This window comes from Novosphingobium sp. NFX11, assembly GCF_057376415.1.
The window spans coordinates 810505-867007 of the sequence record NZ_CP080385.1; the positions used below are offsets into that span (position 1 = coordinate 810505).

Genomic DNA, 56503 nt, shown 5'->3' on the forward strand with positions numbered 1-56503 from the left:
CCCGCGACCGCATCGTCGTCGCCGGATGGGTGGCGGACAACCAGAGCAACGACGAACCCTCCGGCGTCATCCGCGTTTACGACGTGCGCACCGGCGCGCTTGTCTGGGCCTGGGACGCGGGCAATCCGCTGAACGTCCACGGGCCCCGACCGGGCGAGCACTACTCGCGCTCTACGCCCAACACCTGGGCGCCGATGAGCGTGGACGATACCCTCGGCCTGATCTACGCCCCGACCGGCAATCCCACACCCGACCATTACGGCGCGCTGCGCAGTGCGGCGAGCGAGAAATACGGCTCCTCGGTCGTCGCACTGGACGTCGCCACGGGGGCGGTGCGCTGGTCGTTCCAGACCGCCCACCACGACTTGTGGGACTATGACGTTCCCGCGCAGCCCAGCCTCTTCGCAGTTGGCAACACCCCCGCCATCGCGATCCCGACCAAGCGCGGCGAGACGTTCGTGCTCGACCGGCGCACAGGCAAACCGCTGCTGCCGGTCACGGAACGCGCCGTCCCCAGCCGGGGGCGGTGGAGAAAGTCGCCGCGACGCAGCCCTTCTCCGCCTTTCACTCCATGGCCGGCCCGGACCTTGCCGAGCGCGACATGTGGGGCCTCACCCCGTTCGACCAGCTCTGGTGCCGCGTGCGCTACCGGCAACTGCGCTATGACGGCAAGGCCACCCCGCCCGGCACCGACGAGGCGCTGATCTATCCCAGCATCGGTGGCGGCATGAACTTCGGCGGCATGGCGATCGATCCCGTCCGGCGCATCGCCGTGGCCAACGCGCTCTATTACGGCACGATCATCCAACTGGTGCCGCGCGCCGAGACCGACCGCCTGATCGCAGGTGCCGCGACGGACAGTCATGCCGTCACCAACTTCGGCCTGCCATTGCCGCAGGCGGGCACCCCGTTCGGTGTTCGCCTCAAGCCCCTCGCGTCGCCGCTGGGCGTGCCGTGCAATGCCCCGCCGTTCGGCCGGATCGCTGCGATCCATCTCGACACCGGCAAGGTCGCATGGGAGCGCCCGTTCGGCACCGCGCGCGATGCCGGGCCGCTGGGCCTGGCGCTCGGCCTGCCGATCCCGATGGGCGCGCCCAACTTCGGCGGATCGCTGACCACCGCGAGCGGCCTCACCTTCATCGGCGCCGCGCGCGAAAAGACCCTGCGTGCCTTCGCCACCGCGACGGGCGAGGAACTGTGGTCCGCCCGCCTGCCCGCCAGCGCGCAGACGATGCCGATGACCTACCGCAGCCCGCGCACCGGCTGCCAGTACGTCGCCACCGCCGCAGGCGGCCACAACATGCTGCAATCACCGCTTTCCGACAGCGTCGTGGCCTTCCGGCTGCCGGGCTGCTCCGCAAGCAAATCCAAGGGAGATGGGAAATGAATCGACTTCAGGACAAGGTCGCCGTGGTATCGGGCGGCGCATCGGGCATCGGCGCGGCGGTCGTGCGGCTGTTCGTCGAGGAAGGCGCGCGGGTGCTCGCCTGCGACATCCAGCCCCCGCTCGACGCCGCCTTGCGCACCCTGCTGGACGAGGCGCCCGAGAAGGTCCGCTTCACCACTTGCGACGCCTCGAAGGAGAGCGACGTCGCCGCTGCAGTCGCGCTGGCGACCGAAACCTGGGGCCGCCTCGACGCTGCCGTCGCCTGCGCGGGGGTTCCCGGACAAGGCAGCGACATCGACCTTGCGGTGGACGAATGGGACCGCATCATGGCGATCAACGCGCGCGGCGTATTCCTGCTGACCAAGCATGCGCTGCCGCCGATGATCGCGGGCGGCGGCGGCTCGATCACCAACATTTCCTCGGCCTACGGTGTCGTCGGCGCCCCCGGTTTCGCGGCCTACTGCGCCTCCAAGGGCGCCGTGCGCACCTTCACCAAGTCCACCGCCGTCGAGCATGCCCACCAGCGCATCCGCGCCAATTCGATCCACCCCGGCGTGATCGAGACGCCGATGCTGCAGGGCATCTTCGACCGCAGCGACGACCCCGAAGCGACGCGCGCCGCCTTCTCCGCGCAGCAGCCCAACGGCTTCAACGGCGCGCCCGAGGACATCGCCTGGGGCTGCGTCTACCTTGCTTCGGACGAGGCGCGCTTCGTCAACGGGGTCGAGCTGCCGATCGACGGCGGCCTCTTGGCGGGATAGGACGAATGGCTGAAAACGCACGCATAGCCGCCGATCTCATGGCGACGTTCGGCGCCGACATGGAGCCATGGTGGGCCATCGCCGACGAGGATCTCGTCCTCGAATTCCCCTTCGCCCGCTCGATCGGCATGCCGCAGCGGGTCACCGGCAAGCACGCCTCGCGAGCCTATCTGGAGAAGGTCGTCTCGGGGCTGGAGGGCCTGCGCTTCACCGGCATCACCGCAAGGGAGACCGGAAATCCGGGCGAAGTGGTGGTCGAATACGTCGGCACCTGCCCGGCACCCAATGGCACCTACGACCAGCAATACATCACCATAATGCGCTTCAAGGAGGGCAGACTGATCCTCTTCCGCGAATACTGGGACACCACGGAGGTCACCCGCGCCTTCGGCGACCTCGCCGCCGCATTCTGACAGGAGTTCTACCCATGACGACCAACAAGGACCGCGCCCTCGAAGCCTGCCGCCTCCTCTCCGAACGCGACCTCGACACGATGTTCGCCGCCTTCGCCGAGGACGGCACATGGACGATGCCCTACCTGCCCGATCGCTTCGCCTTCGCGGGCGAGCGCGACAAGGTGGCGATGCGCGAACTGCTCGACGGATTTCTCGGCGGGTTCGAGCATTTCGAATTCCATGTCGAGCAGGCGGTGGCGGACGGCGATACCGTGGCGATCCTCGGCAAGTCTTATGGCATCGGCCCGCGTTCGGCGATCTACCGCAACACCTACCACTTGTTCTTCACGTACCGTGACGGGGTGCTGCTGAAAGTGCGCGAACTGTTCGATCCCTATCAGGTCGAGGCTTACGTGGCGCAAGTCGAGGCGCAGGCGGCCTGAACTTAATATTGACTATTTGGTCAGTTGTAGCATTCTGCGAAAAATGCGGCGGAGCGCTCCCGGCGCTTGAGCCAGGCAATGGAGAGGTCACGCGAAATGAAGCGAGATCGAAGTCCCGGTCCTGATCGTCGGCGGCGCGGGCTGCGGGTTGGCCAGCGCGAACTTCCTTGGACGGCTGGCCATCGAGTGCCTGGTGATAGAGCGCTATCCGGCCACCTCGCCCGCGCCCAAGGCGCATTACCTGAACCAGCGCACGATGGAGATCCTGCGTGAAGAGGGGCTGGCCGATCACATCTACCGCAGCAGCACCCCGGCCGAGAACATGGCCCGCGTGGGCTGGTACACCAGCCTCGGCGGTGACGGTCCGCTCGACCGCAAGCGCATCGGCATCATCGACGCTTTCGGCGGCCACTCGCTGAAGGACGCCTACGGCGCCGACAGCCCGGTGCGCGCCGCCAACTTCGCGCAGATGTACATCGAACCGCTGCTGCTGGAGCACCTCGCCACTTACCCCACCTCGCGCATCGCCTTCCATCAGGAACTCAAGAGCTTCACGCAGGACGATGACGGCGTCACCGCGCAAGTCGAGGATCGCAGTTCCGGCGAAGTCTACGAAGTGCGCGCGCAGTACATGATCGCGGCGGACGGCGGGCGTCTGGTCGGGCCATCGCTCGGCATCGCGATGGACGGCATCGACCGGCTGATCGACATGGTGACAGTGTGGTTCGCCGCCGACCTCTCCGAGTACATCGAGGACGAGTCGGTGATGATCCGCTGGTTCACCAACCCCGAAAAGGGCGGTTCGTGGGGCAGCGGCGTGATGGTCGCGCTCGGCCCCGATACGTTTGGCGCGAAAAGCAAGGAATGGCTGATGCACTTCGCCTTCCAGCCGGGCGAGGCGGGCAAGCTCGACGCCGAAACCGCGATCCCGCAGATCCGCGAACTGCTGCGCCTGCCCGATCTCGACCCGAAGATCATCCGCATGAACGACTGGCAGGTGCAGGGCGTACTGGCGCGCGAATACCGCAAGGGCCGCGTGTTCCTGGCCGGAGACGCCGCGCATCGCCATCCGCCGACCACCGGCCTGGGCCTCAACAGCGCGATCCAGGACGCGCACAATCTGGCGTGGAAGCTGGCCGCCGTGATCCGCGGCGACGCGGGCGATGCCCTGCTGGACAGCTACGAGGCGGAGCGCCGTCCGGTGGCCGCCAACAACGTGGCCTGGGCGATGATGACCTTCCAGAACCACCTGACCATCGATTCCGCGATCGGGCTGATGCCGGGCGTGCCGGTGGAGTTCAACATCGGCGCCTATCACAAGCTGTTCTCCGACACGCCCGAAGGCGCGGCACGGCGGCAGATGGTGGCCGAAGTGATCGGCACCCAGCGCGCCGAATTCCAGGCCCACGACATCGAGATCGGCTTCCGCTACGACACCGGCGCCATCGTCCCCGACGGCACCGAGCCGCCGCCGCGCGGGTTGCTGGGCGATACCCATGTGCCCACCATGCGCCCCGGCCACCGCATGGCCCACGTCTGGCTTGACGCGAAGAACACCGGGGAAGACAAGCGCGTCTCCACCCTCGACCTGACCCGGCTCGACCGCTTCACCGTGTTCGTGGACGGACCTGCGGGGACTGGACCGCCGCCGTCGATGCCGCCCGCGCGGCCAGCGGGCTGACCATCGATCTCGTCCCTGTCGGCAAGGACGAGGATTTCACGCCGGTCGACGATCGCTGGGCCAATATCTCCGGCCTGCAGCGCGGCGGGGCGATCATCGTGCGGCCCGACCAGCACGTCGCCTGGCGCGGGGCCGTGCCGGTGGCCGATGCCGGGGCCACGCTGCAGGGCGTGATCTCCACCGTGCTCGGCCGGCGCGTCGATCAGCCGGTGGCGGCGTGACCGCAGACCGCTCGCTGCCGGCGGGGTTCGAGGCGCTCGAACCCCACGTCGCCTATTGGGCGGCGGCTAGCGCGCAGCAACGGCGCGCCGCGCGCGAGGCCGCCTCGATGGAGGAGATCGAGGCGTTCTACACCGCCATGCTGGCGCTCGCGCCCGAGGCGATCCGTTCGCTGGAAGGGCGCGACATGCGCGATCTCGAAGGCGCACCGCTAAGGTTGATGCAGCTCCTGCTGGCGCTGGCGCACGTGTCGATGGCGACGGAACTGCACCGCCAGCCGCGCGCGCCCTTCACGCCCTATCCGCACGAGGTCCGTCTGGTGGAAGGGCCGCGCATTCTCGGGTGAGACAACAGGAAAAAGCCGAAAACGGCGAAGGAGAGGAACCATGAACGATCAGGTCGCCGATTTCCGCGCGGACCGCACCAACCTGACCGCGCTGGCCGGGCTGGACACCGCGCCGGTCAGCCTCGAACCCTACCGCTCGCAGGACTGGTTCGATGCCGAAGTGCGGCAGGTGTTCAAGCGCGCATGGCTGTGCCTCGGCCGCGAGGAGCGGATTGCCGCGCCCGGCGACTACTTCGTCCAGACGCTCGAATTCGCCCGCGCCGAAGTGCTCGTCACCCGCACGAAGGACGGCCGCATCCGCGCCTTCCACAATGTCTGCTCGCACCGCTCCAACAAGGTCGTACTGGAACGAGAGGGCAATGCCTCGCGCTTCATGTGCCGCTACCACAACTGGACCTACCGCAACGACGGCGAGCTTGTCGGGGTGCCGGACCAGAAGAACTTCTTCGATTTCGACCGCAAGTCCTGCGGCCTCACCCCCGTCGCCTGCGACATCTGGGAAGGGTGGATCTTCATCAACCTCCAGCGCGAGCCGGAAGTGCCGCTGGCCGAATTCCTCGGCGCGTTCGGGGAAATCTACCGGGGCATCCCCTACCCCAATGCCGACCGCTCGATCCTGTTCGAGTCCCGGCTGAAGGCGAACTGGAAGGTCATCGCCGACGCCTTCGCCGAGACCTACCACATCCCGGCGATCCATCCCGAGACGATCGGCGCCACGTTCGCCAGCAACGAGAACCCCTTCGCGCGGCCGATCAGCGCGCAGACATGGGGGCCGCACCGCTCGGTATCGACTTATGGCAATCCCGAGTACGCGCCGCCGCCCGGATCGCAGGTGGAGCGCCTGTTCTACAGCAACATCGCCACCGGCAACGTGCTTTCGGCCGCCAGCCTCGACGATACCGAAGTGTTCCGGCGGCATCCGGCGATCAACCCGACCAAGTCGGCGAGCTGGGCGGTGGACGTGACCTGGCTGTTTCCGAATTTCCAGATCGACGTCTCCCCCGGCGGGTTCTGGACCCATCACTTCTGGCCGGTCAGCCAGGACGAGACGCGCTGGGAAGCCCGCTTCTACATCCCCGATGCGACCGATGTGTGGAGCCGGCTGCAGCAGGAGCACTACATCGCGCGGCTGGGCGAGATCCTGCTCGAAGACGTCGGCAATACCGAGCGCACGCAGGAAGGCATCGCATCGGGCGCGAAGGACACCATGCCGCTGCAGGACGGCGAAGTGATGATCCGCCACTCGCTGCACAACCTGCACAAATGGATCGAGGCCGGGACCGTGGCCGAAGCACTCGCCTGAACAGGAGACGATACCGATGAGCGAATTCGACAAGGCCCTGAGCGACCGCAACGTCGCCAACGCGCAAAAGCTGATGGCGCTGTTCGGGCACGACATGGATGCCTTCTGGGCGATGGTCTCGCCCGACCTGCACATGGAGCTGCCCTTCGCCGGGACGGTGCGCCTGCCCACCGAGCTGCATGGCGAGGATGCGCTGGGCATGTTCCGCACGGCCGCCGAAGTCTTCGACGTGAAGTTCAATTCGGTGGAGGTGACCCCGCTCGCCGATCCGAACCGCGTGCTGGTGGAGTATCGCGGCTACGGCGAGCCGGGCGGCGCGGTCTACGACCAGCGCTACGTCGGCGTGCACGAATATCGGGGCGATACGCTGGTGTTCTACCGCGAATATTTCGACACGGGCGTGGTGATGAACGCGCTGGGCGCGTACCTTCCGGCCTGATCGCTCCCCTTCGTCATTGCGAGCGAAGCGAGGCAACCCAGGGCAGTCTTGAGCCGCCCTGGGTTGCTTCGCTTCGCTCGCAATGACGGGAAGAGGCTCAGTACACGCCCGCCGCGCGCACATGTTCGAGGTAGGAGATCGGCCAGCCCATCTCCATCCAGCCGCCGCCGGGATTGCCGTCGATGGTCAGCCGCGCCGCGCCTTCGTTCAGCACGAAGTTCGGCGCGGCCGGGAGCGGGAAGACCCCGAAGACATCCCCTCCACCCGCGTGGCGCGGCCCAGTTCATCGACGATGTCGCACTGGAACGCGGTCTGGTCGAGGCGGCTGTCGCCCTGCCAGTCGACGTCGAGCGTCGCGATCTCGGCCATGACCGCATCCTTGTAGACGTAGCCGCGCACCTGACGGCGGCCGAGGGCGTAGAACTCCCAGAAGTGCACCGAAAAGGCATCGCCCGACTGGCCCTGAAACCAGCGGTAATAATGCAGCGCGTCCCAGTCGCGCCGCCCCCAGCTGTGGTCGCGGTGGCCGCTGCCTGTGACGTCGATGGTCCGTGTCCCGATGCGCAGCGTGCCGGAGACGCGGCCGCTCTGCTCGATGCGGTCGTCGGCGGCGTAGGAGGGGCAGCCGTCCTTGTGCGTCGAGTAGGCATAAGGCGGATGGAACGCCTCGTACGTGAAGGCGATCTCCGCTTCCTCGCTGCGCCACGATATTTCCGCGCGGTTGAAGCTGAGGTCTTGGCGCATGGTGAAGTTGTCGATCCGCCAGTCGTCGAAGCCCATGGTATCGGGCACCTTGCGATCGGGCAGGCGCACCGCGATCGGCGCACGGCCGAGACCCCGGCCCCAGATGCCCATCGCCGCGCCCGCCATGCCGTCCTTGTCCACCCAGGTATAAGTAAACAAGGCGATCTCGTGCTCGGGCAGGACGACGCAATAGGGGATGGATTCGCGCATCAACGGCAGGTCAGGCAGGGAGTGCCGGCCATCATGCACGGGGTCGATGGCCATTGCCGGCCGGGCGAGTGCTGCGGGATCGAATGCCATCAGTCTTCTCCGTTACCCGCCCAGGGGAAGCGGAAACCGCATTCGCCAAGGCCATACCCCTTGGTACCGTCGGCAAGGGTATATTCCATCATGTGCTCGGTCAGCGCGAAAGTATCGAGCGGGAAGGTCCAGCAGTAGAGCCGCCGCGCGGTGAAGGCGTGCACCTCTCCGTCCGCATCGGTGACACGCCAGTCCATGCCCTTCAGCGTCATGCCGTCGGCTTCGTAGATGTTGCGGTCCTCGATCGCGGTCACGCCGATCCACTTGCCGCCCTTGCCCACCATCTTGATGTAGGCGTCGTCGCCGTTGGTGGAGATGCCGTGTGTCGAGACGATCGACAGACCGTTATCGAAGATCGGCCAGGCAAGGCGGTAGTGGCGCAGGAAGTCCCAGTTGCGCGGGCCGACGGCGATATCGCGAAAGCCCTTGCCGTCGATCGCGATCGTCTCGCCGTCCGCCAGCGTGATCGTGCCGGTGACGCGGCAGGTGCCCTCCATGTGGATATGGGCGATCTCCTTGGCGAAGGCGTCCTCCGCCCCGGCATCGCTGAGGTGGATCGCATCCTGCATCGGCAGGATCGCGTCCCAGGTCAGATCGACCTTGAAGTCCCGTTCATCGAAAGTGATGTGCGCCTTCGACAGCGGCTCGATCGAGCGCAGCCGCATCCCGGCGACTTCCAGCCCGTCACCCAGCCCCAGCCGGGTGGCGGTGTAGGGCAGGTTCATGTTGGTGCGGTTGAACAGCGGCTTGCCGTCCCGGAAGAACACGAACCAGCTGTTCGTCTCGCCCAGATTCTCGAGGATGCCGACGCGGATGAAGCAGCCGATGCGCTGCGCCGGATCGTAGAAGTTGAAGTAGACGCTCTGGTTCCAGCGCGGGTGATCGTTGGCCTGCCAGTAGTCCTCGGGACTCTTCTCGACGGTCAATTGTCCTCTCCTCTTGTCGTTGTATCCGGTTTTGGGGCGGTTGATCCGGCTGTACCGGATCAACCGCCCCAGGTTTTTGGTTTGCCGCATTTTCCGAGTCATCAGGTGATCCCACCTGATTAGAAAATGCTCTAGCGACCGCAGACGCGCCGCAGCAATCCCGCGCAGTCGTCCGGCAAGGCATCGCCGCGCCAGGCGACGTGCTGGTCGGGCCGCACCAGGATCAGGCCGCGTTCGTAGATCGCGCGAAGGTCCGGGCGATCGAGCCGCAGCACGTCGAGCGGAACGCCCTGAGCCTTCGCCGCAGCCTCCAGCGGCGCGGTGTCCGCATCGCCCAGCACGACGAGTGTGAAGAACAGCCCGAGCCGGTCGAACAGCGCCGTCCCGTCCTCAAGGAACACGTGTGGCAGGCGCGCGCCGGGCCAGGTGCTCGGCACATAAGTCAGCGGGTCGATCGCCGGAGCCTCGCCCTCACCCGCCACGACCGGCGACTGGTCGTAGCGATAGCCGTATTCCACGCCCCAGCTCTCGTTCTCGGCATTGCCGAGCGCGGCGATCTTTGCGGCTACGTCGGCGCGGCGGGCGTCGGCTTCGGGGCCTTCACCCTCGAGGTCGCCCGCCTCCATGTAGATCATCGTGATCTGCTGGCGCACGCCCATGTGCCGGCGCGAGGCTTCGAGATGCCACCACGCGGTCGGCCGCCGCTCCGCATCGTAGGCATCGAGCAGCCCGTCACCGCCCCAGCCCTGCAGGTTCGCAGCCAGCACCCACGACAGCGCGGCGGCGTCGGCGATCCCCGAATTCATGCCGTAGCCGCCGGTCGGGATGAACTGGTGCGCGCTGTCGCCTGCCAGCAGCGTACTGGCGTCCCGGTACTTCTCGGCCACCACGAAATGCGCATGCCACGGATTGGCCTGCAGGATCTCGTAGTCGAACGCCTTGCCCACCCAGCCTTCGAGCACACCCTCGGCGGTCATCTCGTCGGGGTTCATGCCGGGCAGCAGCCATGCCTGCAGCGTATAGATGTCGTGGTCGTTCTGGGCGATGATCGTGCCGAGCCCGGACTGCAGATGATAGATCGGCCCCCAGCGCTGCAGCAGTTCGCGGTCGTCGGTGCGGAAGTGGACCATGTAGGCCCCGGCGACGTTCTCCTCGCCCTCCAGCGCGATGCCGAGACCCCGGCGCACGCGGCTGCCCCCGCCATCGCAGCCCGCAAGGAAGCGGCACTTGACGGTGCTGGTTTCGCCGCTCTGCGAGATCGACGATCTCGGCGGTGACGCCATCGGCGCCGTTCTCGACGATCCGCTCGAAGCGGGTGCCGAAGCGCACGTCGATCAGCGGATTGGCGTCGATCGCCCGTTTCAGCACCGGCTCGATCTGGATCTGGCTGACCCGCAAGGGCGCCTGCGCGCCGTGGCTGCCGTCGTTCTCCTCGCGGATGATGCGGGTCTTCTCGTCGGCGGAGGGGTAGGGAAACCGGTACAGGTCATGCCCGACCATCGAGGTGATCCACAGGATGTCGAAGCCGTTCGCACGCGGCACGCCCGCGTCGCGCAGCGCCTCGTCCAGGCCGAGACGGTGGAACAGCTCCATGCTGCGGCCATTGGTCAGGTCCATCTTGGGATGGCGCGTGGTCGCCGGGTTCCGCTCCAGCAGCAGGGAGCGAATGCCGTAGCGGGCAAGGTTCAGGGCCAGCGTCATGCCGACCGGCCCGCCTCCGGCGATCAGCACCGGCACTTCGATCTGCGTCATTCCATCTCCCCTCTTATGCCTTGCCCAACCGCGAGTAACGAAATTGAACCATATGGTCAACTTGTGCGCAATGCGCAAATGGACGTCAAGCCGGGTCAGGCTATGATTTTAGCAATAATCGCGCTGAAACCGAGTGCATGATCTCGAAGGCACGATTGAATGCTTGACATTGGCTGACCGTCTGGTCTGTTTATGGAAAGCGCAGCGACTGACTGCACCAAGGGATGAAGGACAAGACGATGCCCACCGGCCGACTTTCCGGAAAAATCGCGTTCATAACCGGCGCAGGCAGCGGAATCGGCGCGGCGCACGCCCGTCTGTTCGCCAGCGAAGGGGCGCAAGTCGTCGCTACCGACATCCGCCTCGACGCCGCCCGCTCCGTGGTGGCGCAGATCGTCGAATCCGGCGGCGCGGCCATCGCCATCGAGCATGACGTCGCCAGCGAAGGCTCCTGGCAGACCGCCATCGACGCGGCGCTTGCCGCTTATGGGGGACTGACCACGCTGGTCAACAACGCGGGCCTCAACCACATGTTCGGAGTGGAGGACGAGACGCTCGAGGGCTGGAACCACATCGTCTCGATCGACCAGACCGGCACGTTCCTGGGCATGCGCGCGGCAATGCCGCACCTGCGGGCCAGCGGCAACGGCGCGATCGTCAACATCTCCTCGGTGCTGGCGATGATGTCGACGGTGACGTGCTTCTCGTTCCACGGCGCCAAGGCGGCGATCCGGGGCATGAGCAAGGCCGCCGCGCAGGAATATGCAGGCCGCGGCGTGCGGGTGAACTCGATCTACCCGGGGATGATCGACACGCCGCAACTCGCGACGATGCTGCCCGAGGAGCGCGAGATGATCCGCACCTCGATCCCGATGAAGCGCATCGGCAACCCGGACGAGATCGCCCGCAGTTCGCTGTTCCTGTGCTCCGACGACGCATCCTACGTCACCGGCGCGGAACTGATCGTCGACGGCGGGCTGTTCCCGGGATGAGAGCGCGACCCATGACTTTGCAGAGCGGCTCGGCCGCCAAGGGAGAATACGGATGCTGAACGGCAAGGCCATCCTCATCACCGGCGCGGCTTCGGGCATCGGCCGCCGCTGCGCCGAAGTCTTCGCGGCGAACGGCGCGCGCGTGCTTGTCACCGACCTCAGCGCCGAAGCGGGCGCCGAGGTCGTCGAAGGCATCCGCAAGGCGGGCGGCGAAGCCGCGTTCCAGCCCTGCAACGTGACCGACGAAGCCAGCGTCGCCGCCGCCGTGGACAAGGCGGTTTCGCTTTACGGCCGGCTCGACGGGGCGATGAACAACGCCGGGATCGAAATGCGCAACAAGCCGATCCACGAACTGACCGCAGAGGATATCGCGGCGGTGCTGGGCGTCGATCTGGTCGGCGTGTTCTACTGCCTCAAGCACCAGTTCCGGGTGATGAAGGACAGCGGCGGCGGGGCCATCGTCAACACCGCATCCTCCTCGGGCATTCGCGGGCAGATCAACGCCTCGGACTATGTCGCGGCCAAGCACGGCGTCGTCGGTCTGACCAAGGCGGTCGCCTGCGACGGCGGGCCGCTCGGCATCCGGGTGAACGCGCTGTGCCCCGGCCTCATCATGACGCCGATGGCCAAGGACCGGCTGATGCAGGACCCGGTGTTCTCCGAGGCGCTCGAAGGGCTGCGCCAGCGCCACGTCATCGGCCGCTTCGGCGAGATGGACGAGATCGCCAACGCCGCGATGTTCCTGCTGTCCGACATGTCCTCGTTCATGACCGGATCGCCGATGATCGTCGACGGCGGCTACGCCATCTAAGGGAGACTGACATGATTAAGATGGTCGTCGAAGTCTGGAAGAAGCCGGAAATGACGGACGAGCAGTTCGCCCGCCGCTGGCTGGTGGAACACGGTGCGCTGGTGCGTGCCAATGCGAAGGCTATGGGCTTCGTGCGCTATGTCCAGAGCCACAAGCGCGTCTCGCCCGAGATCGACGCCTTTGCTGAAGGGCGCGGCTGGAAGCGCCCGCCCGACGGCCTCACCGAAGTATGGTGGGAAAGCGAGGAAGCCATGCAGGCCGCGCTCTCCTCGCCCGAGGGCATCGAGGCGAGCGGCGTGCTACAGGCAGACGAGGAACAGTTCATCGACGCCCCGCGCATCAGCGCTTTCCTCGCAAACGAGGAAACCATCTTCGACTACACTGTCGCATAGGGAGAGATTCGGCGATGACCGAAAACCGACGCTACGTCATCACGCCGGGACAGGGCATCGCCGGACTGCGGCAGGAGCGCGCGGCCATGCCGCGCCCCGGTCGCGGGCAGGTGCTGCTGCGCATGCGTGCCTTCTCGCTCAATTTCCGCGACCTGCTGATGATCGACGGGCACTATCCGGGCGGTGCGCCCGACGCGATCGTGCCGCTTTCCGATGGCGCGGGCGAGGTCGTCGAACTGGGTGAAGGCTGCTCGCGCTTCGCGGTGGGGGACCGGGTCTGCCCGATCTTCATGCAGAGCTGGATCGGCGGCGACATGACCGACGCGGACGGTGCGTCCGCGCTGGGCGGTGCGATCGACGGTGTGCTCGCCGAATATGTCGTGATCGACGAGGCCGGGCTGGTGGCGATCCCCGCCTACATGGACTTCGCGCAGGCGGCCACGCTGCCCTGCGCCGCCGTCACCACCTGGAACGCGCTCTACGGCCGCGAGCCGATCGCGCCCGGCTCTACGGTGATGGCGCTTGGCACCGGCGGCGTCGCGATCTGGACGCTGCAACTGGCCAAGGCCGCCGGAGCACGTGTCGCCATCACCTCGTCCAGCGACGCCAAGCTGGAACGGGCCACGGCGATGGGCGCGGACCATGTCGTCAATTACGCCGCGACGCCCAAATGGGGCGCCGCCGCCCGCGCCTTCACGGGCGGACGCGGGATCGACAAGATCGTCGACAGCGCCGGGCCGAGCACGATGCCGCAGTCGCTGTCGGCACTGCGGCGCGGAGGGGAGATCGCCATGGTCGGCGTCATCGCCCCCGGTACGATCGACCCGCTGGCGATCCTCATCGGCGGGGCGCTGGTGCGCGGCGTCATGGTCGGTTCGCGCCGCCATTTCGAAGATCTCGGCCGCGCACTGGAAGCGCACCGGATCGAACCGCTGATCGACCGCAGCTTCGCCTTCGACGAGGCGGCAGAGGCTTATGAACACCTGCGCGCGGCGCAGCACATGGGCAAGGTCGTCATCGAGATGACCTGACCCCGCCAGGATACAAGAAACGACTGGGAAGGAAGTGGCTGAACCAATGCACGGCACTCTCGACATACGTCAGCGCCCCGAGGACCATTTCCTCGACGCCATCCGGGACCGGTTTCCGGTCGAGGCCGAGATCGACCGCACCCTGTCGCGCAAGATGCGCTTGCGGGCGAGCGGCGACGTCTACGCCGCCCATTCGCTGGACAGCCTGATCGAAGGCACCGCCAGCCTCATCCGCGCCAACGTGGGCGACGATTTCACGATCTCCAACGCACGCTGGCTGACCGGCGGCGCCTCGAAGATCCAGGTCGCCTTCGAACTCGAATGGCAGGACGGATCGGCCCGGCGCCAGGCGCCGATGGTCCTGCGCATGGAACCCAACGAGATCCGTGGTCGAGACCAGCCGCAAGCGCGAGTTCGAGCTGCTTCAGGCGCTCGACGGGGTGGTGCCGGTGCCGCCCTGCTTCTGGGTCGATCCGGATGGCGAGCACCTGCCGCACCCCGCGCTGATCTACGGCTTCGCGCAAGGCGTGACCAAGCCTTCCGATCTGCCCTCGCAGCAGGTGACCGGCATCGGCCTCAACTATGGCCCTAAGCTGCGCGCGCCGATCACCGCGCAGTTCATCGAGCACATGGCGCGCTTTCACCGCATGGGCGCGGAACTCGCGCCCCGCCTGCCCAGCTTCGACGGCGTGGAGGTCGGCTCCAACGCCAGCGTCATCCGCCTCGTCAACTGGTGGCGGCGGGTGTGGGAGGAAGACCGCGCGCACGACGAACCGCTGATGACGGTCGCCTACGACTGGCTCATCGCCAATGCGCCGCCGATCGACCACGTCTCGCTGGTCCATGGCGACTGCCGCGCCGGCAACTTTCTGTTCACCGAGCACGACGCGCGGATCACCGCCTGGCTCGACTGGGAACTGGCGCTGCTGGGCGACCGGCATCAGGACCTCGCATGGTCGATGATGGACCCCTACAGCCATTCGAATGAGGAAGGCACCGCGCAGCTCATCAACGGCATGCTGCCTTACGACGACTACATCGCCGCCTACGAGAAGGCGTCGGGCCTGACGGTCGATCCGGCGCGGCTGGCCTATTACCGGGTGCTGTGCAGCTACCTGTCGGTCTCGATCTGCCTCGGCACCGGATACCGCGTGGCGAAGGGCGCCAAGACGCATCAGGACATCGTCGTCTCGTGGCTGGCGATGATCAGTTACCCGATCATGGAACAATTGCGCGGCACGCTGAAGGAGGTGCTCTGATGGTCCCCGATTCCGATCTCCAGCTGCAGGTCGTCATCAAGGCGCTGCGCGAAGCCGTCGGCCCCGCGATCCGGGCGGACGAGAAGGTGGCGCAGGAGCAGTTGCACTTGTCGCTCGCCACGCTCGGCGTGCTGCGCAGCCAGTTGCCGATGACGCGCCGTTTCATCCGCGCGCTGTCGAGCGATGCGCTGGACCTCGCCGGAAAGCTGGGCGCGCTTACGTCCAGTCAGGCCCTGTCGGCTCCGCGGGAGGCACTGGAAGCGGCGCTTGCCGATCCGTCACGGGAAAACCACGAGATCGAAGCCGCCCGCAGCGCCCTGATGGACAGCACCTGCGCGCTCATCGAGACCCTCGGCCCCGATCTCGCGGATCAGGCCCGCAGGGTGGTGATCGACGCGAGCGCCATGCCGATCGAGCGCCAGCGTGCGTGGTTCATCGGCTCAGGCTTCGAATCCGCGCCCGACAAGGTCCGCCCGATCGAGACGCTGCTGGAGGCGTAGAGCCCGATGACATTGGGTTAAACCACCCTTCGTCATTGCTAGCATGGCGAAGCAATCCAGGGCGGTTTCGTACTGCTCTGGATTGCTTCGCTATTCTCGCAATGACGATTCACTAAGAAGTCATGACCTCAAGCCAGTATACGGCCGAGCGTCTGCACCGTGGTGCCGACGCTCCAGCCGCCATCGACGAACCAGTTCTGCCCGGTGACATAGCCGGCATCGTCGCTGGCGAGAAAATGGACGGCGGCGGCAATGTCCTCCGGCTGCCCCTCCCGACCGATCGGCGCCAGCACTTCCAGCGCCCGGCTGAGTGCGTCACCGTTGATGGCGATCGACAGCGGCGTGGCGACACCGCCGGGGCTGACCGCATTGACCCGGATGCCCAGCGGTCCGAACTCCAGCGCGGCGGTCTGCGTGGCGGAGATGATCGCCGCCTTGCTCATCCCGTACTCGCCCCAACCCGGCGTCCCCCGCGCGCCGGACAGCGAGGCGACGTTGACGATCGCGCCGCCCCGCTCCATCCGCCGCGCCGCTTCTCGCATGCCGACGAGCACGCTGAGCGCATTGATCCGGTAATAGCGCGCGGCGCGCTCCGCATCGGCTTCGGCCATGTCATGGACACCGGCCGAGGCGGCGTTGTTGACCAGCACGTCGAGCCTTCCGTGGCGCTCCATCGCCTCGTCCAGCAGCGCGGCGAACTGGTCCGCGTCCGATACGTCGGTATGGCGGAACGTGCAGCCCCACTGTGCCGCGCTTTCTGCGCAATCGGTGATGTCCCCGATCAGCACTTGCGCGCCTGCCCGGCGCAAACGCTGCGCCGTGGCGGCGCCGATGCCCGAAGCCGCGCCGGTGATGACGATCGATTTTCCGGTGAGGTCAAACATGGTCGCGTCCTTTGCTTGCGGCACGGGCGGCAATGTCGAGCGCCGCGATGTAGCCGAACGTCATTGCCGGTCCCAGGCTGGCCCCGCCGCCGGGGTATTTGCCGCGCATGATCGAGTTGTTGTCCAGCCCGGCGGCATAGAGCCCGGCGATCGGCGCTCCATCGGCACCGAGCACGCGCGCATGCTCGTCGGTATCGAGGCCCTGTATCGAGCCCAGATCGCTGGGCCGCACCTCGATCGCGTAGAACGGCGCCTTGGTCAGAGGCCGCAGGGACGGGTTGGGCCCATGTCCCGCATCGCCCATGTAGGTGTCATAGGCATTGGTGCCGCGTCCGAAGTCGGGATCCCGCCCGTCCGCCGCATGCCGGTTGAAGCGTTCCACGGTATCCGACAGCGCCAGCGGATCGAGCCCCAGCTCGCGCGCGAGTTCGGAAATGCTCGCCGCCTTGCGGGCGTAGCCGGAGGCGACCCACTTGTCCGGGCGGAACGGCGCGGGCTTGATCGCACCCAGACCGTAGCGCGCCACCGCCTCGGCATCGGCGATCTGCCAGATGCGCGTCACGCCCTTCTCCAGCGAGACTTCCCCGAAGTTCTGGTAGTGGAAACTCTCGTCGACGAAGCGCTTGCCGTCGCGCGCATCGACCATGATCTGCCCCGGGCAGTGACGATCGAAGAACAGCGAGGGGAAAAGGCCGACGCTGCCGTCTTCCCGCTGATAGCGCGAGGCCGGCACCCAGATGCCGTTCGCCGCATTGTCCGGGTTCAGCCGCCCGCCCAGCTTCTCGGCCATGCGGATGCCGTCGCCCCGGCTGCCTTCGGGCTGGAGCGACCAGCCGGCCGCGGACTGGTGCAACCACTTCTGCCGCATCGCCTCGTCCTGCCCGAAGCCGCCGGATGCAAGGACGACGCCTTGCCGCGTCTTGACCGTATGCCGCCCGCCGCCATGCTCGAACACTACGCCGGTCACCTGGCCGCCGTCGAACACGAGATCGCAGGCGCGGGCTTTCTCGATCAGGTGTACCCCCGCATCGCGCGCGGACTTGAACAGGCGCCCCGCCAGCGCATTGCCGTTGGCCATGTGCCTTCCGCGCCGTCCCCGCAGCCGGTCGAAAGCGTAGCCCGTCATGCGCGAGGCAGTCAGGCGAAAGGCCGAAAGTGAGCGATTCCAACCCTGCATCGCCACCGCCTGCGCGGGGCTGACCTGCATCGATTTGAACAACCCCATCTCGCGGATCGGCGGACGCACGCGCTCGAAATCCGCGCCCAGCGCATTGCCGTCGAAATCAGCCGTGAGCAGACAGCGCCCCTGATTCCAGCCTGCCGCAGAAGGGGCATAATCGGGAATGTCGCTGGGCGTCAGCCGTACCGTGGTGCGGCTTTCCATGAAGGCCAGCATCTCGCCCGACTTGTCGAGATACGTATCGATCTTGGCGGCGTTGAAGAAGTTGCCCAGCACCGCCTCGAGATACGTGCGTGCCGAGGCCCGATCGTCCGCGATACTGAGCGCCGGCTGGTGGTGGTTCGCAGGAATCCACACGCCTCCGCCGGAAAAGGCGGTGGTCCCGCCGAAGACATCGGCCGCTTCAAGGAGCACCACGTCCAGCCCGTTCAGCGCGCCGACGGTCGCCGCCGTCATGCCCGCGGCGCCCGAGCCGATCACCACCATGTCCGCCGTTTCGGGAAGTGCAATCACGCTCGCCCCGCTCATCGCGCATCCACCAGCTTGCGACCGACGAGGGCCGTCTCCACGGCAACCGTATCGAGATACTCGACGATTTCGCTGATGCGGCCGTCGCGCGTGCGCAGGATGAAGCAGTAGGGGTCCTGCCGGTATGGACCGTAAGGTCCGACACCCTCGACGCTGGCGATCACGACGGCGCGGTCTCCCTCGGCGATGATCTCGCTCACCGCCATGCGTGCGGGTTCGCGGAAGGTGGAGAGCATCGGGATCATCTCCGTCAGCAGGCGATCCCTGGTGAAATGCTTGGAAAGGGGCGTGTCGCCGATGATCGTCCAGGTCGCATCCTCGGCCAGCGATCTGAAACCACCCATGAAATCGCCACTGCACAACTTGTCGAAGAACGCGCGCGCGATCTGCCTGCTGTCGGTCATGTCCTCTCCTATCGGCGTGGTCCTCCGTCGCTGCGGGGACGCCCGGAGCAAAGCTCCCACATTTGACCGTTATGTCAATTAAAACGTCGAAAAAACGATATTTATCGCGATAAAATAGAATTATCGCATGAATCTCAGCCGAATTATGAATTCATATGGTCAATTTAATTGCACTCACCAAGCGCCACCGCCATAGTCCTTCGCAAACTCAGCCAGATGGGAGAGCAGGCATGGTATCGCGTACGATAACGGTCTTCGGGGGAACCGGAACGGCAGGAGGCGGCGTGGTCCGCGCGCTGCTGCAGGACGGCTGGACGGTCCGCGCCGTCACCCGCGATGAAACGGGCGACAAGGCAAAGGCTGCGCGGGCGCTCGGCGCCGAAACCGTGACCGCCGACATGGAAGACCGCTCGGCCCTGCGCCGGGCCATCGAAGGGGCGGACGCGGTCTATCTATCCGGTGCGTCCCTGCAGGACCGCTGGGACATCGGGCAGGCCGTTCAGGGGATCATGGTGGCGGAAACGGTGCGCGAAGTGGGCACCGGGCACTTCATCTATCAATCCGCACAGGCGGCGGGCAGCCGGGGCGTGCTATCGGTGGGATCGAAACGAGCCGTGGAAGAACGGATCGCCGAACTCCGCCTCGATGCCACGGTGCTGCGCCCGGCATGGTTCATGGACAACTTCCTGAACTACTTCCCGATCACGCAGAACGACGGCACGCTTACGATCGCAATGGCCTTGCCGACCGACGTGCAACTCGCGCTGATCTGCGCCGAAGACATCGGGCGCGCGGCGGCGGCGGTGCTTGCGTCGCCGGACAATTGGCGCGGGCGCGAGGTCGATCTCGTCGCCGACGTCGGCAGCACCGCACAGATGGCTGCTATCGTCGGTGAGTTGGCGGGAAAACCGGCGGTTGCCGTCGAAGTCCCGATGGCCGCGATCGCGGAGCACTGGCCGCAGGGCGTGGACCTTTATACCTGGCTGGCCACGAAGCCCGCGGAGAACGACACCGGCGCGCTGACGGCGCTGGTCGGCTCGCCGATCGACTTTCGCGCATGGGCCGAAAAGCACCTCGCGCCGACCTTGCGCGGCTGAGCAGAGGCGGGGTCGGCACACCGACCCCGCCCTTCGTCACATGAAGCGCTCGGCGCTGGCGAGGTAGGCGATGGAATCCGCCGGACGGCGCAGCAGTGTCTCCCAGGCCTGCGGATCGCGTGCGACGCCCTCCTCCATCGCCGTCTGCGTCGGCCAGTAGAGTTCGCGGATACCGACGCAGAACGCGCCTTCGGGATGCAGGGCAGGCGAAGGGCGGCACCGCACATGGCGCAGCGCGCCGATCCGCCGGCCTAGCGCAAGGTCTTCACCATCGTCCCAGGCAGTCACACCCTCGCTGATGACGTATTGCAGCAGCTTGATGCTGATCGGGCGGCGATCCAGCCGGAACAGTCTGTCGCCCGTCTCGACGCCCTCCTCGTTCCAGTCCGCCCCCGACTGCAGCACTTCCTCTTCGGCGAAGACGAACCGCAGCTTGTCCATGTCGACGAACAGCGGTTCGTCGGGGATCAGCAATTCGACGTAATTAGGCTCGCCGGGAAAATCGATGGCGTCCTGTACGCAGTCGAACCACACTTCCGCCGTCGCCTCGAAATGCGTCTGCCGCGCGTCCAGCAGGTCCGAGTGAACCTGATGGCTCTGGGTATAGGCGCGCATGGTCGATATCGTGCGGCCCATCGTTCCGTGGGGGTGCCGGTAGTGGTCGTGAAACCACTGCGCCGTCACGCCGGGTTTGCGCGGAATCGCGCCGAACATCTTGATACGAGACAAATACCCTCTCCGCTTTGTCGTTATGGGAACGGTGGCTCCGTCACCCCGGCTGGAAAACCGGGAGGATGCTGCGATCCGCGATCTTCCAGACGCCGCCTTCCTGCACGCACACGTCGATCACGTCGGCCACCGAACGCACCACCGGTGAAAGGTCTGCGTCGGGCGAGCGAAACAGCGTCAGCAGCGAACGCACTTCCGCCCGCCCGTCGTCCAGCGCCGAAATCAGCGTGTTGGACAGGACATGGCGCGAGGTGACGTGCGCCTCGGCCTGCCGGGCGGCCATCGCCGCCGCAATCGCAGCGCCGCTGATCGTGCCGGGCCGAGGCGCGCCGGGCCCGAAGGTCAGGTTCGCATCCTCGGCGAACAGCGCCGCCGCCTCGCCCGCACGCCCCTGGTCGATGAGCCAGAAACCACGCAGGGCCAGTTCCGCAAGGTCGAGCCGATCTTCGATGGTGAGCTTAGTCATTTCCGCCTCCGTCACCGCAGCTTCACCGCTTCGAGCCCGCGCTGGCCGATATCCGGCCGCCGCTTGAGCACGGCCTGATCCTCGCCCGCCTCGACGCGGCGCAGCAGATCTTCGGGGTCGAACTCCACGCCGATCGGGTTCTCGGCGAAGGCCGGGGAATAGAAGAACGCCGTCGCGTCCTCGATGTTGTCGTAGTTGTCGACCTGCAGTTCGATCTGGTTCCCGTCGGGGTCCTGATAGTACATCGAAGTCGTCGGCCCGTGATTGATCGGGAAAACCGGCGTGATGCCCACATCGCGCAGTCGCTTGTACGTCGCCATGAGATCGCCGAGGCTGTCGTAGGTGAACGCCGCATGGTGGAAGCCCGCCACGCCGTCCTTCTGCTCCTCCAGATCCGGCATGTTCAGAACGGCAACGCGGTGATGCTCCTCGTCATAGGAGAGGAATGCGAGGATTTCGTTCTCGAAAGCAGCCTCGGCGCCGAGCACGGTCTTGTACCAGTCGATCACCTCGCGAAAGCGCGATGTCCGCAGCACGAAATGGGCGAGCCGGACGGGCGGAATGATCGCCGCAGTCTCCGTGGCGGTCTCACTGGATTGCTGTGTCATGGTTGTTGTCCTTGTGTCTGGAGAAGGCGTCAGTGCGCCGCTTGCTCGCCGAAGACCGCCGACTGGAGCATCATCGTGTCCATGAACTCGATCACTTCGACGAGGCGCCCGCCTGCCGCGCGCATCACGAAGGCATAGTAGGGCTGATCGTAAGGCCCGGTCGGCCCCACGCCGCGTCCGCTGCCCAGCAGCACGGCGCGGTCGCCCTGCACGATCGGCTCCTCGAAGCGGACGACCGGCGGCTCGACGAAGTCCGACAGCAGCGGCACCAGCCGCGCGATCAGGTCCTTCGGTCCGTGATAGACGCCCGATGCCGCCGTCGTGCCGATCACGGTGTAGATGCCGTCGTCGGCGAGCAGTTCGAACGCCTCCGGGAACCGCAGCTGCGCCAACAGTTCGCCGAACCGGCGGGCAAGCCCTTGTGCATCCTCCATCGAGATCCTCCTCTTCCTTGCCTGTCTTATATTGATCTTTTGGTCAGGAAAGCATAACCCAAGGCGGATGACAAGGAGGCGTGTCGCACAGACCGCCCGATCGGGAGAGAATGGCATGAAGTTTCATCACATGGCGCTGATGGTGACCAATCTGGAAGACGCCATCCGCCTCTGGCGCGACGTCATGGGCTTTGAGCTCGGCGTCGAGACCGTGATCCCCGACGGGCCCGAGCCAGGACCGAACACCTTCATGTATCCGGCGCTGCTGGACGACATCTTCAAGATCAAGGGCGCGCGTTCGCGCATGGCCCTGCTCAGTTCGAAGGACGGCGCCTTCATCGAGCTACAGGAATGCCTGAACCCCGCGATCACCAAGACGCCCGAGGAGAACTTGCGCTATGGCCATACCGGCATCCACGAACTCGGCCTGCTGGTGACAGACATCGACGGCTGGTTCGAAAAAGTCAGGGCTGCCGGCTACCGCACGCAGACGGACTACGTGTGGCAATGCGCATCGATGGGCCGCTCGTTCCTGTTCTACGACCAGGACGGCAACATGATCCAGCTCTGGGAGAACCTCGGCGAGCCGGAATGGAGCTGAGGCCGAGGCGCCGCCCTAAGGCGTGACGACATTACATCGTATCGTCATTGCGAGCGAAGCGAAGCAATCCAGGGCAGTTTTACGCCGCTCTGGATTGCTTCGCTACGCTCGCAATGACGAAGGTTAGTTCAATATCATCGCGCCCTACGGCGCGTCGATGAAGACGAGTTCGTAGAGGAATGCGATGTTGCGCAGGATTTCGGTCTCCGAAAACACGTCGCGGCCCGTCAGTTCTCGGTATTCGGTCGAGACCGTGAACGGCGTGCCGCCGGCGCTGATGATCATGTAGTACATCCGCGCCGGATCACACTGGCGCACGATGCCCTGGTCCTGCCCGGCGCGGATGAGTTCGCGGATCGCGCCGAAGTGTTCACGCAAGTAGTTCTCGATGACCCACTGCAGGCGCGAGGTGTCCTGGTTGCTCTCCATGGTCAGGATACGGTGGATCTGCGGCTGGCGGGCGGACATGCGGATGAACTGCTCGATGAACGTGCGCAGTCCCGCCGCGGCGCTGTCGCCCGCCTTTTCCAGATGCGCCTTCATTTCCGCCGAATAGCGCTTGAGCGCATTGTCGATCGTCGCGATCCACAAGGCTTCCTTGGACTGGAAGTGATAGAGCACCAGCGTGTGTGTCACGTCCGCCCGATCCGCCACGGCGCGGGTGGAGGTGCCTTCGAAGCCGAACGCCCCGAAGCATTCCAGCGCGGCGGCCAGGATGCGCTCGCGCACATCGTCGCCCCGGCGGCTGGCGCGCTTGCGCTGCCGCTGCGGCGCCTTCTGGTCGATCGCGACCGGGTGCGTTTCCGCCCCGTCGAGCCGCACCGCGATGCGGCCGCTGCTGGCACGGCGGCGCTTGGCGGGCGCGGAATCTTCGGGAATATCGCTCGTTTCGGCCATTCGATCGCTCCGTCAGGCCGTTCGCCTGACCAAAGATGTGCATTTCCTGACACCCTCACATCAGGATATGCAGCAAGGTCAAGCGATTTTGCAAAAACCGCGGTGAGATTAATCCACCATTAGGTCAGTTTTTGGGCAAAAATTGACGGTCACGCGACGATCCTGTTCTCGATGGCACCGATCCCGTCGATCTCGCAGCGCACCACGTCCCCGGCGACAGGAAGCGCGGCGGCTGCTGAGCCGCACCCACGCCTTCGGGCGTGCCGGTGGCGAGAATATCGCCGGGCTCCAGCGTGAAGGCGGCTGAAAGGTGGGCGATCTGCGCCCCGATCGAGTGGATGAACTGCTCGGTATTGCTGGACTGGCGTACCTCACCGTTGACGATGCAGCGGATGCCGAGCGCCGCCGGATCAGCGATCTCGTCCGCCGTCACGATCCATGGCCCGATCGGCCCGTGCGTATCGAACGACTTGCCCATGGTGATCGTCGGGGACTGGAATTGCCAGTCCCGCGCCGACACGTCGTTCACCACAAGGTAGCCGAACACATGCGCCATCGCATCGCCCTCGGCGACGGACTTGGCCGCGTGGCCGATCACCACGCCCAGTTCGACTTCGTGATCGAGCTTGGTGGTCGGTCCCTGCACCACGTCGTCGTAGGCCCCGTTCACGCAAGTCGTCTGCTTGTTGAACCACAATTGCCCGTCAGGCACCGCGATGCCCAGCGCACGCGCCTCGTCCGCATGACGGCGGTAGTTCATGCCAAGACCCAGGAACTTGCGCGGGCGCAGCGGAGCCAGCAGGTGCACATCGGCCAGCGCCAGCCGCTCACCGCGCCCCGATGCCAGCGCGGCGGCGATCTCACCCAGAGTGCTCTGCCCGCCCTCGATCAACGCGATCATGTCGGGATGGTCGATGCCGATAGTATCGAGCGGGACGAATCCATCGCCGTCCACCACGCCGAGGCGCGGCACGCCTCCGTTTTCGAACCGAGCCAGCTTCATCGTCGTTCCTTCGTTTCGGGAGATCAGGCAGCCGCAAGGCCATCGTAGAACCGCCGGGCATCGGCGTAAGTCGGCAGGTGCGCGGTCGAGCCGCCGTCCACCCGGATCACCTGCCCGGTGATGTAGCGCGCCTCGTCCGACGCCAGCCAGGCGACGGCCTGCGCGACATCGTCAGGCGTGCCGAGGTAGCCGGTCAGGGTGGCGTCGACGTTCATTGCGATGAAGGCGGGCGGGATCGAGGCTTCGAGCAGCGGCGTCGTGATCATCGACGGCGCCACCGCGTTGCAGCGGATTCCTCGCGGCCGAAGGCCGTGGCCACCTGTTTGGTCAACTGGATCACCGCCGCCTTGGACACGCAGTAGGCGGGCATCTTGTAGAACGCATCCACCCCGTACATCGAGGCGGTGTTGACGATCGAACCGCCGCCCTGTTTGCGCATGGCAAGGATCGCGTGGCGGCACCCCTGCATCGTCCCGCGCACCGTGCCTGCGAAAATCTGGTCCCACAGCGCGTCGGGGATTTCCAGGATATCCGTGTCGCCGGAAATCGCCTCGGGCGAAGTGAATGCCGCGTTGTTGTGCATGATGTCGAGCCGACCGAAGCCATCGACCATCGCGCCCACTGCCGCGCGGAAATGGTCTTCCACGGTGATATCGAGATGCAGCGCGCGCGCCGTGCCGCCCGCGTCGGCGATCTCTTCGGCAACGGTCTTCGCCGCCGCATCGTTGATATCGGCGATGCCCACTGCGGCGCCTTCCGACGCCAGCCGCAGCGCGGTCGCGCGGCCGAGGCCCGATGCTCCACCGGTGACGATGGCGACTTTGCCCTTGAAACGCATGACAGTCCTTTCCCTTGCGCCCGATCAGCCGAGAAACGGCAAGCCGCGGGCGATCCTTATCGAATTGGGCCACGGCGTTCCCGGCGCGCGGGGTTGCCCGTGGATTTCAATGGCGACGTGCGCCTGCGCCAGCCCGAGCACCAGCGCCATGAGATTGCGCGCATCGTCAGGCAGGTCGTCGAGCCCGAAACGGTCGACGTAGCCGATGGCCTCTTCCGCCCGCGCGCACATGGCCTCGTAGAACACCCTGATCTCGTCCATCGAGCGCTCGCAGCGCGCGGCCAGCCGCCCGGCGGTGGTATGGCTCCCCCAGCTGTCGACGAAAGGTTCGAGTTCCGCGAACGCCTGCGGCAAGCGCGCCGCACCGCTCACGCCAGCGCCTCGGTGACGGTTTCCGCCTCGACCCATTTGAGCAGTTGCTCGACCGAGTGACGGATGCCGACCTCGCTGTCCTGAAGCTGCATCTCGTCCTTGCCGGAACTGTTGATGCCGCGCTGGGTGCGGGCCACGTTGGCGAGGTCTTCCAGCACCACCTCGATCACCCGCGCGACGTAGAGTTCCTGCTGCAGGCGCTGGCGCGCGTTCAGCGCGTCGGGGACATAGAAGCGCACTTCGTAGCGCGAAGTGGTCGGCGTCAGCGGCCAGAACTGGTGGACCCAGAAGCCGCCGGGGCCGAAATCGATCTGGGTGTTCGGGAACAGGTTGTTCACGTCCATCGACCAGCACCCCGCCCGCGTCGGATTGACGGCGGGGTGATCGAGGAACTCAGCCATCTGCGAACTCGTGCCCGCCGCGATCAGGCTGCCGGTGTCGCCAGAGGCATAGGCCAGCATCTCCACCTTGTTGCGCTCGTCGAGCGGCATCGTCGGGTTGCCGTACATCGAGACGGTGCGGTGCGGCCCGAACGTGCGCGCATCGAGCAGCCGGGCGAAGCGGTTCTCGCTCGACGAAAAGGTCTGGGCGATCGTCTTCTTGTGGATCGCGGGGATGTGGTAGCTTTCGATGAAGGCGTCCTGCACCACTTTCCAGTTGGCATCGAGGTCGGCCTTGAGCACGATCGGCTTGTCCGCCGCCACGTAAGGCACGCCGGCCAGACGGTCGGCGAAATCGCCGAGGAAGGTGCGCAGATCGACTTCGGGCTGGCGCTGGAGGTTGACGAAGATCCAGCCCTCCCAGGTTTCCGTCGCCATCTGCGTCAGCCCGCAGCGCTTCTTGTCGACCGCGAAGAAGCTGGCTTCGTCCGGGATCGAGATCAGATCGCCATCGGCCGCATATGTCCAGTTGTGGTAGGGGCAGACGATGCGCCGCGCATTGCCGGTGGGTCCGTCGAGGACTTGCGATCCGCGGTGCGAACAGGTGTTGTAGAACGCGCGGATGCGTCCATCCTTGCCCCGGTTGAGGATCGCGGAAACGCCGCCCGGCAACAGTTCGGTCGAGAAATAGTCGCCGTAGGCCGGGATTTCTTCCTCGCGCCCGACCAGCAGCCAGGCCCGCTCGAAGACTTGCACGCGTTCGCGTTCGAAAAACTCGGGCGATCGGTAAGGCTCGAGCGGCACCGGGCCGGTGCCAAGGCCGCAGGCCTCGGTGAACGCCGTCTTGCCTTCGAAAGCCCGCGCGGAAGCGGTGATGTTCATGTCCCAACCCTCTCCAATCGGAACCGGCGCCGACGTCGGCATCAGATGCCGCATCGAGTCTTTATTTGACCGTTTGGTAAACTTAAGGTTGGAGAGGGGAATGTGTCAAGCGTTAGAGGTCGATGATGTCGGATTGAACGACCATCTCGTCATTGCGAGCGCAGCGAAGCAATCCAGGGCGGCTTGAAACTGCCCTGGATTGCTTCGCTACGCTCGCAATGACGATTCAATATAGCGCCCTAAAGATCGCGATATTCCGGGGCGGCGCGGTTCCTGAAGGCTTCCACCGCCGTTTCGTGATCGGCGGTCGCGATCAGCATGCATTGCTGGCGATCCTCCAGCGTCAGCGCGGCGTCGATACCCGGCGCATCGACGGTGAGATTGAGGGTCTCCTTCGTCATGCGCAGCCCCATCGGCGAGGCGCGCAGCATATCGCGGGCCATTGCCAGGCCCGCTTCCATGAGAGCCTCGCCAGCCACCACCGAACTGACCAGCCCGGTCGCCAGCGCGCGCGGCGCGGCGATGAAGTTGCCGGTCATCAGCAGTTCCGAGGCCACCGACAGCCCGACAAGGCGCGGCAGCAGATAGCCCGAACCCATGTCGCATCCGCCCAGCCCCACGCGCAGATAGGCGGCATTGAGCCGCGCATCCTCCGCAGCGATGCGCACGTCAGCCGCCAGCGCCAGCGAGAACCCCGCGCCGCAGGCCGCGCCGTGCAGCAGCGCGATGATCGGCTGCGGACATGCCCGCATGGCGCGCACGATCCCCGAATAGAGCCGCTGCATCGCCAGTTGCCGCTGGTTGCGCCCCGGTCCTTCATTGGCGAAAGCGTCGGAGCCCAGTTCGGCACCGGCGCAGAACATGCGTCCGGCACCCCGCAGGATCACCACGCGCGTCTCCAGCCGTGCGGGCAGCCCGCTGAAGTAATCGAGCAGCGCCTGCGCCAGTTCGGGCGAGACGGCGTTGAGCTGGTCGGGGCGATTGAGCGTGACGATCTCGATCGCGCCTTCGCTTTCCACCGTAAGCACTGTGCCGCTCATGCTATGATGTTCTCCGACCTCTGGGCGTAGAGGCGCCGCAATGCCATCTTGTCGAGCTTGCCGGTGCTGGTCCGGGGCATCATGTCGATAACCCGGATCGCATCGGGCAACCACCACTTCGCGACGAAGCCCTGCATATGCGCGCGCAGCGCCGCCTCGTCGAGCGCCTCGACGCCCTCGGCCAGCGTGACCAGCATCAGCGGCCGTTCCTGCCAGCGCGGATGCGGGATGCTGATGACGCCCGCCTCGGCGACGCCGGCGAAACTGGCCGCCGCCGATTCCAGTTGCAGCGTGCTGATCCACTCGCCGCCGGACTTGATGACGTCCTTGGCGCGGTCGACGATCTCCATGGAACCGTCGGGATAGATACGCGCGATGTCGCCCGTCTCCAGCCATTCGAAGCCTTCCGCATCGCTGAGGCCCACGTAGCTGCCCGAGGCGATCGGCCCCCGCACCAGCAGGTGGCCCGCGTGCTCGCCGTCGAACGGAAGCGGCTTGCCCTCGTCATCGACGATGCGCATCTCGGACAGGAAACCGACGCGCCCCTGCCGGGCAAGGTGGCGTTCGTGCTGTTCGTCGGCCGGCAGAGTGTCCGACCCCGCCGCCGGGGCGCTGCGCGAGCAGCCCGGCACTTCGGTCATGCCCCAGGACTGGCACAAGGTGATGCCGAAGCTCTCGAAGCGCTCGGCCAGCGCGCGCGACGGGCGAGTACCGGCAAGCAGGCCTGTGCGCACCGTCTCCAGCTTCGAGCCCTGACGGTCGGCGGCGTCGAACAGGTCCATCCAGATCGTCGGCACGGCGCCGGTGATCGTCACGCCCTCCCCGTCGATCAGTTCGATGATGCCCTCGGGCGAGAAATCGCGGCCGTTGAGGACAAGCTTGTGGCCGTTCATCGGCGCGGTGAAGGGCATCATCCAGCCATTGGCGTGGAAGATCGCGGCGATCGGCAGCATGCATTCCAGCGAGCCGCGCCGGTGGGTGCCGTACATGTCGGCCATCGACATGTTCATCGACCCCAGCGTGATCGAGCGGTGCGTATAGGCGACGCCCTTGGGCCGGCCGGTCGTGCCCGAAGTGAAGCAGATCGTCGCAGCCTGGTTCTCGTCGAAAGTGGGCCATGCAAAGTCAGCCGAGGCGTCGCCGATGAAATCGGTCTTGGTGACGAAGCCGGGCAGTGCGCTCGCCGGAACCGGCGCGCCGGGTTCGTCCATGAACACCCAGCGGATGACCATCGGCGTGATAGCCGCGACCTGCTCGGCCAGCGGCAGGGTGTCGGCATCGATGAAGATCGTGATCTCGCCGACCTTCTCGATCATGTAGCGCAGATCCTCGGCCGTCAGGCGCGGATTGAGCGTGTGCAGCCCCGCCCCGATGCCGAGCGCGGCATAGAACAGCTCTATGTGGTTCGAGGTATTCCACGCCAGCGAACCGACGACGTCGTCCACCTTGAAGCCATGGCCGGTCATGGCATTGGCCAGCCGCTTTGCCCGGTCGCGCATCCGCGCCCAGTCCGAACGCTCGATCACGCCGTCGATGCGGCGCGCTACGAAGGGCGTATCCCCGTGATGCTCGGCGGCATGGTCGATCAGCCGCGACAACAGCATCGGGTTCGTCATCATCGTCCCGCGCAAGATTCAGGTCCTCTCTCTTTTTCCGGCTCGGGAGAGGAGGTGCTGCCCCCTCCCCGGCCACCCGTCAGAAGCGGGCCGCGAGCGCTACGCCGTAGCTCGCCGGCCGCCCGGTGTACCGCACCTGAGTATCGTACAGGATTGGTGCATTGGTGTAATAATACTCGTTAGTGACGTTGTTCGCGAACACCGTGAGTCGATACGCATCGTCAGAAAACGACAATCCTGCACGAAGGTCAACCAGTGTATAATCTTTCAGCTTGGCGGTCGGCACGGTGTCGATCACCGAGTAGGTCGAGCTGTTGTGCGTCACCGTCCCGCCGAGGAATGCCGAGACGCCCTCGCTGAGCGCGAACTCGTAATCCGCAGAGCCATTCACCGACAGCTTGGGCGCGAAGGGGATCGGGTTGCCCTCGAAATCCTGCACGCCGCCGTTGAAGCCGACGCCGGTATATTCGTCGATGCGGGTATCGACATATGTGCCGCCCAGACGCAGGTTCAGGCCATCGACCGGCTCGGCCATGATCTCCGCCTCGACGCCCATCAGGCTCGACTTGGGCACGTTGACCAGCGCGTCGAGCACGCCGAACACCGGGTCGATGCGCTTGCCGCGGATCTGCTTGTCCGTGTACTTGTAGTAGAACCCGGCCAGATTGAACTGCATGCGCCGGTCGAGCATACTGGCCTTGAAGCCGCCTTCGAAGGCCAGCACCGATTCCTGCGTGACCGGCGCGAACTGCGCGGTACTGGACGCATTGGTGAACAGGAAGCTGCCGGCCTTGTAGCCCTTGGACACGTTGGCATAGAGCAGCAGTTCGGGAAGCGCCTGATAGTCTATGCCGCCCCGCCACGAAACGTTGTCCTGGTCGAGCGAGCCTTCATACAGCGTCGGTAGGAAAGTCGCCTCGTCCAGCGTCACGCATCCGCCTGCGGGAATGGCAGGCGTCGGCGCGGCAGTCGGATCGATCGCCTGACGCACCTGGGTCGAGACGGCGGTGAAGAACGCCGCCGCGCCGCCGTTTCCGGGATCGCGGGTGCAGGTCTGCGCATCGCGCTGGCTCTTGGTGTAGCGCACGCCGCCCTTCACCGTCAGGCCGGGCAGGATCTCGTAGTCCGCATTGGCGAAGACCGCGTAGTTGTCGATCTGCGAGTTCAGGAAGAACGTGTTGGTATTGGCCGGGAAGCCGAGGTTCGCCACCACCGAGCTTTGCCCCGCATACTGGTCGGCGAATTCCTTCGAGGTGGTGTGCTCGTAGTTGCCGCCGATGATCCAGCTGAACGGGCCGGAGCCGTTGCTGGCGATGCGCAGTTCCTGGCTGAACGACTTGAGCGAACCATCGAACAGGAACTCCAGCGATTCCACGGCGACGCCATCGGGATCGTTGACCTGCTTGCGGCTGAAATCGACGTAGGAGGTGATCGAGGTCAGCTTGAGGCTGTCCGAAAGCTCATAGTCGGCACGAAGGGCGGCCTGCCACTGGCGGTCGTCGCCCTTGGGACGGCGATTGGGGTTCCAGTCGGCGGTGCGCGGCTTGGACGGCGCGAAGGGCGTGGCGGCAAGACCCGCGCCGACCGGTCCGACTTGCGGGAACAGGGCGATGTACTGGCCCGCCTGCGGGTCCGACTTGTCGATCATGCCATTGACGTTGAGCGACACCGAGAGCCGGTCGGTCGGCGTCCAGTCGAGCAGGACGCGGCCCATGTAGAGTTCCTTGTCGCCCAGCTTGTCGTCGTCGGGCCGGGTCTGGCTCTTTTGCCAGGCGCCGCCCTGCGCGGTCTTGGCCGCGACGCGGACGCGCAGCGTGTCGCTGATCGGACCACTGACGAAGCCGCTCGCATCGACTTCGCCGAAGCTGTCGATGCTGGCATTCACGCCTGCCTTGAAGTCGGCGGTCGGCTTGGCGGCGATGTAGTTGATCGCACCGCCCGTCGCGTTCTGGCCGAACAGCGTGCCCTGCGGTCCCTTGAGGACTTCGACGCGCTCGACGTCCAGCGCCGCCGTGCCGACCAGCGCCGGGAACGGCATCGGCACTTCGTCGACGTAGACGCTGACCGCCGGATAGGCCGCCAGCGAGTTCTCGTAGAAGCCGACACCGCGCAGGGTGTAGACCGGCGTGTTGTAGATGCTGTTGGCGACCGTCAGCGCCGGGATCACCTTGGCGAGATCCGACACGCTGTTGACGCCCTGCTTCACCAGATCGTCGGAGGACAGCGCCTGGATGGTCAGGCCGACCTTGTTCAGCGATTCCGAGCGCTTCTGAGCAGTGACGATGATTTCGCCGACGCCCGCCGTGGGCTGCGCCGCGCTCGCCGCTTCGTCCTGCGCCATGGCGAGGCCCGGCGTGGCTACAAGGCCGATGAAGGCGACGCCCGCCAGTAACTTGCTGGATTTCATGTATCTTCTCCCGTGAACTTTGTTTTTCAGTTGGTTTCGAAAGCGATCGGCAGAGACTTCAACCCTCCCACGAAGTTGGTCTCGATGTAGCGGGGGCTGCCGTTCAGCCGGACGGCGGTGAGGTGCGGCATCAGTTCTTCGTAGAGGATGCAGATCTCGAGCTTCGCAAGGTTCTGGCCGAGGCACATGTGCGGGCCGGAACCGAACGAGAGGTGCCGGTTGCGCTTGCGGGCAAGGTCGAGATCCTCCCGCATTCTCGAACACGTCCTCGTCACGGCTGGCGGAAGGGTAGGACAGCATGAGGCGCTGACCCTTGCGGATCGCGGTCCCGTGCAGGTCGAAGTCGTCGATCGCGGTGCGCGTGAAGTGCCGCACCGGCGCCGCCGTACGCAGGGCTTCCTCGACAAAGGACGGGATGAGGCTCGGGTCCGCCTTGAGCCGCGCGAACTGGTCGGGGTGCTCGCACAGCGCCTTCATGCCGGTGGCGGTCGTGGTCGACGTGGTATCGTGCCCGGCGGTGGCGATGGTGATGTAATAGCCGTTGGCGAAGAAATCGCTGATCGGCTCACCGTCGATCTCGGCATTGGCGATCACGCTCATCAGGTCGTCGCGCGGGTTCTCGCGGCGATCGCGGGTCATCGGCGTGAAGTAGTCGTAATATTCCTGGATCACCCGGTGGAACTGGCGCGCGGCCATGTCGGGGGTGATCTCGATGTCGCTGCGCTGCTCTTCGGGGTCCTTCGAGCCGAAGAATTCCTGCGTCATCTTCAACATCTTGGGCAGGTCCGTCTCGGGGACGCCGAACATGTTCATGATGACCCTGAGCGGGTATTCGAGCGCGAAGTCCTTGACGAAATCCACCTCGCGCGGACCGGCCAGCAGCCGCGCCACGGTGTCCCTGGCGATGATGCGGATATCGCTTTCAAGCCGGGTGATCCTCGCGGGCGAGAAGTACGGAACGGCGATCGAGCGCAGAGCCTTGTGATCGGGATTGTCCATGTGCGTAAGCGCCGCGACGACCTGGCAGGTACCGTTGTTGGCCGACCGCAGGAAGGCATCGTCGGCCTGCGGGTTATAGATGGGATTGTCGACCATGTTCAGGAACACGTCGGCGCGGCGCTCGACAGTGACGACGTCGTTGTACTTCGTGACCATCCAGATCGGATCGTAGCCGCCGAGATGCGCCCAGCCGATCGGCCGGTTCGCGCGCATCCACGCCAGCGCCTCGTGAAACGAAGCCTCGTCGGCGCAGAGGTTCGGGTTCACCACCTTTTCGGCGATGTCATCGGGAATGCGAAGTTCGTCCGGCCCGAACGCGAGTGTGTCGGTCTGCATGATCGGTTGCCTTCAGAAGGTGAGAACGGGCTTGACCACCAGCCCGGCAAGCTGGTCTTCGATCGCCTGATTGATCTGGTCGAACGGATACGTGCGCACGAGCTTGTCGAGCGGCAGGCGCCCCGCCTCGTAATGAGCCAGAAGCTCGGGAATATAGGTGTCGGGGTCGGTATCGCCCTCGATCACCGCCTTCAGCGTCGCGCCGCTGGCGAGGAAGCCGAGCATCGAGGTCGAGAACACCGCATCCATCTTCTTGGGTACGCCGAGGAACGCCATCGTCCCGTGCGGGGCGAGCGAGGCCAGCGCCGCCTGCACCACCGCGTCCACCGCCGTGGTATCGACCACGTAATCGACACCGCGCGCGGCGATGGCGCGGATCGCCTCAGCCACGTCGCCGGCGGCCGGATCGACCGCGTGCGTCGCGCCGAGTTCCGCCGCAAGGGCCCGCCGCGCGGCTACGGGTTCGACGACGATGATCGGATCGCAGCCCGCAAGCTTCGCCCCCATGACCGCGCTCAGCCCGACCGAGCCGCCGCCGAAGACCGCGATCGAACGCCCGGCCTTCGCCGCGATCGAGCGCATCACCGCACCCGCGCCCGTCTGGATGCCGCATCCCAGCGGCGCGGCCATGGTCAGGTCGGCATCGGCGTGAACCTTGACGGTATTGTACTGCGTCGCGATCGCATACGTCGCGAACGACGACTGCGCGAAGAAGTATCCGCCCACGGGCTCGGAACCGCAGCACAGAGTCGCGCTGCCGTCTGGGCGGCGGCCGCTGTAATTGAGCGTCATCCCCTTTTCGCAGTAGGCCACGTCGCCCCGGCGGCAGTTGGTGCATTCGCCGCAAGAGCCCACGGTGAGCACCACCTTGTCACCCGGCGCGACCTTGGTGACGCCCGGGCCGACGCGCTCGACGATGCCCGCCCCCTCGTGCCCGAGCACGATGGGCATCTGCACCGGCAGCGACTGGTCTCGTGCCGCGATGTCGCTGTGGCACACGCCCACCGCCACCAGCCGCACGAGAACCTCGCCCTCGCGCGGTTCGTCGATCTCGATTGTTTCAAGCGCAAAGGGGCGCTTGGCCTCGCGCGCAATGGCGGCCGTAATCTGCATATGCCGATTTCCAGTTCAAGAGGGTTTGGCGCGGAGGCGGGAGAGAGCTCGCCCCCGCGCCGGGACCGTCAGCCGCCCCGGAGGACGACGACCGCTTTCGTATCGGTGCGGTTCAACACACTTGATGCGCCGCGTCGGCCACACCCGCCGGGCATGGTTTCGCAATGCATCTGAGAGCATTTCCACTTCGGTCTTTTCAGATGGATGCTGCCTTGCATCTTCGTCTCCCAAGCCATCGCTTTGCACGATCGGCTTCAAGTGCTACGTACTTCGTATACGCAGTTTGTAATCTGATTTACTTCCCGTGACAAGCGGCAAAATCAAAACTAGGAAAATGCGATGAAGATGGGGGAATTGGAGCACCTTACGGGGGTAAACCGGGAGACGATCAGGGTGCTGATCCGCAAGGGTTTGGTACCCCCGCCCGACAAGCCGAAGGCAACCGTGGCGCATTACAGCGACGAGCATGTGCGGGCGATTCGGGCGGTGCGTAATCTGCAGCGCGAACATCAGGTAACGCTGGACGAAATCGGAGCGATGCTGCGCGGCGACAAGCTCGACAAGCGGTTGGAGGCGCCTGCATTCCACCATCTCGAAAATCTGGTGGCCGCACGCTTCGGCGAGGACGACCGCACGATTGCGCTGGAAACATTACAGCAGGGAAATGCACACGCGGAACGCGACGCACGTGGCCTCGCGGCACTTGGCGCCGTCGAACTCATCGAGACGGAAGAAGGAACCGCCGTCAGCTACACCGACGCGAACCTGATCGGCATCTGGGCACGCATGCGCGAAGCAGGCTTCGAGGAATCGGCCAACTTCTTTCCGGAAGTGCTGGATCACTACACCAAGTCGGCCGACTATCTCGCCTTCGCCGAAGCCACCCGCTTCATCACCCGCACCGAAGGCCTGATCCGCGAAGAACGGGCAGCCGATATGCTGAGAACCGGCCTCCCCCTCATGCTCGACTTCTTCGGGGTGCTGAGGATGAAGTATTTCATGCGCTACCTGACCGCTGAAAGTGAAGGTCGGCTCCACGAGATCGTACCGCCGCGCCTGGACCGCGCAGGCGCCGCCGATGCCGCGCCCAGACAAGAAGGACGCAGCAATCGGAAGCCTCCCTCCAAGTGAGGCTCTATTACCCCGACACGGGGCGCGCATTGGCAAGACGCGACAGCTTCTTGGAAAGCGTCGTGACGCCGATGACGTCGGTCACGTTGCTGAACCCTACCCGGTCGCCCATCGTCCAGCGATAGAGGGTCTGATACGAGATGAAGGCGGCATAGGCGTTATGCCAGGGCGCGGCGGCGACGGCGGCGCCCACCATCTCCCATTTGCGGCCCTTGGCATCGGTGATCCGCACCACGCGGTGCATGCCGAGCAGCGACAGGCTTTCCGCATCAACCTCTGCCGCCACGATGGCGCAGCTTTCGCCATCGACCAGAGCATAGCCGAAGCGGAACGTGGTGTAGACGGTCTGTCCATCGACGATGTCCAGCGTCATGATGAGATGGAACGCGAGGTCGGTCCCGAACGTCATGTGCATCCACGAGACGGGCGCCGAGTTCCACTCCGCGCGCGGCCCCCAGCTGCGATCGAGGCCGTCCACGCAATCGACCGCGAAGCGATGGCCGTGCACTTCCAGTTCGCCGGTGATGTGGCCGACGAGGTCATAATGCCCCTTCGACCAGGAATCGCCCGCGCCGCTCGCAGCCTCGGTGTCGCCGCCGAAATGCTCCAGCATCGGGTTCTGGCTCGGGTCCAGCGGATCGAACGGGTCCATCAGTCCCTTGAAGCGCAAGTCGAAGCGGCACAGGCCGTCGGTGCCTTCGTACCGATAGTGATAGTCACGGGCATTGTTGCTGCCGGTGACCGCGAGGCCCGTGGACAGGCGGAAGTCCGACAGCTTTTCCGGGCACTGGACGTGCATCTGCGCATCGGAATAGTCGGCCGCGCCGGCATGGGCCACGATGCCCTGGTGGATGTAGACGGACGACAGGCACACGCCCGCGTTCGGCCGCCCAAGGAAGTAGGCATTTCCGCTGATCCCGGCTTCGGGCACGGAGAAGATGAGGAACATCGTCTCCGCATAGTTATGCTCGGTCGAACCGTGATGGTGAAAGTCGAGGTCTGCGTTGGTGATCATGATCCGGCCTTGCCTGGTTGGGGGAAGTGTAAAACAGGGCGCGTTACCAGGCGGGTGCCGGCAACGCCTCGGGGGTCAGCTCGAAGCCGAAGGGCAAGGCCCATAGCCGCGCCTGCGCCAGCATCGCCTCGCTGCCATCGAGGATGGCGGCGGTCAGGTCCCGTTCGCAGGGAGAGCCATGCGTGGTCGCCACCAGCGCCGCCAGCTGTTCGCGCAAGTGACGGCTGGCAACCTCGCAATCCGCCGCATCGCGGACGCAGAGCGCAAGCACCTCTTCGCCCACCGAGATTCCGGCGGCCAGCGCCTCGCTCTCGGCCGGCAGGCTGGGCTGCACGATCGCTCTGGCCCGCTCCGCCAGCGCAAGGCAGGACGACAGTTCGAGCCGCGCGAAGCGGGTCGCTTCGGGAATGCGGTCAGCCACGAAGCCCAGCGTGGCGATCGTCAGCTGCAGTTGCTCGACCACGTGCTTGTCCGCACCGGCGAGCGCGGGCGCTATGACGTCGCTGAGCGCGCGGATCGCGATGCGGACCTGCGTTTCGAAAGACTGGTTCATCGTGTGACCTCCAGAAACCGCTCGCGCAGGTCGGCGATGGCCGTGTGCCCCATCTGCGACACGAAGTTCACGAGCACGTCCTGATGCGTCCCCGCCTGCAGCGAAGCGCGCGCCGAGGCGGCGAGCGTCAGGACGCAGACGAGATAGCGGTTGAATATCTCGAAGTAGCGGATCCGCACCGGATCGACCGGGAGCCCCGAGGCCGCCTCGTATGCGGCGTAGAAATCGTCCTTCGACATCATCCCTGACGCCAGCACGCTTCCGCCGTCCTCCGAAAGATGCTGGAAGGTGGGCAGCGTGGCGTAGGTGAGGTCCTGATGCCGATCGCCGATGACCGCGCCTTCCCAGTCGAGCCAGGCGGTGATTGCGCCGGATGCCTCGTCGAACAGGAAGTTGCCGCTGCGATAGTCGCCGTGGACGATCGACGGACGGTCCACCGACGGCGCGTGGGCGATGAGCCACTGGTAGACGACTTCGAGGAAAGGCTCCTCCTCGATCCGGTCCTCTTCCCAGATCCGGCGATAGGCGTTCACCTGCCGGATTACGGATGCGTTCGAGCCCGCCTGTGCCTGCATGAACGAGACCATCGCGGTGCATTCGCCCGGATCGACGGTATGCAGGCGCGCGAGCAGGGAGACGAAATGCGGCGCGAGTTTCGCGCGCAGTTCGGGGCCGTAGTTCTGCCCCAGGCCCGATACCTTCTCCACGCCGACGCTGGGCTTTGCCGCGCCTTTTGCAAAGGCATAGACCATTCCCGGATACGGCAGATGGCGTGCCTCTGGGTCCACCCAGTAGGGGCGCGGCGCCGGGATCACGCCCTGGACCGCGTTCAGCACCTCGAATTCGCGGCGGCGACTGGATTCGGTCACCGAGGCGGCGGGCTCCATGCGCAGCACTAGCGTTTCGACGCTTTCGGGAGCCTGCCCGTCAAGCCCTCGCCACGTGAGGTCGAAGACCATCTGCAGCTTCGATGCCCCGCCCGACAGCCAGCGGGCGTTTGAGACTTGCGCCTCGTAGCCAAGCTCCTCGCCGATCATCGCCGTAACGCCCGCGACCAGCCGTTCGATCGGAACCGCCTTGTACGGATCGCCGCGACGGCGGCGCATCTTGCGGGTCAGGACCGCATCGATCTCGGGCTCGGTGGGGTAGCGATCGCGGATGCGGGCGATCATCGCCTCGTCGGGATGGCGCCGCTGCGCCTCGGTAAAGGACAGCACCGGATGGGACATCACGGCCGCCGTCATTGCGCGAACTCGTCGGCCATGCCTTCGGACAGGAAGTTCAGCCCGCTGAAGTCGGCGATGTGACTGTAGCCGACGCCATGGTCGCTCTCCCAGCGCATGAGCGTCTGGTAGGCCGCGCTCGACGGGTTGAAGTTGTACCAGGGCGCCGCCGCCACGGTCGATCCGCGCGCGGTATAGACATTGCCGCGGTCGTCCTCGAACCGCACGTCGGCCCGGGTCACCAGCATGTCGGAACGCTTGGCGGTCATGCTCGCGGACACGATCGGGCGCCGTTCGCCGTCGATCGCCAAGAAGCCGTACTTGAACGGCCCGTAGCGCAGTTCCTTGTTCTCGAACCCGAGCCCGAAGACGAGGAACGCGCCCGTCTCGCCGTCGAGGTCGACATGGACCCAGCTGGCCGCCTTGTTGCCCCAGTCGCGGCGCGGGCCCCAGCTCTTGTCCATGCCGTCGACGCAGCGGATGGCATAGCGCCGGCCGCGCAGCAGCAGCGATCCTTCGATGCGCCCCTTGCTTTCCATGTGCCCGTTGTTCCAGCCGTCGTAGCCATCGACCTGGCCGCCTCCCAGCGCCGGGACTTGTGCTGGATCATGCGGATCGAACGGATCGCAGATCGCCCGGAACGACAGGTCCACCTCGCAGGCGCCGTCCAGCGACTTGTAGGTGAAGCGGCTGTCCCGTTCGTCGAACGCCTTGAACGACAAGCCGTTTTCCAGCGTGAAGTCGGAAAAGTCCTCCGGGCAGGGCAAGTGCATCTGGCTGTCGTTGTGATGTATCTGCCAGGGATGGAAACACATCCCCTTGTGTATCTCGATCGAGCTGTGACAGATGCCCAGGTTCGGCCGCGCCAGCACGTAGAGGTTGCCGCTGACGCCTGCTTCGGGGACCGAGAAGATTACGAAGATCGTCTCGGTCCAGTGCGGATCGGCCGGATCGCGGGGGTGGAACTTGAAATCGTCGGCAGTAATCATGGCTCTGCTTTCTACGAAATTCAGAAACGATAGCGGGCTTCGAGCATGAAGGTGCGGGGCTCACCGGGAACCACGAAGTTGAGGCCGAACAGGCTCGCGAAGCCGATGCCGCCGCTGTAGTAGGTCTTTTTGAAGGCGTTCTTCACCAGCACCGACAGCGACAGGCCGTCTTCCTTCTGCTCCAGCCCGACCCGGAAGTTGGCGAGCGCGTAGCCCGGGATCTGGGTGTTCGGATTGAGCGACTTGCCGGTAGAACTATAGTAATTGGAAGTCTGCGCGTAGACATCGCCATGAAGGACAGCGTTGAACCGCTCGCTCACCGGGATCGTGATGTCCGAATAGAACACGCCCGACCATTTGGGCGTATCCGGATAGGTATCGTAGACGGCGGTGCCGGTGCTGGTCCCGTCAATGCCGATCACCGACACTACGTTATCCGTGAAACGCGCGTGGGTGTAATTGACGTTGCCGCCGATCACCAGCCAGTCGGCAGGCCGAATATTACCGTCGAGTTCGAAGCCCCTGATCTTGGCCTTGGGCACGTTCACGGTGATGCCGGCCAGCCCGCCATAGATCGAGGTGTAGAAGGCGCGCTGCACGTTCTTCACCCACATGTTGTAGAGCGCCAGGTTGAGATTGACCGGCATCGTTCCGGCATAGCCGTGGAACTTCGCGCCCAGTTCGACGTCGGTGGCGATCTCGGGGCGGTACTCGCCGCCAGATTCATCCGCGAAGCCCGGCGTCGGCGGTGCGTGGAAGTTGAACCCGCCACTGCGGAAACTGCGTCGCGACGAGGCGTAGAGCAGCAGGTCCGGCGTCACCTGGTTCTGGATGCCGGCGGTCCAGCTTAGCTTGTTGAAGGTGTCGCGCTGCGGATCGATGAAGCGTCCGTCGGCGTAGAACGGCGCGAATTCGGGATGGGTCGCGGCGGAGAACAGGTCGTCGGCGTCGCGAACGAAGCTGACCTTTTCCGATGTGTAACGGATGCCGCCCGTCACCTTGAAACCGGCAAGTCCCGTGTCGAACGTACCCTGCGCGTAGCCTGCGATGGCCTTGCTCGTGGTCGTCCCCGCATTGATCTGGGGCGGCAGGCCAAGCTCGTTCAGGATGTAGCTGGTGTTGCGCGTGTGATCGGTGATCTTGGCGGCGTAGACGCCGGTGACGTACTCGAGCCGCCCGTCGATCGCCTTGCCCACAAGTTGCAGTTCGTCCGAGATCTGCTCGATCGTGCCCCGGCTGCCCTGAGCGCCCGTCTGCGCATTGCCGCGTCCGTCGATGCCGTAGGACGTGCCGTCGAGGTCGCCCGCGTCGAGGAAGCCGACATGGACATAACCGAACACGTTCTTGAGCGTGACATTGTCCGCGATCTCGAACGACGTAATGTTCGACACCACCCATTTCGAAATGCGGTGATCCCCCAGCGAGTCGACGTCGACCACGAAGGGACCGCGTTCGCGCTGCGCCTGCGCGAAATCGGCGAGACCGGGGAACAGCACATTCGTTGGGACGAAAGGATAACCCGGCGCATTGGCACTCGTCGGCACGACGTAGGACACCGAACCCGAAATGTTGGTGCCCTTGTCATGGTAGTATTCCGCGACAAGATCATTGGTAAAATCGGGCGACGGCTTGAGCGTAAGACTGAACCTGACGCCTTCCCGCTCGATCTTGCCCAGCTTGCTGCCGTCGTAGAGATTGAGCTGATACCCGTCCCGCGACCGGTAGACCCCCGCCACCCGCACGAGCACCTGGTCCTCCACGATCGCGCCGCCCACCGCGCCTTCGAGCTGGAAGTCGTTGAACCGGCCGTAACGCACCGATCCGTAGCCGGACAGTTCGTCGGTAGGCTTGCGCGTGGTGAACAGTACCGCGCCGCCGGTCGCATTGCGGCCGAACAGGGTGCCTTGCGGCCCCTTGAGCACCTGCACCGACTGCAGGTCGTAGAAGGCCGTCTGCCCCACCCCTCCCACCTGCACCTCGTTCACATAAGGCAGGACTGCGGGCAGCGAGCTGGTGAAGGTATCGACCGTCTGCCCGCGCAGGGAATAGTTCAGCTGGTTATCGTTCTGCTGCGCTTCGACCGTCAGCCCGGGCGCCGCCATCTGGAGGTCGCGCTCGGACACGATCGCCTGTCTGGCAAGGGCGTCACCGGTGACGACAGATACAGAGACGGGTGTACGCTGCAGGCTCTCCGAGCGGCGCTGGGCGGTGACGATGATTTCGGTCGATGCGGCAGTCGTGGATGCGCTCTGCGGCGTTGAAACCGGTACTTCCTGGGCAGCGGCATGGCTCGATACGGCAAGCAGCGCCACGCCGGCGCTGGACGACAGAAACTTCTGCAAGGCCATTTGGTGTCCCCTCCGACATCATTCCTTTCCGGCTTTGTCGCCGGATGAAGGCTCTCCTCGTCCGCGCGATTGATTTTTTGGCCCTAAGGCAGTGCGCGAACTCCGACTCAACTTACCACAAGGTAACTGGTTTACAAGTAGGTCATTCGTTATATTTTTCGGACAATCCTGACGCAGATCCTGCCTATATAACGTGTTGAAGTTAGATCAGTCGTTATATTACAATCGAATCTCGACCGTGCCCACAGCTTTGAACCAGCCTGATCTGGCATCGGGAGGGACGTGACGCATAAAGAGAGGAGTGCACATGCCAGGCATGTGCAAAACGGATCGAACGGCAGAAATCGCCAGTTCACGTGAGCGAGATACGATCGATGTTAGACGACAATGCCTCACAGAATGAACCGTCAGCCGCCATCGCGGACCAGCTGGTGATGCACACGATAGCGATGATCGCGCATCAGGGATTGGACAAGTTGTCGCTGCGTACCATCGCCGCGCGATCAGGCTGTTCCACCGCCTACATCTTTCAGAAATTCGGCAACAGTGAGGGCCTTATGCTCGCCGCCCTCGATCGGGCCATCGCCATCGAGGAGGCGAGCCATGCAGACCTGCTGGAACAACTTTCTCCGCTTCCCGTCGGGCAAACGACGCTCGGGGATTTCCTCTGCTATTACGTTGAGACCAGGGCTACAGCGGATGTGCCCCGCTTCATGCTATCCTGGGTGACGACAACCGCGCCTGCCCACATTGCAAGCCTTTTGGGCACATGGCACGCCATGCGCCGGGACTTCTGGAAGGCAGCGAGCCTGCAATGCGGACTTCAGCCCGATATGCCCGCGATCCTGGCCGACTACGCACTCATGGAAGAAAGCTACGCGACCGCACTTCAGGGAAGCTTGCGTTACGACCTGCTTCTGAAAGAAACTATACGCGCCCTATTGGGAATTAGCCCGTCCGCCAACAAGCGCGAGGAAGTCAGCATTGCCGACACGCTCAATGTCGTCCCTCCGCCTTTGGGGCCGGGCACGCCCGATGCCAACGGCTCCATTCGTGACCGCCTGCTGTTTCACGCCCGGGAGGAAATACTCCAAAATGGAATCGGCGCGGTCAACCAAAGGTCGACGGCACGCAACGCAGGAGCGTCGAATTCCGCGATTGCCTACTACTTCGGCTCGATGGATGCCTTCGTGGACGAAGCGATCTGGCGCGCCATGCTATCCGATATACCTCCTGAACTCGACCCCAACAGGACCATCGAAGGACGCCGTCTCTCGGTGCAGCAGTGGCTGACAGCCCTGAACCGGCACCTGCAGGGCGCGGATGACGGCGAACCCGCAGGGTTCTATTGCACCTATGCGCGGCTGACAGTTCAAACCTGCCTGCTCGCGCGCTCGCGCCCTTCCCTCAAACCGCTGGTGGTGTTCCTGCGCGAACTTGACGGCTGGGGCACTTATCGAACCAGTCGTATCCTCGAAGCGACCTTCAAGCCCATCGGCCGGGACCAGGCATCCGCCTTCGCCATCTGGATCAAAGGCTCGGCCGTAATCAACACTGCAGTAAATCTAAAAACTCGCATCACTGTTAGCAACCTTAATTCAGGAGCTTCCTGGATATTCGGGAACCAATAATCGTAAATATCATACATACATAGTATGAGTAAGATAAATATACTTAAGAAATATTTTGCGCCGTATCGCTGACGCGCTATCAAGACCGCTCGGCACCACCGGACCTATGATGGACGTGGTCCAAACTACGATTATGGTTGATCAGCAAGTTCAGCCATCTGCCGATCATCTGAACCGCAGATTACGCCCAGCCAGCGACGCGCCCCGGAAAATGGAGCCTTTCGAACAGAAGCTTACGGTCCTCGGTCCACAGCTTCACGCCGAACCGTGCCCGCGGGGTCACAGTTTAGTAGTTCTGCCCGGTAACGAATGGGGATGCGATCGGGGCAAGGACGAAGACCGGTCATCAGGCCTTCGACTGCGCGCAGTAGACAGTCTCGGCATATCCGTGATCCCAGGCCATGTGCACGGAAGGGTCGATACCCTGGGCTTTCGCATTGCAATCCTGTGGGACGGTCGCGACACTTCCTCTATCGGTTCGACAGTTCCGCGCTCGGCATTCTTGAGTCCGAGCTCGCGGTTTACAAACCGCCACTGAATTCGGTCGCCAGCGGAGAGGTCGCGCATCTCTTCCCTGAACACGTTGGATCCGCGCAGCCCGGCATACGACCTGAACCCGGTACTTTGCATCCCCGACGATCAAGCCAGCCGGAGATAGTATGGCAAGCCTGGTCTCTTCCGCAGCGACAGGGCCTGCCCTTCTTCTTTGGCGATGTCCGCGATCGTGATCCGGGGCGCCTTCTTCGACGTTAAGCCGTCCAGGCCGATGCCGCTGTCACCTCCGGTGCGATCGCGATCTTGCCGCTGAAAAGATCGGCTATTGCATATCTTTTCAGCCTAATTCTATTTGAAATCCGGCACGCTTCTTTACATGAACGCGCCGTTATCGACCGTCAGTACACGCCCGGTGATCGCCTTGCTCATATCGCTGACAAGGAAGAGAATGGCGTTCGCCTGATCCGTCGGCTACGTCGCAAGCAGTTCGGTATTGGTGTAGCTGTCGGGGTACTTGAGCATCACATCCCCGCTGGCAAGATCGCGGTGTTTTCAAGCGCAGCGTCCGAGGCGATTCCGGTGAACTTTCGCAGCCATTGGCGTAATCGACACGCAGCGGGGCCTACGAACCATCTGGCCGGAGCGGCGTATGCAGGTCGTCCAGATCAGCCTAGCTGGCCCAATGCAATCCATACGACCATATTCGCTCGGCCTCGGAAGCTCGACGGAGATATTGTGGCCGGGGGCGGCGCTGGGAATCCACATACGCCGCCCACCGGTATCGCATCAGCCGTTGAGCTTGTCCTTGACCGCCTTGGCGGCCGTGAAGGTCAGCTTCTTCGAAGCCTTGATGGTCATTGCTTCGCCGGTAGCAGGATTGCGACCTTCCCGCTCGGGGCTGTCCTTGACCTTGAACTTGCCGAAGCCGTTGAGCGAGACTTCCTCGCCCTTGGCGGCCGCAGTGCCAATTGCGTCAAAGACGGCGTCTACAATCTTGCGGGCGTCGGTCTTGGCAATACCGTGATCGTTGGCAATTGCGTCGGCGAGATCGCTGTTGTTCATGAGAAGTTCGTCCTGTCGATGTCTGTGTTCCGCCGGCCACGCTGATTTACGGGCTGTGCGGTCTTCCACCATGGAACAACTGAAACCTCGTTCAAAGCCGTACAGTTGCATCAAACGCTCCTCCAGGCCGTTTTGTCCACAGCGCGTGGATATGTGCCACCCTCCGGGCCGAACAGCCGTACGGATCATGCAACAAGCGCCGCGGCGGCGCGGAGCGAGTTGCCGCTCTCAAGTCGTCCGTCAGCAGGCTTCCCGGCCGAACTCGCGATCTTCTGGTTCGAGGGATATCAAGGGCCGGAAAGCCCATCGCTCGGGACACGATATTGCCTGACCAGCGACACCGCGGAACTGAACGATGACGAGGGCATACGTTTGGTTGGCAGGGCCGATGAGGCGATTGCGCCTTCGGAATAACATATCAGGCCGTTAAACGTCGAAAGCATCTTGATCGAGCCTACGGCGGTGGTCGATGCCGAATGTGGGCCCGTGCCCACCCCCGCGAAATCGAGTTCGTCGATGAACTGCCCAAGACGCCCCGAGGGACCCGTCGGTCGGCCCCATGGCCGTTCGGGTTTAGTCATGTTGACAGGTTCCCTGTTGAAGTTCCATTACTCCGACAAATTTTCGCAGCGAGGCCGGGGAGGATATTAAAGGTGGACCTATCTCGTCGGGCGGCGCTTTTTCCGCCGCCGCTGGCCCCTTGGCCGGAATGGCGCACAAAGGTGTCGCAGCGGCTGTCAACGTAAAGCCGGGCACGCTGGCATCGCGCCCGCCCATGGGCTGGAATAGCTGGAACAGTTTCGCCGGCACGATAACAGAGGCGCAAGCTCTCGAAACGGCAGCGATCATGCGGGATACGTTGCTGCCGTTCGGCTACGACGTATTCACCGTGGATATCCAGTGGTACGAGCCAGACGCGAAGAGCTACACGTACAACGCAGCACCCGTCCCCGCGCTGGATGGCTATGGCCGCCTGATTCCGGCCCCCAATCGTTTCCCCTCTGCAAACAGCGGCAAGGGCTTCGCTCCGCTGGCGGCGAAAGTTCATGCGATGGGAATGAAGTTCGGCATCCATGTGATGCGGGGTATCGCGCGGGCCGCCGTGAAGCAGAATCTTCCGGTGATGGGGACGCACCTGCGGGCACAGGACATCGCGGATACCTCAAGCATCTGCTCATGGAATCCGGACATGTATGGCGTCGATATGAGCAAGCCGGGCGCTCAGGAATACTATGACGGCCTCTTCCGACTCTACGCCTCCTGGGGCGTCGAGTTCGTGAAGATGGATGACATGAGCCGCCCTTACGACGCGCACGCGCCAGAGATCGAGGCCGTCGCCAAGGCCATCGCCCGCTGCGGAAGGCCGATCACGCTGAGCCTGTCGCCTGGTGAAACGCCGGTCCTGCACCATGACCATGTCCGTCGCTATGCGCAGATGTGGCGCATTTCCGACGACTTCTGGGACGAATGGCCACAACTCGAAGCGCAGTTCACCCGGCTGGAAAACTGGACGCCGTATCGAGGCCCCGGGTCATGGCCCGACCCGGACATGCTCCCTCTTGGCCGACTTGCATTGGGAGAGCGCGACACTCGCTTCACGCCGCACGAACAGCGAACGCTGATGAGCCTGTGGTCGATCACCCGCTCACCCCTCATCATGGGCGGCGACTTGCGTCACCTTGACGGTGCCACTCTGGCCTTGCTGACCAACCCCGAAGTTCTGGCCGTGAATCAGGCCAGTCGGGATAATCGGCCACATTTTCTGTTTGACGGAATCCGCGTCTGGTCGGCGACCAGCGAGCATAGCGGCGCCCGCTATCTAGGGGTGTTCAACCTCGACAAGGGCACGCGGGACCTGACGATTCCCTTGTCCGCACTGAACGCAGGCCAGACTGTATCGGTCCGCGATATATGGGCCCGACAAGATCTTGGAATCAAAACGCGCAACATCGCCTTGCAGCTGGAATCCCATGAAAGCGCTCTTTACCGGTTGACCTAGACCCGTCTTGCATGACCCGTCCGGCGATCACGCCGGACGGGCATCGCAGACTTTAAGCAGCCTCTCGGCCACCAATTCCGGCGGCTCGCAACCAGCTTTAGGACCTGCCCTTCCGATTATATGGCCGTAGTCAGACTGGCTCAGCCGTTCGGCTTGGTTCGGACGACGCCCTTCGCAGTGTAGGCCGATATCGCAGATCAACTGCGTAACCGAGCCAAGGCGCAAAGTGCCACGATATCAAAACCTCAGGTCATGTTCGTGCCCGCATCGTCTCGAGGCTGTGATGCACGTTGCGGACCTTCAGCAGGTCGTGTCTGGTCAGGATGCCGACAACCCGCTGCGTCTCAGGGGCAACAATCGGAATGCGACCGATGCCCGTCTCGATCATGAGATCCGCGATCCGGCTGAGCGGGTCATGCGGGCTGCCGCAGGTCTGCGACGCGTCGGACAGTGCGTCGGCGAGCGTGGCATCCGCCGGAACGCTATCGACCTGCCAGCGCAGCGCATCCGCGCGCGAAACGAGACCGGTGAGCGTGCCGTCTTCGGCCACAACCGGGTAGCTGCGATGGCGCGCATCGGTTCTGAAAAAGACGACCGCATCGGCGAGGGTCATGCTGCCGGCCAGCACCTCCGGCTCAGATGTCATGAACTGCGCGGCCTGGAGAAAGTCGAATTGGTCGACGGTGTATTCCTGCAGGATATGCCGGCCGCGCCGGGCAATTTTCTCGGTCAGTATCGAGCGGCGCATAACCAGCACGCTGATGGCGTAAGCTCCTGCCGACGCTGCCAGCGTCAGCGGAAGCATAGCGAAATCACCGGTCAACTCGACCGCGAACAGCGCCGCCGTCAATGGCGCGCGCATGGCGCCGCTCAGGATTCCGGCCATTCCGGCGAGCGCCCACAGGCCGCCCCCGCCGGGCAGGTACTGGCCCAGAACGAAGCCAAGCGCGCCGCCCAGCAACAGCAGCGGCGCGAGCACGCCGCCCGAAGTGCCTGAGCCCAGTGCGATAAGCCATACCACCGCCTTGACCACCAGCAGCGCCAACACCACCCGCATGGCGAGCGAACCATCCAGAAGACCCCGGATGCTCTCGTAGCCGGCACCCAGGACATGGGCGTCGATCAGGCCGCCCAGCCCCACTGCCAGCCCGCCGAGAGCCGGCCACCACATCCAGTGGAGGGGCAACCGGGCAAACATGTCCTCGATCCTGTAGAGCGCGCCTGAGAGCAGCGATGCCTGCGTCCCGGCCAGAACGCCCACCGCTACTGCCAGGCCGATATGCCGGGCGGCGAGGGCGATCGCATGGTGGACGGGAAACAGTGGCCCGGCCTCTATCAGGAGCGGCCGCCAGAGCCACGAAACGAGCACGGCGATGACGACGGGCACGAAGCTGCGCGGCTTCCATTCGAAGAGAAGCACCTCGATGGCCAGAAGGATCGCCGCCATCGGTGTGCCGAAGATCGCCGTCATGCCCGCTGCCGCGCCCGCAACGAGCAAGGTCTTGCGCTCGGCGGCGCTGAAATGGAACGCCTGAGCGAACAGCGATCCGATGGCGCCGCCGGTCATGATGATCGGTCCTTCAGCACCAAAGGGACCGCCGCTTCCGATCGAGATCGCTGAAGACAGCGGCTTTAGCAAGGCAACCTTACGCGATAGGCGGCTCTCACCGTAGAGGATCGCCTCGATCGCTTCGGGTATGCCGTGGCCGCGAATCTTGTCCGACCCGTAGCGTGCCATCAGCCCCACGATCAGGCTTCCAATCACCGGCACGGCGATCAGCCACAGACCCAGCACGTTGTCTATGATCTGCACGGGCGCGCCGGAAAGGCGTCCGAACCAGAACAGATTGGTTGCGATCGCGATCGCCTTGAGCAGCACCCATGCCCCGATCGCACCCCCACTGCCGACGACCAGCGCCGCCGCCGCGAGCAGCAGCATGCGCCGATCCGCGCTGTGATCGGCAAGAGGGCGACGGGAGGGGAATGAGGTCGCGGGAATCATGATAGTGCTCGGCTCGCTGACAGGGTGGCTCGCGCAATATATCGTAACACGATATATATCAACGGTTGACAGAGAGGGCGCGAAGCCGGGACTGAGCTTATGGCCAGCAAACTGACAGACGCGGATTATCTCGCGCTCGCCGATTTCCGCTATTCACTGCGGCAGTTCCTGGCGTTTAGCGAAGGCGAGGCGGCTCAATGCGGGCTGACCCCACAGCAGCACCAGGCGCTGTTGGTGATCCGCGCGGCACTGCCGGGGACGGCCACGATCGGCCATGTCGCCGAGCGTCTTATCCTGAAGCCGCACAGTGCCACAGGACTGGTGAACCGGATGGAGGGTCTGGGACTCGTTCGGCGCGAGCCTTCGCCTCGCGACAAGCGGCAGGCTGTTCTGTCCCTGACCCCAGGTGCCCTGCAGATACTTGAAACGCTGAGTGCAACTCACCGCGAAGAGATCAGGCGCTTACTGCCCGTTGTAACCCGGCTGCTAGAGTCGCTCGAAGTTGCGTGAAGATTTACCTGCGGCTGCGGAATACCACAGCATGACTGGCCCGACTTCCCGCAAGGTGCGTCGGGCATGTGCCTTCACCAGTCGTCAGTCCATTCCCGGAAGCTACTCGTGCCGGCCAGCGGTCGTAAGGGTTGTGCGGGAATCGAACCGTCCGGCTATTCCGCTGCGTGCCCGGGTGGAAAAGCACGCTCATTAAACACCGCTATGCAAAAGTAGCTGAGTGGGGCGATACCATACGATCACCACATAACGGGAGGTTGCTCGGCCTGCTGCGCTGCGAGGGAGGGCAATGCCACCCGCAACCTGCTGCAAAAAGGTCGGCGGAGCGTTCAAACTCCGCCGACAATATGATGGGTGGTCAAGCACAGACACACCCTTCGGGTCGCTTCATTGAACGTGGACCATTCGGTTCATCGCGCGTTTCTTGGCCTGCGTCATGCCAATAGGCGTGGAGATGAGGGTGAGAGCATCCGGATGCGGCAAGCGCAGAGCGTTGGTACACTTTTACCGATCCCCAGGAAAACCCCCAATCCAGCGCCCTAGCCCCCTCAGAACGCAGCCTCGGGCAGTGCGGCTTCCGAACTCCGGACCTTCGCAAGCGAGGAAGTGAGGTTCGACCACGTGTCCAGATAGAGCCGACCCCAATCCGCGAAATCGGCTGCCTGCGTACGTGCCGAGGCTATGGCCAGTTGCGCGAATGCGCCGATGCGGTCTTCGCCGGCACAACCCGAAAGTTCCTCGATTGCAGAGCGTACTCGGTCTCGCCCGGCGGTCGCCTGTGCTGCAAAAAGATTCTGCGCCGCTTGTGCGTGCGCTGCGAGCACTGTTTGGTTGGCTTCAACGGTCACGCTCAGACGCTCTGGAACTGCGAATGCCTTGCGAAACTGCAGGCCGAAAAAGTCGGAATATACGTTAGTCATCGACGCTCCTAATCTTGTGAAGAATCCGGAATGCTGCGCTCGCGGTCCGTTTTCACTTTTCATGGGATGTGAAGGCGATCTGCATTGAGCCTTCAATCGGCCTCGCCATCGACGAGAGACCAGAATTTCCTTTGCCACGCGGCCATTTCGCAAGTCTCGAGCGGTTTACGTGAAAGAGCCCTGCTTTCCGACCACGAGCGATGCGCGGCACGTGGAATTCGGATGCCAGCGTTTCGCGCATGAATACCGTAAGCCATGAAGTACCCCCAATACTTTTGAGAATCTGCGGTTTTATTGTCGGCGACTTTGCCCAAATCCGGACGAGTCCGAACAGGGCGCCTTCGCCCCTCCGTCAGAAACTTCGAATACCTGAAAATACGCTGATCTGGATACGAAAATCACGGTACGGTATCGCACCAAGTAAAGACTGTGAGCGATTAGCACCACTTGCCTGGTCAGGCTTGGCGACAAGAGGCGCATCCGCCTTGGCGTGCTATTTCATCATGGAACACCGCGCCAGGTGAACCGTTCTATACTATAGACAAAGGGAGTCGTTGTTCCGGTTTCAAACAGGAGGAGGGGGTCAATGAAAGCCGATAAGAGCTTTGGCAAAACGACCAATTGGCTGCTTCGCGGCCTTGGGTTTAATGAGCGGCAACTCGTCTGGCCATTGCTGTCTCGCCGACCTCTGGCAATCAGGACGTATCTCGAACGCACCGGCGTATGGCCTAGCGCCATCTGCTTTATCGAATCCGGCGTGGTCTCAAGCCTCGAAACCGGCGATCTTCGTGAACCAATCGAGGTTGGTGTCGTTGGACGCGAGGGTATGATCGGGCTCAGCGTGATCGCAAACCTCATACCGCAGCGAGATAGCCTTGTTCAGGTCGGGGGCGAGGGTCTGTTTGCGGATGTCGGTGCATTCCAGGAATGCGTCAGATCCAGCATAAGCCTGCGTGCATACCTTTTTCGCTACATTCAGGCTCAGACGGTACAGATCAGCTTGGCGGCTAGCGCAGCCGCGCGCGCCACTATCCAGCAGCGGCTCGCCCGCAAGCTGTTGATGTATCACGATCGGACAGGCATCGACACACTCCCGCTGACGCACGAGACGATCTCGCTGATGCTCGGCGTCCGGCGGGCCAGTGTGACTCATGCTATCCATAACCTTGAGGCCACCGGACATATCCACGCCCAGCGCGGCCTCATAACAATTCGCGATCGACAAGGTCTTGAGGAGTACTGCGGCCGTTTCTACGGAGTGGCAGAAACTCGCTATGCCGTAATCATGGGAGATCCGCCAAGGGCCGCATCGCTGCACAGCGTGTGAAGGCTTGCCCGTTCTTCGAAAAACGGGCGGTTGTCTTCCCGCAGTAACGGAAGCCTTTGAGTACGAAGGCGGCGGTGCCGCAGCGTGATACGTCCTCGATCGACATATTGGCCGGGCCCGCCATCCTGGGTGCTTTAGGGGCGGAAAGCTGACTGCCAGCGGTTGCGGATCGCCGACCCTGCCACAATATGCGCGGTGCCCCGCCATCTCGGTGCCGTCCGCCCGGACGCGCGGCCGGTATGGCGCAACGGAGACGCATTGCATGGCCTATCTGGATACCCGCCTGTTCATCGACGGCACCTGGCGGGACGCTGCCGACGGTCGATCCCTGGCAGTCCTTAATCCCGCCAATGGTGAAGAGATCGGCCGCGTCGCCCATGCGAGCCGGGCCGACCTCGATGCAGCGCTGGCCGCCGCGCAGCGCGGCTTCGAAGTCTGGCGCGATTTCACGCCCGCCGCGCGCAGCAAGATCATGCGGCAGGCGGCCCAGTTCATGCGCGAGCGTGCCGACACCATCGCCCGCCTGCTCACGCAGGAACAAGGCAAGCCGCTGATCGAGGCAAAGGGCGAGGCGATGGCCGCCGCCGACATCATCGACTGGTTCGCGGAGGAGGGTTTCCGCGTCTATGGCCGCGTGGTGCCGCATCGCAGCAATCCCTCCGTCCGCCAGACGGTGGTAAAGGATCCGGTCGGTCCCGTCGCCGCCTTCACGCCGTGGAATTTCCCGATCAACCAGGTCGTCCGAAAGATTGCGGCAGGCCTCGCCGCGGGCTGCTCCCTGATCGTGAAGGCACCTGAGGAAACGCCAGCCAGTCCGGCCGAACTGATCCGCGCCTTCCAGGATGCGGGGCTTCCCGAAGGCGTGCTGAACCTCGTGTTCGGCGATCCGGCGGAGATTTCGGAGTACCTGATCGCAAGCCCGATCATCCGCAAGATCACCTTCACCGGCTCGACACCGGTCGGCAAGCTGCTCGCAGGTCTGGCTGGCAGGCACATGAAGCGGGTTTCGATGGAACTGGGCGGCCATGCGCCGGTCATCATCTGCGAAGACGCCGACATCGCGCTTGCCGTGAAGACAGTCGGCGCGGCCAAGTTCCGCAATGCCGGACAGGTGTGCATCTCGCCCACGCGCTTCCTGGTGCACAACAGCGTCAAGGACCGCTTCGCGCAGAGCCTTGCCGAACTCGCCAAGGGTATCGCGGTCGGTGACGGACTGGCCGAGGGCACGCAGATGGGCCCGCTCGCCAACGAGCGTCGCCTGACCGCCATGGCCGAGTTCCAGGAAGACGCGGTGGCGCGCGGCGCAGCGCTGCTGGCGGGCGGCGGACGCATCGGTGAGACCGGCAACTTCTGGGCGCCGACGGTACTCTCCGACGTGCCGCTCGATGCCCGGCTGTTCAACGACGAGCCCTTCGGCCCGGTCGCGGGTGTGCGTGGGTTCGACAAGCTGGAGGAAGCAATCGCCGAAGCCAACCGCTTGTCGTTCGGACTTGCGGGCTATGCCTTCACGGGCAGCCTTGCCAACGTCGATCTGCTCACCCGCCGCGTGGAAGTGGGCATGCTATGGGTCAACACCGGCGCGGCAGCGTCGGCCGAGCTGCCGTTCGGCGGCATCAAGGACTCCGGATATGGCACCGAAGGCGGGCCCGAGGCGATGGACAATTACCTCAACACCCGCAGCGTCGTGGTCGCCAACGGCTGAGCAGGCAGGGGCCGAAGAAATCCGGTCGATGACAGACGACATCCCGAAGCGCGCTTTCGCGCCGGTTGTCGACAGGCGTACCCGCGTGCTGATACTCGGCAGTCTCCCCGGTGACCGGTCGCTTGGTGCCGGGGAGTACTATGCCCATCCAAGCAATGCGTTCTGGTGGCTGATGGGCGAGGTGCTTGGCGATCCCGGCTTGTTGGGGGCGCCTTATTCGATGCGGCTGTCACGGCTGCTCGATCGCGGCATTGGCCTGTGGGACGTCATTGGCAGCGGTCGGCGGACGGGAAGCCTGGACAGTGCAATTCGGGATGCGAGCCCCCGTGACGTGCCCGGGTTCGCAGCGAGTTTGCCGCAGTTGCAGGCGATCGCGTTCAATGGCGGGCTGGCGGCCCGGCATGGCCGCCGGCAGGTCGGCTATCCCGCCAGTCTCCAGTTCATCGACCTGCCATCATCCAGTGCGGCACACGCGGGCATTCCGCGCACCGGGAAGCTCGCTGCATGGCGCGAGATCTATAATTTCCTTGGCTAGTTCGGGTTTGAGCGTTTGACGGCCCTGCGATTCTCAAGCTTACATTTTACGCAAATACGCTATCGATTTATCGAAGTTTGAGCCCCGCATGGAGCGGCTGTGCGCGACTTCGCGTGCAACTGGATGCTCGACAATTCAGCGCGAAAACCTCTGCGGGCAAAGATTCATTGCGGTCAATGGAATGATCCGATCGGCATAGCCGAACGCGGCTGCACACGGGGACGCGGCAATGTACGTTCGATTCCCTTCAAACGATCGAGCCTTTCGCGGAGAAGCACCTTGGAATTGGAAGTCGAGATTGCCTCAGGCAGACTTCTGGGACGGATAGCCGGTGAGGTCGCCGCATTCCTGAGCGTGCCTTACGCCGCTCCGCCCGTCGGCCCACTTCGCTTTGCGCCGCCACGCAAGGCGGAACCTTGGGAGCGCCCGCGTAAAGCGCTTGAGCAGGGCGCAAACGCGCCGCAGCGAGTGAAGGCAATGCCTGGGCTCGACGTCAAGGCGCTTATCGGAAACGGCTGGCAGCCCGGTGACGACTACCTCACACTGAACGTATGGGCCCCGGCCGACCTGCGCCCCGGCCTGCCCGTGATTGTGTTCATCCACGGCGGCGGCTTCATCCTCGGCAGCAAGGACGCGCCGGTGCAGGACGGCAGCGCCTTCGCGCGGGACGGCGTGGTATGCATCGCCATCAATTATCGCATGGGTGTCGACGGCTTCCTGCCGATCCCGGGTGTCCCCACGAACCTCGGCCTGCGCGACATAATCGCCGCGCTCGAATGGGTGCGCGGCAATGCCGCCGCGTTCGGCGGCGATCCGGCCAATGTCACCGTGTTCGGCGAATCCGCCGGGGCCATGGCGATCGCCGATCTCGTCACCTCGCCGCTCGCCAAGGGACTGTTCCGCCGCGCGATCGTACAAAGCGGGCATGGCCGCATGACCCGCGACATCGGCGTCGCCCAGCGGCTGGTGCGCAAGCTCGCGAAGCTGCTGAAGATTACGCCCAACGAAGCCGGTTTCCGCAGCGTGGAGCCGAGCGAGCGCCTGCTCGATGCGGTCGAGACGGTCAGCCTGCCCAAGACCCGGCTCGATTTGCGCGATGCCGAAGGGCACGAGCCGGTGTTCGGCATCAGCCGCTTCGTTCCCGTGCATGGCGACGACGTGCTGCCGCTGAAGCCGCTCGATGCGCTGCAGGCGGGTGCGGGGGCGGAGATCGATCTGCTGATCGGCACCAATGCGCAGGAGATGAACCTCTACTTCATTCCCACCGGTGTGCGCGAGACGATCGGGCGACTGCTGGCGACCTACGTATTCCACCGCGTCCATCCGCGTGCGCGCAAGCTCCTCAAGGCTTACGGCATGGGGAGCAAGGGCGTGAAGCCCGGCCATGCCTTCACCGATGCCGCGCACGACCTGGTGTTCCGCTGGCCGGCGCGCCGCTTCGCCGAGGAGCATCGCGGCCGCACGCATATGTACGAATTCGAGTGGGGTTCGCCCCTGTTCGCCAAGCCCGGCTCGGGTGGCCTCGGCGCGGCGCATGCGATGGAGTTGCCTTTCGTATTCGACACGCTGGCCGCCGCCACCGGACCCGAAGGGCTGTGCGGCGAAGCGCCGCCGCAGGAACTGGCCGACCGGGTTCATCGCATCTGGGTCGATTTCGCCCGCGATGGCACCCTGCCCTGGCCCGAATTCACCCGCGAGCAGCGCCATGTCTACCAACTGGGGCGCGGCGAGGCGATCGAGGAGGCCCCTTCCCGATCGCGCCCTTCCTTCCCTGACGGAGCACCCCATGTATCTCGAACGACTGAAGCTGGATGGTCGCCGTGCGCTCGTCACCGGCGGGGCCAGCGGCATCGGCCTGGCGTGCGTGGAGGCGCTGGCGGAAATGGGAGCGCAGGTCGTCATCGCCGATCTTTCCGAAGCGGCGATCGCGACCGCCCGCGCGGCGATGGCGGACAAGGGCCATGCCTGCGAGGGCGCGGTGATGGACGTTACCGATTCCGCCCGTGTAACCGCAGTGGCCGACCGGCTCGGTGCCATCGACATCCTCGTCAACAACGCCGGCATCGCCCGCAGCGAAACCGCCGCCGAGACGGTGGCAGACGAGCACTGGCTGAACGTCATCGACGTCAACCTCAACGGCACTTTCTGGTGCGCGCGCGCCTTCGGGCGGCACATGCTGGAGGCGGGGCGCGGCAGCATCGTCAACGTCGGGTCGATGAGCGGCTTCATTGTCAATCGGCCGCAGGGGCAAAGCTACTACAACGCCTCGAAGGCGGCGGTGCACCAGCTGACGCGCAGCCTTGCTGCCGAATGGGCCGACCGGGGCGTGCGGGTGAACGCGGTCGCGCCCACCTATATCCGCACCCCGCTCAACGAATTCGCCGACAAGCAGGGCGCAATGTACCGCCGCTGGATCGATTCCACCCCGATGGCGCGACTGGGCGAGCCGGAGGAAGTGGCCTCGGTCGTGGCCTTCCTCGCCTCCGATGCCGCGAGCCTGATGACCGGCAGCATCGTGCTGGCAGATGGCGGCTATACCTGCTGGTAATCCCATCCGTCATTGCGA

At 64.5% G+C, this 56503-nt stretch carries 51 protein-coding genes and 5 pseudogenes (1 of these 56 cut by a window edge); 26 read left to right on the forward strand and 30 right to left on the reverse strand.

Annotated elements, in window-relative coordinates; genetic code table 11:
* The 9 genes and pseudogenes from KZO24_RS21475 to KZO24_RS21515 all read left to right on the forward strand — a co-directional run.
* Nucleotides 1–1387, forward strand: a pseudogene (locus KZO24_RS21475) (membrane-bound PQQ-dependent dehydrogenase, glucose/quinate/shikimate family) (it extends 931 nt beyond the left edge of the window).
* The gene (locus KZO24_RS21480; RefSeq protein ID WP_271181507.1) at nucleotides 1384–2148 is read left to right on the forward strand and encodes an SDR family NAD(P)-dependent oxidoreductase; all 765 of its coding nucleotides are present in this window, start codon (nucleotides 1384–1386) and stop codon (nucleotides 2146–2148) included. The pseudogene KZO24_RS21475 and the gene KZO24_RS21480 overlap by 4 nt, the downstream one beginning before the upstream one ends.
* Nucleotides 2149–2153: 5 nt before the next feature.
* Entirely contained in the window at nucleotides 2154–2561 is a 408-nt protein-coding gene (locus KZO24_RS21485; protein WP_271181508.1) for a nuclear transport factor 2 family protein, read from the forward strand.
* A gap of 14 nt (nucleotides 2562–2575) precedes the next feature.
* Nucleotides 2576–2986: a nuclear transport factor 2 family protein gene (locus KZO24_RS21490; protein WP_271181509.1), complete on the forward strand. Its 411-nt coding sequence runs from the start codon at nucleotides 2576–2578 to the stop codon at nucleotides 2984–2986.
* 148 nt (nucleotides 2987–3134) lie between these two features.
* Nucleotides 3135–4667, forward strand: coding sequence for an FAD-dependent monooxygenase (locus KZO24_RS21495; RefSeq protein ID WP_486487665.1), 1533 nt, complete (start codon nucleotides 3135–3137; stop codon nucleotides 4665–4667).
* A gap of 2 nt (nucleotides 4668–4669) precedes the next feature.
* Nucleotides 4670–4888, forward strand: coding sequence for an aromatic-ring hydroxylase C-terminal domain-containing protein (locus tag KZO24_RS21500; RefSeq protein ID WP_486487745.1), 219 nt, complete (start codon nucleotides 4670–4672; stop codon nucleotides 4886–4888).
* Nucleotides 4885–5232 (forward strand): hypothetical protein, encoded by a 348-nt coding sequence (locus KZO24_RS21505; protein ID WP_271181511.1) that lies wholly within the window; start codon nucleotides 4885–4887, stop codon nucleotides 5230–5232. Before KZO24_RS21500 ends, KZO24_RS21505 begins: the two co-directional genes overlap by 4 nt.
* Nucleotides 5233–5272: 40 nt before the next feature.
* Complete coding sequence (locus KZO24_RS21510) at nucleotides 5273–6535, forward strand: aromatic ring-hydroxylating oxygenase subunit alpha (RefSeq protein WP_271181512.1); 1263 nt, start codon at nucleotides 5273–5275, stop codon at nucleotides 6533–6535.
* Between the two features lie 16 nt (nucleotides 6536–6551).
* Nucleotides 6552–6974 (forward strand): nuclear transport factor 2 family protein, encoded by a 423-nt coding sequence (locus KZO24_RS21515; protein WP_271181513.1) that lies wholly within the window; start codon nucleotides 6552–6554, stop codon nucleotides 6972–6974.
* Between the two features lie 207 nt (nucleotides 6975–7181).
* Here KZO24_RS21515 and KZO24_RS21520 read toward each other — a convergent pair whose 3' ends face one another.
* The 4 genes and pseudogenes from KZO24_RS21520 to KZO24_RS21535 all read right to left on the reverse strand — a co-directional run.
* On the reverse strand, nucleotides 7182–8018 hold the full coding sequence (locus KZO24_RS21520; RefSeq protein WP_486487666.1) for a DUF7064 domain-containing protein: 837 nt from the start codon (nucleotides 8016–8018) through the stop codon (nucleotides 7182–7184).
* Nucleotides 8018–8944 (reverse strand): DUF7064 domain-containing protein, encoded by a 927-nt coding sequence (locus tag KZO24_RS21525; RefSeq protein ID WP_271181515.1) that lies wholly within the window; start codon nucleotides 8942–8944, stop codon nucleotides 8018–8020. Before KZO24_RS21525 ends, KZO24_RS21520 begins: the two co-directional genes overlap by 1 nt.
* Before the next feature lie 131 nt (nucleotides 8945–9075).
* Complete coding sequence (locus KZO24_RS21530; protein WP_486487746.1) at nucleotides 9076–10131, reverse strand: FAD-dependent monooxygenase; 1056 nt, start codon at nucleotides 10129–10131, stop codon at nucleotides 9076–9078.
* Between the two features lie 121 nt (nucleotides 10132–10252).
* Nucleotides 10253–10696 (reverse strand): annotated as a pseudogene (locus tag KZO24_RS21535) (FAD-dependent monooxygenase); the annotation flags it as partial.
* A 239-nt stretch (nucleotides 10697–10935) separates the two neighbouring features.
* On the opposite strand from KZO24_RS21535, the gene KZO24_RS21540 reads away from it, so the two are divergent.
* The 4 genes from KZO24_RS21540 to KZO24_RS21555 are packed head-to-tail and all read left to right on the forward strand — an operon-like array spanning nucleotide 10936 to nucleotide 13922.
* On the forward strand, nucleotides 10936–11688 hold the full coding sequence (locus tag KZO24_RS21540) for an SDR family NAD(P)-dependent oxidoreductase (protein ID WP_271181517.1): 753 nt from the start codon (nucleotides 10936–10938) through the stop codon (nucleotides 11686–11688).
* A gap of 52 nt (nucleotides 11689–11740) precedes the next feature.
* Nucleotides 11741–12499, forward strand: coding sequence for an SDR family NAD(P)-dependent oxidoreductase (locus KZO24_RS21545; RefSeq protein WP_271181518.1), 759 nt, complete (start codon nucleotides 11741–11743; stop codon nucleotides 12497–12499).
* A gap of 11 nt (nucleotides 12500–12510) precedes the next feature.
* Nucleotides 12511–12891: an EthD domain-containing protein gene (locus tag KZO24_RS21550; protein WP_271181519.1), complete on the forward strand. Its 381-nt coding sequence runs from the start codon at nucleotides 12511–12513 to the stop codon at nucleotides 12889–12891.
* A 14-nt stretch (nucleotides 12892–12905) separates the two neighbouring features.
* A complete protein-coding gene (locus KZO24_RS21555) occupies nucleotides 12906–13922 on the forward strand; it encodes a zinc-dependent alcohol dehydrogenase family protein (RefSeq protein WP_271181520.1) in 1017 nt (338 codons plus the stop codon).
* Nucleotides 13923–14102: 180 nt separating this feature from the next.
* On the opposite strand, the gene KZO24_RS21560 is transcribed toward KZO24_RS21555, so the two are convergent.
* Entirely contained in the window at nucleotides 14103–14291 is a 189-nt protein-coding gene (locus tag KZO24_RS21560) for a hypothetical protein (RefSeq protein ID WP_486487667.1), read from the reverse strand.
* Between the two features lie 17 nt (nucleotides 14292–14308).
* On the opposite strand from KZO24_RS21560, the gene KZO24_RS21565 reads away from it, so the two are divergent.
* Together KZO24_RS21565 and KZO24_RS21570 are read left to right on the forward strand one after the other, a co-directional pair.
* Complete coding sequence (locus KZO24_RS21565; protein WP_486487668.1) at nucleotides 14309–15181, forward strand: phosphotransferase family protein; 873 nt, start codon at nucleotides 14309–14311, stop codon at nucleotides 15179–15181.
* Nucleotides 15181–15681 (forward strand): hypothetical protein, encoded by a 501-nt coding sequence (locus KZO24_RS21570; RefSeq protein WP_271181522.1) that lies wholly within the window; start codon nucleotides 15181–15183, stop codon nucleotides 15679–15681. The genes KZO24_RS21565 and KZO24_RS21570 overlap by 1 nt, the downstream gene beginning before the upstream one ends.
* Before the next feature lie 128 nt (nucleotides 15682–15809).
* Here the strand turns inward: KZO24_RS21570 and KZO24_RS21575 are convergent, their stop codons facing one another.
* From KZO24_RS21575 to KZO24_RS21585, 3 genes are read right to left on the reverse strand one after another with little or no spacing between them, the layout of a single operon-like run.
* A complete protein-coding gene (locus tag KZO24_RS21575) occupies nucleotides 15810–16565 on the reverse strand; it encodes an SDR family NAD(P)-dependent oxidoreductase (RefSeq protein WP_271181523.1) in 756 nt (251 codons plus the stop codon).
* The gene (locus KZO24_RS21580; protein ID WP_271181524.1) at nucleotides 16558–18273 is read right to left on the reverse strand and encodes an FAD-dependent oxidoreductase; all 1716 of its coding nucleotides are present in this window, start codon (nucleotides 18271–18273) and stop codon (nucleotides 16558–16560) included. The genes KZO24_RS21575 and KZO24_RS21580 overlap by 8 nt, the downstream gene beginning before the upstream one ends.
* Nucleotides 18270–18677, reverse strand: a complete 408-nt coding sequence (locus tag KZO24_RS21585; protein ID WP_486487669.1) for a nuclear transport factor 2 family protein — start codon at nucleotides 18675–18677, stop codon at nucleotides 18270–18272. The genes KZO24_RS21580 and KZO24_RS21585 overlap by 4 nt, the downstream gene beginning before the upstream one ends.
* Before the next feature lie 230 nt (nucleotides 18678–18907).
* Here KZO24_RS21585 and KZO24_RS21590 point away from each other — a divergent pair, with 230 nt between their 5' ends.
* Entirely contained in the window at nucleotides 18908–19774 is an 867-nt protein-coding gene (locus KZO24_RS21590; protein ID WP_271181526.1) for an NmrA family NAD(P)-binding protein, read from the forward strand.
* A gap of 36 nt (nucleotides 19775–19810) precedes the next feature.
* On the opposite strand, the gene KZO24_RS21595 is transcribed toward KZO24_RS21590, so the two are convergent.
* The 4 genes from KZO24_RS21595 to KZO24_RS21610 are packed head-to-tail and all read right to left on the reverse strand — an operon-like array spanning nucleotide 19811 to nucleotide 22011.
* Nucleotides 19811–20503: an EthD domain-containing protein gene (locus tag KZO24_RS21595; protein ID WP_271181527.1), complete on the reverse strand. Its 693-nt coding sequence runs from the start codon at nucleotides 20501–20503 to the stop codon at nucleotides 19811–19813.
* Nucleotides 20504–20543: 40 nt separating this feature from the next.
* Nucleotides 20544–20969: a nuclear transport factor 2 family protein gene (locus tag KZO24_RS21600; RefSeq protein ID WP_271181528.1), complete on the reverse strand. Its 426-nt coding sequence runs from the start codon at nucleotides 20967–20969 to the stop codon at nucleotides 20544–20546.
* Between the two features lie 11 nt (nucleotides 20970–20980).
* Entirely contained in the window at nucleotides 20981–21577 is a 597-nt protein-coding gene (locus tag KZO24_RS21605) for a VOC family protein (RefSeq protein ID WP_271181529.1), read from the reverse strand.
* 29 nt (nucleotides 21578–21606) lie between these two features.
* Nucleotides 21607–22011 (reverse strand): nuclear transport factor 2 family protein, encoded by a 405-nt coding sequence (locus KZO24_RS21610; protein ID WP_271181530.1) that lies wholly within the window; start codon nucleotides 22009–22011, stop codon nucleotides 21607–21609.
* 115 nt (nucleotides 22012–22126) lie between these two features.
* Between KZO24_RS21610 and KZO24_RS21615 the strand changes: the two genes are divergently transcribed.
* Nucleotides 22127–22612, forward strand: coding sequence for a VOC family protein (locus KZO24_RS21615; protein ID WP_271181531.1), 486 nt, complete (start codon nucleotides 22127–22129; stop codon nucleotides 22610–22612).
* Between the two features lie 144 nt (nucleotides 22613–22756).
* Here the strand turns inward: KZO24_RS21615 and KZO24_RS21620 are convergent, their stop codons facing one another.
* The 9 genes and pseudogenes from KZO24_RS21620 to KZO24_RS21660 form a co-directional block, all read right to left on the reverse strand.
* Nucleotides 22757–23509, reverse strand: a complete 753-nt coding sequence (locus KZO24_RS21620) for a TetR/AcrR family transcriptional regulator (RefSeq protein ID WP_051587163.1) — start codon at nucleotides 23507–23509, stop codon at nucleotides 22757–22759.
* A gap of 124 nt (nucleotides 23510–23633) precedes the next feature.
* The gene (locus tag KZO24_RS21625) at nucleotides 23634–24512 is read right to left on the reverse strand and encodes a fumarylacetoacetate hydrolase family protein (protein WP_486487670.1); all 879 of its coding nucleotides are present in this window, start codon (nucleotides 24510–24512) and stop codon (nucleotides 23634–23636) included.
* 23 nt (nucleotides 24513–24535) lie between these two features.
* Nucleotides 24536–25350: pseudogene (locus tag KZO24_RS21630) on the reverse strand (SDR family NAD(P)-dependent oxidoreductase).
* Between the two features lie 24 nt (nucleotides 25351–25374).
* The gene (locus KZO24_RS21635) at nucleotides 25375–25722 is read right to left on the reverse strand and encodes a hypothetical protein (protein ID WP_036529659.1); all 348 of its coding nucleotides are present in this window, start codon (nucleotides 25720–25722) and stop codon (nucleotides 25375–25377) included.
* Entirely contained in the window at nucleotides 25719–26984 is a 1266-nt protein-coding gene (locus KZO24_RS21640; protein ID WP_271181534.1) for an aromatic ring-hydroxylating oxygenase subunit alpha, read from the reverse strand. The genes KZO24_RS21635 and KZO24_RS21640 overlap by 4 nt, the downstream gene beginning before the upstream one ends.
* 239 nt (nucleotides 26985–27223) lie before the next feature.
* The gene (locus KZO24_RS21645; RefSeq protein ID WP_271181535.1) at nucleotides 27224–28024 is read right to left on the reverse strand and encodes an enoyl-CoA hydratase/isomerase family protein; all 801 of its coding nucleotides are present in this window, start codon (nucleotides 28022–28024) and stop codon (nucleotides 27224–27226) included.
* Nucleotides 28021–29655 carry an AMP-binding protein gene (locus tag KZO24_RS21650; protein ID WP_486487671.1) on the reverse strand — a complete coding sequence of 545 codons (1635 nt, stop codon included), beginning with the start codon at nucleotides 29653–29655 and terminating at the stop codon, nucleotides 28021–28023. The genes KZO24_RS21645 and KZO24_RS21650 overlap by 4 nt, the downstream gene beginning before the upstream one ends.
* Nucleotides 29656–29719: 64 nt before the next feature.
* Nucleotides 29720–33382: a TonB-dependent receptor domain-containing protein gene (locus KZO24_RS21655; protein WP_486487672.1), complete on the reverse strand. Its 3663-nt coding sequence runs from the start codon at nucleotides 33380–33382 to the stop codon at nucleotides 29720–29722.
* 12 nt (nucleotides 33383–33394) lie between these two features.
* Nucleotides 33395–34495: an NAD(P)-dependent alcohol dehydrogenase gene (locus tag KZO24_RS21660; RefSeq protein WP_271181539.1), complete on the reverse strand. Its 1101-nt coding sequence runs from the start codon at nucleotides 34493–34495 to the stop codon at nucleotides 33395–33397.
* A gap of 339 nt (nucleotides 34496–34834) precedes the next feature.
* On the opposite strand from KZO24_RS21660, the gene KZO24_RS21665 reads away from it, so the two are divergent.
* The gene (locus tag KZO24_RS21665; RefSeq protein ID WP_271181540.1) at nucleotides 34835–35626 is read left to right on the forward strand and encodes a MerR family transcriptional regulator; all 792 of its coding nucleotides are present in this window, start codon (nucleotides 34835–34837) and stop codon (nucleotides 35624–35626) included.
* 7 nt (nucleotides 35627–35633) lie between these two features.
* On the opposite strand, the gene KZO24_RS21670 is transcribed toward KZO24_RS21665, so the two are convergent.
* The 5 genes from KZO24_RS21670 to KZO24_RS21690 are packed head-to-tail and all read right to left on the reverse strand — an operon-like array spanning nucleotide 35634 to nucleotide 41754.
* The gene (locus KZO24_RS21670; protein ID WP_271181541.1) at nucleotides 35634–36641 is read right to left on the reverse strand and encodes a DUF7064 domain-containing protein; all 1008 of its coding nucleotides are present in this window, start codon (nucleotides 36639–36641) and stop codon (nucleotides 35634–35636) included.
* A gap of 43 nt (nucleotides 36642–36684) precedes the next feature.
* Entirely contained in the window at nucleotides 36685–37194 is a 510-nt protein-coding gene (locus KZO24_RS21675; RefSeq protein WP_271181542.1) for a hypothetical protein, read from the reverse strand.
* A complete protein-coding gene (locus KZO24_RS21680) occupies nucleotides 37191–38438 on the reverse strand; it encodes a phosphotransferase family protein (RefSeq protein WP_271181543.1) in 1248 nt (415 codons plus the stop codon). The genes KZO24_RS21675 and KZO24_RS21680 overlap by 4 nt, the downstream gene beginning before the upstream one ends.
* Nucleotides 38435–39406, reverse strand: a complete 972-nt coding sequence (locus KZO24_RS21685) for a DUF7064 domain-containing protein (protein WP_271181544.1) — start codon at nucleotides 39404–39406, stop codon at nucleotides 38435–38437. Before KZO24_RS21685 ends, KZO24_RS21680 begins: the two co-directional genes overlap by 4 nt.
* Before the next feature lie 20 nt (nucleotides 39407–39426).
* Nucleotides 39427–41754, reverse strand: a complete 2328-nt coding sequence (locus KZO24_RS21690; RefSeq protein ID WP_271181545.1) for a TonB-dependent receptor — start codon at nucleotides 41752–41754, stop codon at nucleotides 39427–39429.
* Between the two features lie 374 nt (nucleotides 41755–42128).
* On the opposite strand from KZO24_RS21690, the gene KZO24_RS21695 reads away from it, so the two are divergent.
* Entirely contained in the window at nucleotides 42129–43385 is a 1257-nt protein-coding gene (locus KZO24_RS21695) for a TetR family transcriptional regulator (protein ID WP_271181546.1), read from the forward strand.
* 867 nt (nucleotides 43386–44252) lie between these two features.
* Here KZO24_RS21695 and KZO24_RS21700 read toward each other — a convergent pair.
* Both KZO24_RS21700 and KZO24_RS21705 read right to left on the reverse strand, forming a co-directional pair.
* Nucleotides 44253–44339: pseudogene (locus KZO24_RS21700) on the reverse strand (hypothetical protein); the annotation flags it as partial.
* 327 nt (nucleotides 44340–44666) lie between these two features.
* On the reverse strand, nucleotides 44667–44942 hold the full coding sequence (locus KZO24_RS21705) for an HU family DNA-binding protein (protein ID WP_271181550.1): 276 nt from the start codon (nucleotides 44940–44942) through the stop codon (nucleotides 44667–44669).
* A 709-nt stretch (nucleotides 44943–45651) separates the two neighbouring features.
* On the opposite strand from KZO24_RS21705, the gene KZO24_RS21710 reads away from it, so the two are divergent.
* Nucleotides 45652–46941 carry a glycoside hydrolase family 27 protein gene (locus KZO24_RS21710; RefSeq protein ID WP_271181551.1) on the forward strand — a complete coding sequence of 430 codons (1290 nt, stop codon included), beginning with the start codon at nucleotides 45652–45654 and terminating at the stop codon, nucleotides 46939–46941.
* A gap of 250 nt (nucleotides 46942–47191) precedes the next feature.
* Here the strand turns inward: KZO24_RS21710 and KZO24_RS21715 are convergent, their stop codons facing one another.
* Nucleotides 47192–48943 carry a chloride channel protein gene (locus KZO24_RS21715; protein ID WP_486487673.1) on the reverse strand — a complete coding sequence of 584 codons (1752 nt, stop codon included), beginning with the start codon at nucleotides 48941–48943 and terminating at the stop codon, nucleotides 47192–47194.
* Between the two features lie 99 nt (nucleotides 48944–49042).
* Between KZO24_RS21715 and KZO24_RS21720 the strand changes: the two genes are divergently transcribed.
* Entirely contained in the window at nucleotides 49043–49453 is a 411-nt protein-coding gene (locus KZO24_RS21720; RefSeq protein ID WP_285020560.1) for a MarR family winged helix-turn-helix transcriptional regulator, read from the forward strand.
* A 548-nt stretch (nucleotides 49454–50001) separates the two neighbouring features.
* Here the strand turns inward: KZO24_RS21720 and KZO24_RS21725 are convergent.
* Nucleotides 50002–50301, reverse strand: coding sequence for a hypothetical protein (locus tag KZO24_RS21725; RefSeq protein ID WP_486487674.1), 300 nt, complete (start codon nucleotides 50299–50301; stop codon nucleotides 50002–50004).
* 658 nt (nucleotides 50302–50959) lie between these two features.
* On the opposite strand from KZO24_RS21725, the gene KZO24_RS21730 reads away from it, so the two are divergent.
* The 5 genes and pseudogenes from KZO24_RS21730 to KZO24_RS21750 all read left to right on the forward strand — a co-directional run bounded on the left by KZO24_RS21730 (nucleotide 50960) and on the right by KZO24_RS21750 (nucleotide 56485).
* Nucleotides 50960–51700: a Crp/Fnr family transcriptional regulator gene (locus KZO24_RS21730; RefSeq protein WP_486487675.1), complete on the forward strand. Its 741-nt coding sequence runs from the start codon at nucleotides 50960–50962 to the stop codon at nucleotides 51698–51700.
* 262 nt (nucleotides 51701–51962) lie between these two features.
* Nucleotides 51963–53402 carry an NAD-dependent succinate-semialdehyde dehydrogenase gene (locus tag KZO24_RS21735; protein ID WP_486487676.1) on the forward strand — a complete coding sequence of 480 codons (1440 nt, stop codon included), beginning with the start codon at nucleotides 51963–51965 and terminating at the stop codon, nucleotides 53400–53402.
* Between the two features lie 28 nt (nucleotides 53403–53430).
* Complete coding sequence (locus KZO24_RS21740; RefSeq protein WP_486487677.1) at nucleotides 53431–53937, forward strand: DNA-deoxyinosine glycosylase; 507 nt, start codon at nucleotides 53431–53433, stop codon at nucleotides 53935–53937.
* 123 nt (nucleotides 53938–54060) lie between these two features.
* Nucleotides 54061–55626: pseudogene (locus tag KZO24_RS21745) on the forward strand (carboxylesterase/lipase family protein); the annotation flags it as partial.
* Between the two features lie 97 nt (nucleotides 55627–55723).
* The gene (locus KZO24_RS21750) at nucleotides 55724–56485 is read left to right on the forward strand and encodes an SDR family NAD(P)-dependent oxidoreductase (protein WP_486487678.1); all 762 of its coding nucleotides are present in this window, start codon (nucleotides 55724–55726) and stop codon (nucleotides 56483–56485) included.
* The last annotated feature ends 18 nt before the right edge of the window (nucleotides 56486–56503 follow it).

Coding starts and splice junctions, on each gene's coding strand:
- KZO24_RS21615 (WP_271181531.1), top strand. CDS start 22,127: ATGAAGTTTCATCACATGGCGCTGATGGTGACCAATCTGGAAGACGCC.
- KZO24_RS21540 (WP_271181517.1), top strand. CDS start 10,936: ATGCCCACCGGCCGACTTTCCGGAAAAATCGCGTTCATAACCGGCGCA.
- KZO24_RS21740 (WP_486487677.1), top strand. CDS start 53,431: ATGACAGACGACATCCCGAAGCGCGCTTTCGCGCCGGTTGTCGACAGG.
- KZO24_RS21640 (WP_271181534.1), bottom strand. CDS start 26,984: ATGAACATCACCGCTTCCGCGCGGGCTTTCGAAGGCAAGACGGCGTTC.
- KZO24_RS21655 (WP_486487672.1), bottom strand. CDS start 33,382: ATGCAGACCGACACACTCGCGTTCGGGCCGGACGAACTTCGCATTCCC.
- KZO24_RS21610 (WP_271181530.1), bottom strand. CDS start 22,011: ATGGAGGATGCACAAGGGCTTGCCCGCCGGTTCGGCGAACTGTTGGCG.
- KZO24_RS21520 (WP_486487666.1), bottom strand. CDS start 8,018: ATGGCATTCGATCCCGCAGCACTCGCCCGGCCGGCAATGGCCATCGAC.
- KZO24_RS21720 (WP_285020560.1), top strand. CDS start 49,043: ATGGCCAGCAAACTGACAGACGCGGATTATCTCGCGCTCGCCGATTTC.
- KZO24_RS21555 (WP_271181520.1), top strand. CDS start 12,906: ATGACCGAAAACCGACGCTACGTCATCACGCCGGGACAGGGCATCGCC.
- KZO24_RS21560 (WP_486487667.1), bottom strand. CDS start 14,291: ATGCGCAGGACCATCGGCGCCTGGCGCCGGGCCGATCCGTCCTGCCAT.
- KZO24_RS21605 (WP_271181529.1), bottom strand. CDS start 21,577: ATGACACAGCAATCCAGTGAGACCGCCACGGAGACTGCGGCGATCATT.
- KZO24_RS21665 (WP_271181540.1), top strand. CDS start 34,835: ATGAAGATGGGGGAATTGGAGCACCTTACGGGGGTAAACCGGGAGACG.
- KZO24_RS21545 (WP_271181518.1), top strand. CDS start 11,741: ATGCTGAACGGCAAGGCCATCCTCATCACCGGCGCGGCTTCGGGCATC.
- KZO24_RS21480 (WP_271181507.1), top strand. CDS start 1,384: ATGAATCGACTTCAGGACAAGGTCGCCGTGGTATCGGGCGGCGCATCG.
- KZO24_RS21625 (WP_486487670.1), bottom strand. CDS start 24,512: ATGAAGCTGGCTCGGTTCGAAAACGGAGGCGTGCCGCGCCTCGGCGTG.
- KZO24_RS21645 (WP_271181535.1), bottom strand. CDS start 28,024: ATGAGCGGCACAGTGCTTACGGTGGAAAGCGAAGGCGCGATCGAGATC.
- KZO24_RS21585 (WP_486487669.1), bottom strand. CDS start 18,677: ATGACCGACAGCAGGCAGATCGCGCGCGCGTTCTTCGACAAGTTGTGC.
- KZO24_RS21490 (WP_271181509.1), top strand. CDS start 2,576: ATGACGACCAACAAGGACCGCGCCCTCGAAGCCTGCCGCCTCCTCTCC.
- KZO24_RS21685 (WP_271181544.1), bottom strand. CDS start 39,406: ATGATTACTGCCGACGATTTCAAGTTCCACCCCCGCGATCCGGCCGAT.
- KZO24_RS21675 (WP_271181542.1), bottom strand. CDS start 37,194: ATGAACCAGTCTTTCGAAACGCAGGTCCGCATCGCGATCCGCGCGCTC.
- KZO24_RS21600 (WP_271181528.1), bottom strand. CDS start 20,969: ATGACTAAGCTCACCATCGAAGATCGGCTCGACCTTGCGGAACTGGCC.
- KZO24_RS21690 (WP_271181545.1), bottom strand. CDS start 41,754: ATGGCCTTGCAGAAGTTTCTGTCGTCCAGCGCCGGCGTGGCGCTGCTT.
- KZO24_RS21580 (WP_271181524.1), bottom strand. CDS start 18,273: ATGAGCGGGGCGAGCGTGATTGCACTTCCCGAAACGGCGGACATGGTG.
- KZO24_RS21715 (WP_486487673.1), bottom strand. CDS start 48,943: ATGATTCCCGCGACCTCATTCCCCTCCCGTCGCCCTCTTGCCGATCAC.
- KZO24_RS21510 (WP_271181512.1), top strand. CDS start 5,273: ATGAACGATCAGGTCGCCGATTTCCGCGCGGACCGCACCAACCTGACC.
- KZO24_RS21710 (WP_271181551.1), top strand. CDS start 45,652: ATGGCGCACAAAGGTGTCGCAGCGGCTGTCAACGTAAAGCCGGGCACG.
- KZO24_RS21670 (WP_271181541.1), bottom strand. CDS start 36,641: ATGATCACCAACGCAGACCTCGACTTTCACCATCACGGTTCGACCGAG.
- KZO24_RS21660 (WP_271181539.1), bottom strand. CDS start 34,495: ATGCAGATTACGGCCGCCATTGCGCGCGAGGCCAAGCGCCCCTTTGCG.
- KZO24_RS21570 (WP_271181522.1), top strand. CDS start 15,181: ATGGTCCCCGATTCCGATCTCCAGCTGCAGGTCGTCATCAAGGCGCTG.
- KZO24_RS21730 (WP_486487675.1), top strand. CDS start 50,960: ATGAAAGCCGATAAGAGCTTTGGCAAAACGACCAATTGGCTGCTTCGC.
- KZO24_RS21695 (WP_271181546.1), top strand. CDS start 42,129: ATGTTAGACGACAATGCCTCACAGAATGAACCGTCAGCCGCCATCGCG.
- KZO24_RS21485 (WP_271181508.1), top strand. CDS start 2,154: ATGGCTGAAAACGCACGCATAGCCGCCGATCTCATGGCGACGTTCGGC.
- KZO24_RS21750 (WP_486487678.1), top strand. CDS start 55,724: ATGTATCTCGAACGACTGAAGCTGGATGGTCGCCGTGCGCTCGTCACC.
- KZO24_RS21705 (WP_271181550.1), bottom strand. CDS start 44,942: ATGAACAACAGCGATCTCGCCGACGCAATTGCCAACGATCACGGTATT.
- KZO24_RS21680 (WP_271181543.1), bottom strand. CDS start 38,438: ATGACGGCGGCCGTGATGTCCCATCCGGTGCTGTCCTTTACCGAGGCG.
- KZO24_RS21575 (WP_271181523.1), bottom strand. CDS start 16,565: ATGTTTGACCTCACCGGAAAATCGATCGTCATCACCGGCGCGGCTTCG.
- KZO24_RS21735 (WP_486487676.1), top strand. CDS start 51,963: ATGGCCTATCTGGATACCCGCCTGTTCATCGACGGCACCTGGCGGGAC.
- KZO24_RS21590 (WP_271181526.1), top strand. CDS start 18,908: ATGGTATCGCGTACGATAACGGTCTTCGGGGGAACCGGAACGGCAGGA.
- KZO24_RS21620 (WP_051587163.1), bottom strand. CDS start 23,509: ATGGCCGAAACGAGCGATATTCCCGAAGATTCCGCGCCCGCCAAGCGC.
- KZO24_RS21550 (WP_271181519.1), top strand. CDS start 12,511: ATGATTAAGATGGTCGTCGAAGTCTGGAAGAAGCCGGAAATGACGGAC.
- KZO24_RS21515 (WP_271181513.1), top strand. CDS start 6,552: ATGAGCGAATTCGACAAGGCCCTGAGCGACCGCAACGTCGCCAACGCG.